The sequence below is a fragment of the Pseudorhodoferax soli genome (genome assembly GCF_003337555.1).
In the GTDB taxonomy this organism is placed as follows: domain Bacteria; phylum Pseudomonadota; class Gammaproteobacteria; order Burkholderiales; family Burkholderiaceae_C; genus Pseudorhodoferax; species Pseudorhodoferax soli.
Genome location: NZ_QPJK01000009.1, coordinates 336,351 through 386,680 on the forward strand (window position 1 = coordinate 336,351; position 50,330 = coordinate 386,680).

The window sequence follows — 50,330 nt, forward strand, 5'->3', positions numbered from 1 at the left end:
TGCGCAGCACTTCCTTCACGAAGGGCAGGGCATGTGGCATGGGCTTGGGTGCCACCGGCTTGGGCGCAACGGCGGCCTGCGCCGCGTTTGCGGCCTCAAGCCGTTCGGCCAGCTGCGCGAGCTGCACCGAGGCAGCCGGCTTGCGCAGCGTCTGCACTTCGCGATCGGCACGCTCGGACAGCGTGGAAGGCTTGGCGATGATGGGCGCGACGGCTGGTGCGGCCGCGCGCGATGGCGCGGGCTTCGCCGGTGCCGGCGTGTTGCCCATGGCCTCGTGGCGGCGGCGCAGCATGCGCTCGCGCACATAGTCCTGGAACGACAGCGTGCTCATGGCGAGCTGCTCGGCGTCCTCGGCCACGGGCGTCTTCTCGGCGGCCATGGCCATGCGGCGCGGTGCGGGGCGGGGCGGCGCGGCCGTGGCCTGCTCGGGCGGCGCACCGACGGTGTCCTCGGCCGTGGCCATGACTTCCACGCCGGTGGCGGTCTGGCGGTTGGACAGGATCAGCGTGCCATCACCGAATGCCATCCGGGCCTTGGCCAAGGCTTCGCGCGAGGTCGCGGCGGTAAAGCGTTGAATGTTCAATTTGCACCTCTGAGGATGGGGCCGATACGGATGGAATGCGTTTCAGGGATTTCGCTGTGCCCCAGCACCTGCAGCCGGGGGGCGACGCGCCGTACCAGGCGCGAGATGGCGTTGCGGATCTGGTCGGGCACCAGCAGGCAGGCCGGCACGCCGAGCTCTTCCTGGCGCATGGCCACGTCGGCCGCGTTCTTGGTCAGCAGCTCGGCCACGCTCGGGTCGAGCGAGGGGCCAGCGGCGCTGCCCAGGGCCTGCACCAAGAGTCGCTCCAGTGCGGGCTCGATGGCGATCACATTGAGTTCGCGCGTCGGGCCGTAGATCTGCTGCACGATGGCCGGGGCCAGCGCGATGCGCACGCGGCGCGCCAGCTCCAGCGGGTCGCTGACGCTGCCGGCATGCTCGGCCAGCGATTCGACGATGCTGCGGATGTCGCGGATGTGCACGGATTCCTCCAGCAGCAGCTGCAGCACCTTCTGGAACGTGGCCAGCGGCACCATCTTCGGTACCACTTCCTCGATCAATTTGGGAGCCAGACGCGTCACGTGTTCCACCAGTTGCTGTGTCTCGGTGCGGCTGAGCAGACGGGCCGCCTGCACCTGCATCAAGTGTGACAAGTGGGTGGCCATCACGGTCTCCGAATCAACGACCGTAAAGCCGGCCAATTGCGCGGCTTCCTTCTGCCGCTCGTCGATCCAGTGGGCCGGCAGGCCGAAGGCCGGGTCGGTGGTGGCGGTGCCGATCAGCGGCGTGCTGATGCCGCCCGGGTTGATGGCCAGGTACATGCCCGGGTAGGCCTCGCCCTCGCCGACCACCACGCCGCGCAGCAGGATGCGGTAGGCGCTGGGCTTGAGCTCCAGGTTGTCGCGCACATGCACGGCCGGCGGCAGGAAGCCCACCTCCTGCGCGAACTTGCGGCGCACGCCCTTGATGCGGTTGAGCAGGTCGCCCTGGCGCGTCTTGTCGACCAGGGTGATCAGCCGGTAGCCGAGCTCCAGACCCAGCAGGTCGACGGGCTGCAGGTCGTCCCAGCTGGCCTCGTTGTCGGCAGGTGCCGGCGGCGGGCCGGCCACAAGCGTGCCCTCCTTGGGCTTGTTGGCCATGCGCCAGGCCAGGTAGCCCAGCACCGAGGCTACGCCCAGGAACACCACGTGCGGCATGTTGGGCACCAGGCCCAGCAGCGCCAGGATGCCGGCCACGATGCCCAGCGCGCGCGGCGAGTCGAACATCTGCGCGACGATCTGCTTGCCGATGTCCTTGTCCTTGCCCACGCGCGAGACCACCATGGCGGCCGCCACGGAGATCAGGAGGCCGGGGATCTGCGCCACCAGCGCGTCGCCGACGGCCAGCAGGATGTAGGTGTCGGCGGCCTGGCCGGCCGACAGGCCGTGCTGCAGCATGCCGATGGCGAAACCGCCGACGATGTTGATGACCAGGATCAGGATGGCGGCGATGGCGTCGCCGCGCACGAACTTGCTGGCGCCGTCCATGGAGCCGAAGAACTCGGCCTCCTCGGCCACCTCGGCGCGGCGGCGCTTGGCCTCCTTGTCGTCGATCAGGCCGGCGTTGAGGTCGGCGTCCACCGCCATCTGCTTGCCGGGCATGGCGTCCAGCGTGAAGCGGGCCGAGACCTCGGCGATGCGCTCGGCGCCCTTGGTGATCACGATGAAGTTGATCACCACCAGCACCAGGAACACGATCAGGCCGACCGCGAAGTTGCCGCCGATCAGGAAGTGGCCGAAGGCCTCGATCACGGCGCCGGCCGCGCTCGCGCCGGTGTGGCCTTCCATGAGCACCACGCGCGTGGTCGCCACGTTCAGCGACAGCCGCATCAGCGTGGTCAGCAGCAGCACCGCCGGGAAGGCGGAGAAATCCAGCGGCCGCACCATGTAGGCGGCCACCATCATCACCATCAGCGCCATCGCGATGTTGATGGTGAAGAAGGTGTCCAGCATCCACGTCGGGATCGGCAGCACCATGAGCGAGAGGATCGCCACCACCAGCACCGGTGCGGCGACGCCGCGCACATGCGAGGCGTGGCGCTGGAACGAGGCGAGCAGGGATTGCGGAGAGGTGGGCATCAGCGCGGCTCCACGGGCTTGATTTCATCCAGCGGCGCGTCCGGGTCGGCGGCGCTGGGGGCGGTCTCGGCCACAACCGTCTTGCCCAGCGGGTCCAGTTCCGGCGGCACGAACGGTTCGGGCTGTTCCTCTGGCATGGGGCCATCGCCGCGCATCGCGGCTTTCAGGCGGTAGACGTAGGCCAGGATCTGGGCCACCGCCGTGTACAGCGCCGAGGGGATCTCCCCCTCCAGCTCGGCGTGGGCGTACAGCGCGCGCGCCAGCATGGGCGACTGCAGCACCGGCACGGCATGCAGTTGTGCCACCTCGCGGATGCGGAAGGCCAGCAGGTCCGCGCCCTTGGCGATCACCTGCGGCGCCGCCATGGTTTTCTCGTCGTAGCGCAGCGCCACGGCGAAGTGGGTCGGGTTCATGAGCACGAAATCGGCCTTGGGCACGGCCTGGATGCTGCGGCGGTTGGCGATCTCGCGCGCGCGCTGGCGCAGCTTGCCCTTGAGCTGCGGGTTGCCCTCGGATTCCTTGTGCTCCTGCTTGACCTCCTGGTGCGACATCTTGAGGCGCGACTTGTGCAGGAACAGCTGCATCGGCACGTCGAACATGGCGACCGCGAAGACCACCAGCAGCAGCAGCGAGATGCCCTTGGTCAGCCAGTCGCCCAGCAGCACGATGGAGCGGGGCGAGGGCTGCAGCACCATCATGGCCACGGTCTCGATGCTGCCCTTCAGGTACAGCCAGGCCACGATGCCCAGCACGATGGTGATGGCCAGCAGCTTGGCCGTCTCGACCACCTTTTCCTTGCTGAACATCTTGCCGAAGCCGCTGAGCGGGTTCAGGCGGTTCAGGTCCGGCGTGATGGGCTTGGTGGTGACGACCCAGCCGCCGGCGGCGATGGTGCTGCCCACGGCGGCCACCAGCACGATGGCGGCCAGCGCCAGCGCCACGATGAGGCCGGCCAGCGTCATGCTCTGCAGCCGGTCCAGCATCTGCAGCGGTTGCAGCAGCGTGTCGGCGCCGAAGCGCAGCTGGTGGTGCAGCGCCAGCTGCAGGCGGTTGAACATCCAGGGCGCCAGCCCCAGCAGCGCGAAGGCGCCCACGCCCAGCACCGCCAGGTTGGACAGGTCGCGCGATCGGGCGATCTGGCCATCCTTGCGCGCCTGTTGGAGCTTGCGCTCCGACGCGGGCAGGTTGCGGTCTTGGCTGCTGGATTCCATGGATGTGGCTCGGGGTGAGCCGCATTGTCTGGAACCGGGGGCGCAACGAAAGCGCGATAAGAAGGGGCTTGGCGCCCCTAATCCACCAGCCCGCGCCAGGGTGGCGCGGGGGTCAGAAGCCCAGGCTGGCGAGCAGGTCGTCGACCTGCGATTGGTCGGTGACCACGTCTTCGCGGCTGTCGCCGTCGACCACCGGGCCCTGCAAGCCGGCGGCACGCGCGGGCGTGGCCGGCGGGACGGGGGCGGTCTGGATCAGCAGGTTGACCAGCTGCTCCTCGATCGTCGCGGCCAGGTTGACCACGCGGGCGATGACCTGGCCCGTGAGGTCGTGGAAGTCCTGCGCCATCATGATCTCGGTCAGGTGCTGGTCGATCTCGCGCGAGGCTTTGTCCACATCGCCGAGAAAGTTGTACACCACGCCACGCGCCACGGCCGCCACAGGGTCCTTGACCAGCAACTCGCCCACGCGCCGGGTTTCGGCCGCGATGAAATCGTGCTGGGTCTTGGCCTGTTCCACACGGCTCAACACCTTCTCGGCCGCCTCGCCCGTGAGCCGGGCGATGTAGGTCAGCCGGCTTTGCGCGTCGGGCAGTTCGTCGACGCTGCCGCGCAGCTTGTCGGCATAGCCCAGCTCGGCCAGGCTGTCGTGCAGCTGGCGCGTGAGCAGTCCGAGCTTGTGGTGGACGTCCTGTGTGGCGTCGTCGGGCACGGCGGGGGTGGGCGAAGCAGGCTGCGGAATCGATTCGCTGGTCTGCATGGCTGCCCTTACAGACCGAGCTTCTTCAGGATGTGGGCCACCTTCTCCTCGAGCGTGGCCTTGGTGAACGGCTTGACGATGTAGCCGGCCGCGCCACCCTGGGCGGCTGCCACGATGTCTTCCTTGCGGGCCTCGGCCGTGACCATCAGCACCGGCAGGTGTTTGAGCTTCTCATCCGCCTTGATCTGCGTGAGCAGCTCGAAGCCGTTCATGTTGGGCATGTTGATGTCGCTCACCACGAAGTCGAAGCGGCCGTTGCGCAGCTTGTTCAGCGCGGCAACGCCGTCTTCGGCCTCCTCGGCATCGGCGTAGCCGGCTTCCTTGAGCAGGTTGCGCACGATGCGACGCATGGTCGAGAAGTCATCGACGATCAGAAAACGAAGTTCGGCCACGGTTGCCCCTCGTGATTGGCGTTGACGGAATGAAGGCGCATGGATCGAGCTCTCGGTGTCCTCATGGTGGGGTGCCTTTCGGGGCCGGGCCAGGCCCGGTTTCGAACAGCGGCGCGCCCTGCGTTGGCGTAGTCGGGGCTATTGTGGCATCACCAGCGGGCGCACTGCCCATCAGGCGCTCCTCTGCCTCGCGGGTCAGCACGGTCAGGGTGATGCGGCGGTTGACGGGCGCATTCGGCGTCTTGGGCTCCAACGGGCTGCTGGCGGCGAGGCCGACCACGCGGCCGAGCTTGGCGTCGGGCATGCCGGCGGCCACCAGCTCGCGGCGCGAGGCGTTGGCGCGGTCGGCCGACAACTCCCAGTTGCTGTAGCCGCGCTCGCCGTTGCCGTAGGGCGTGGCATCGGTGTGGCCGGCCAGGCTGATGCGGTTCTCCACATCGTTCAGCGCCGCCCCGATCTCGCGCAGGATGTCGCGCATGTAGGGTTTCACCAGCGCGCTGCCGCTGTCGAACATGGGCCGGTTCTGGTCGTCCACGATCTGGATCTGCAGCCCGTCCGGCGTGGTCTCCAGCCGGATCTGCGAGCGGTATTCGTTGAGCTTGGGCGTGTTGGTGATCAGCGCCTCGATGCGGGTGCGCAGGTCGGCGATGCGCCGGGCATCCTGGCGCGCCGCCTCGGCCTTGGCCTGCTGGGCGCTCTGGCGTTTCCTGGCGGTGTCGTCGGCCTGGCCGCGCGCGGTCTGGCCCACCTTCTCGGTCAGGTCCTTGCCGCCGCCGGGCAGGATGGAATTGCTGGAGCCGGCACCGGTGCCGCCCATCAGCGCCACCTTGAGCGGGGCGTTGAAGTAGTCCGACAAGCCCTTGCGGTCGCCCTCGGAGGTCGAGCCCAGCAGCCACATCAGCAGGAAGAAGGCCATCATGGCCGTCACGAAGTCGGCGTACGCGATCTTCCACGCCCCGCCATGCGCCGCATGGCCGGACTTCTTGATCTTCTTGACGATGATCGGTTGGAGTTTCTTGGCGTCGCCGGCCATGGCTCAGGCTCCCGCTACTTCTTCTTCACGTGCGCTTCCAACTCGGCAAAGCTGGGGCGCTCGGTCGAGAACAGCACCTTGCGGCCGAACTCGATGGCGGTGGACGGGTTGTAGCCCTGCATGCTGGCCAAGAGCGTGGTCTTGATGCACTGCAGTTCCTTGGCGGCGTCCTCGCTCTTTTGTTCCAGCAGGCCGCCGAGCGGTTCCACCACGCCGTAGGCCAGCAAGATCCCGAGGAAGGTGCCCACCAGCGCGGAGGCGATCATGCCGCCCAGCACAGCCGGTGGCTGGCCGACCGAGCCCATGGTGTTCACCACGCCCAGCACGGCGGCCACGATGCCGAAGGCCGGCAGCGCGCCGGCCAGGCGCGCGATGGCAGCCACCGGGGCATGGGCTTCCTGGTGGTGGGTCTCGATCTCGCTGTCCATCAGCGACTCGATCTCGTGCGCGTTGAGGTTGCCCGACACCATCATGCGCAGGTAGTCGGTCATGAACTCCACGACATGGTGGTCGCTGCCCACCGTGGGGTATTTCTTGAAGATCTCCGACTGCTCGGGCTCTTCCACGTCCTTCTCGATCGCCATCAGGCCCTCCTTGCGGGCCTTCTGCAGAATGTCGTAGAGCAGCGCCATGAGCTCCAGGTAGCGCTCCTTGGTGAACTTGGAGCCCTTGAACGCGGTGGGCAAGGCCTTGAGGGTGGCCCGGAGCACCTTGGGCTGGTTGTTCACCGCGAACGCACCCAGCGCGCCGCCGAAGATGGTGATCAGCTCGAACGGCAGTGCCGTCAGGATCACGCCGATGTTGCCGCCGTGAAAGACATACACCCCAAAGATGCAGCCCATGGCGACGACGTAGCCGATGATGACGATCATGTGCGGTGCAGGTGGTGGCGGAGCGGAGGCCTTTGGCGGCCCAGTACAGGGCCGAAGCCCAAGCTATTTGCTTGGGAATGTATCGGATGAACCCCGGGATACGAAGATTTTGAAACGCCAATAAGCGGCGCAAAGGTGACGTACATCGGCTGGAGGCGGGAGGGCCGCACGATGGGCGGTCCTAATAGAGCGCTATCCGCGCCTATATCCAGGCTTTCCCGGTTGGATCGTGCGCTATTCTCGGAAGCCCATGCCTGCCTCGCCGACCCTGCCGAATCTCACCGACAACGCCACCGCGCCTGCCTCCGCCAGTGTCGCGGCCAGGATGCTGGAGGCCAAGCAATGCGAGGCGCGCAAGGACCTCGCGCGCGCGCTGCTGTGCTACATGGACGTGCTTGCGCAGGAGCCACGCCATATCGAGGCCTGGTGCGCCGTCGGCCACATCATGGTGCTGTCGCAGGACTGGCAGAAGGCCATTCCCGCGCTGGAGATCGCACTGCAGCTGCGCCCGGGCCAGCCGCACGCGCGCCGGCTGATGGCGCTGGCCATGTTGCAGGTCGGCCGGGCCGACGAGGCGCGCGCAATGATCGAAGAGGCCGCGCGCAGCGGCGGCGATGCCTCCGTGTGGGTGCTGCGGGCCTCGATTTTGGGCACCATCGACCGCGATCCGGCGCGCACGCGCGTCGTTTTCGAGGACTGGGGCCGCCGCTTCGCCGACCCGCTCACGCGCAAGTCCAAGCCCTTCTCCCGCGCCGGCCAGGATCCGCTGCGGCGCCTGCGCATCGGCTATGTCACAGCCGACTTCCGGCAGCACTCCGTGGCCTTCTTCATGCGTCCGGTGCTGCAACACCACGACCCTGCCCAGGTCGAAGTCCACGTGTATTCGAGCGGCCCGACCGACGCCGTCACTGCGCAGCTGCAGGCCCTGGTGCCGCACTGGCACGACGTGCGCGAGCTGGACGACGCAGCCCTGTACCACAAGATCCGGGCGGACCGCGTTGATGTGCTGATCGACCTGTCCGGTCACACGACCGGCAACCGGCTGATGGTGTTTGCCGGGCGCGCCGCGCCGGTGCAGGTCACCTGGCTGGGCTTCATGCAGACGCTGGGCATGCAGGCCATGGACTGGCGGCTGACCGACTGGGGCGCCACCCCGGCCGGGCACGAGGCCTTCTACACCGAGAAGCTGTTTCGGCTTGCATGCCTGGCCAGCTACTGCCCGCCGCCCGACGTGCCGCTGCGCGCGCGGCCGCCGATGCTGGACAACGGTTTCCCGACACTGATCTCGCTGAACAACTCCGTCAAAGTCACCGATGCCATGCTGCGCGTGTGGGCGCGCGTCCTGGCAGCCCGGCCGGACGCGCAACTGGTGCTGATGGTCAAGGAGACCAACGACGAGGCCGCCCGCGCCGTCATGCAGCCGCGCATCGAGGCCGCGGGCCTGCCGTCGGAGCGCGTGGCCGTGCTGTCGCAGCTACCGCTGGCGGACTTCATGAAGCTGGCCGCCTTCGCCGACATCGCCGTGGACACCGCGCCGCTGTCAGGCGGCACCACCACCATGCATGCGCTGTGGATGGGCCTGCCGGTGGTCGCGTTGAACGCCGTCCGGGCCATCGATGCCGCCAGCGCCCGCACGCTGCAGGGCATCGGTCTTGGACGCTGGGTGGCGGCCGATGAGGACGCGTACGTGGCTCTCGCGCTGGACCTGTTGGCCGATGCCGACCGGCTAGAACGCGAGCGCGGCGCTGCGCGTGCGGCGCTGCAGGCCAGCGTGCTGATGGACTACCGCGCGCGCACGACCGAGCTGGAGCAGGCTCTGCGCCTGATGTGGGCCAACCACGTTGGCGGCCATGCGCCGCGCGCCATGGATCTGGGCTGGGACGTCGCCCGCGCGATGGCCAAGGCATGAGGGCGGACCCGTGAGCAGCCGGCCCCCTGCGATCGCCGTGCCGCTGCTGGTGCCGGACCTGCCCGCGCCGCAGCAGTTGCTGCCATACCTAGAGCGCATGCATGCGGCACGCCACTATTCCAATTTTGGGCCGCTGGTCGGCGAACTGGAGCAGCGCCTCGCGCAGGGCCAGTCGGCCGAGGTCGTCACCGTCGCCAGCGCGACGCTGGGCCTGGAGCTCGTGCTGTCGGCGCTGGCGCTGCCGCCACGCTCGCGCGTGCTGGTGCCGGCACTGACCTTTGTCGCCACCGCTACGGCCGTGGCCCGTGCCGGACACGTGCCGGTGCTGTGCGACGTGGACGCCGCCAGTTGGCTGCTGACGCCGACGATCGCCGCGCGTGCGGTCCGCGATCTCGGCGCGCAGGCGGTGCTGCCCGTGGCGACATTCGGCGCACCGCAGGACATGCGCGCCTGGGCGGCGTTCGAGCAGGCCACCGGCCTGCCCGTCGTCGTCGATGCCGCCGCCGCGTTCGGCAGCCAGACCCTGCAAGGCGCGGCCGGCAGGCTGGTGTTCAGCCTGCACGCGACTAAGAGCCTGCCGGCCGGCGAGGGGGGCGTGGTGGTCAGCAGCGACGCCGCGTTGATTGCGCGGGTGCGGCAGCTGTCCAATTTCGGCATTCAACTGCAGCCCGGCGGCTCGGTCCCGGTCGGCCATCTGGCGGCTGTCGGCACCAACGCCAAGCTGAGCGAGTACCACGCTGCCGTGGGGCTCGCCGCGCTGGACCGTTGGGATGAAGGCGCGCAGCGCCGGCGCCATCTGCTGGCGCGGCTGCGTGCGGCGCTGGACGCGGCCAGCGGCGGCGCACTGGGCTGGCAAGACCTCGGCCCGCAGCCGCTGGCGGCGCCCGTCGCGCTGTGCGTGCGCCTGGGCAGCGCGGCGCGGCGCGTGCAACTCGAACGGCTGTGCAAGCGCCTGGGCATCCTGACGCGCCGCTGGTACCAGCCGTTGCTGAGCGAGGTCCAGGGCGGCACGCAGCGGTGGGAGGCCGGCGCGTTGCCGAACGCGCGCGCCATCGCGCAGGACCTTCTGGGCCTGCCCTTTTTTCCTGCCATGGACGAGGCCCAACAGGCATTGCTGGCAACCGTGGTTCGGGAAGTGTTTTGTGCGGCCGCCACACCAGCGGCGGCCGCGGTTTGACGCCACACATTCATTGATGGAGAGATAACGTGGAAACGATGCAGGCATTCATTGACAAGTTCCTCGAGGCCGTCGATTTCGAGACATCGGTCGAAGTGACGGAGACGACCCCGCTGGCGGACCTGCCCGAATGGGATTCCCTCGCCGCGCTGGGCGTGATCGTGATGGCCGACATGGAGTACGGCAAGACCATTGCTGGCGAAGACCTCAAGAAATGCACGACCGTGGGCGACCTGGGTCGCCTCATTGCCGGCTGAGCCGGCGCGAGACAGCCATGCCATACGTTTGCATCGACAACGTGCGGATCGCTGGCATCGCGAGCTGCGTGCCTCGCAATGCCGTTTCCAATCTGGACTGCCCCCCGGAGCGCCTTGCGGAGCGCCAGCGCCTGGTGCGCAACATCGGCATCGAGCACCGCCGCCTCGCCGATGCCGACGTATGCCTTTCGGATCTGACACAGCATGCCGCTGAACGGCTGCTCTCGGATCTGGGATGGTCGCGCGATGAAGTCGACGCCGTGATCGTCGTGACGCAGTCGCCCGATCATCCCTATCCCGGTAACGCGATCCTGCTGCAGGACCGTTTGGGCCTTCCTCAGAGTTGCCTGGCCTTCGACATCAACCTGGGTTGTTCCGGCTATCCCTATGGCTTGTTCGTGCTGGCGAGCATGATGTCCGCTGGCAAGCTCAAGAAGGCGCTGCTGCTGGTTGGCGACAAGTCGACCAATCCGAATTCGGAGGACCAGGGTTTCGTCGTGCTCTTCAGCGACGCCGGCACGGCGACTGCGCTGGTCTACGACGATGCCGCGCCGCGCATGCATTTCGACCTGAACAGCGATGGCAGCGGCTACCGAGCGATCTATTGCCCGGCTGGCGGCAACCGCGTGCCGATCCAACCTGAACATCTGGTGCCCAAAGCCGACGACGCTGGCGTGGTGCGCCGGGCGGTGGACATCGTGCTGGACGGCCCGGCCATTCTGAATTTCTCGATCACGCGCATTCCGCCAGCTGTCGAGTCGCTGCTGCGGCAAGCCGGGGTTGCGGCCGAGCAGGTGGACTACTTCTTTTTGCACCAGGCCAATCGCATGATCAATGAGACGATCCGCAAGAAGCTCCGCTTGCCGCCTGAGCGGGTGCCTTCGACGTTGCGCGAGTTCGGCAACACCAGTTCGGCCTCCATCCCCATCACGATGACGGTGGCGGCTGGCGGAGCGCTGGCCGCGGGCGGACAGCGGGTTGTCATGAGCGGCTTCGGTGTCGGCCTGTCATGGGCCAGTTGCCTGGTCGACTTCGGGCCGACCGTGATGTCGCCGCTGGTGGAGGTCTGAATTCATGCAAGTGACCAACCCGTTTGCATTGACGGGCCGAAGGATCCTGGTGACGGGCGCCAGCTCCGGCTTGGGTCAGGCCGCGGCTGTCGCCATTGCAGCCATGGGCGGTGAGGTCATTGGCATAGGGCGGGACGCCGCGCGGCTCGAACGGGTCGGCGCGGAGCTTGCCGCGGCGGGTCCCGCCGCCCATCGCATGTTGCGCGCCGACCTGACCGATGCTGCGCAGCGAGAGGCCTTGCTGGAGCAACTTGGTGCGCCTGTGCAAGGTGTCCTGCACTGCGCAGGTATCTCGCGCCTGAGCCCTGTACGGCTGATGACGGAAAACCATCTGCGCGAGGTGCAGGCCATCAACTTCGATGCCCCCGTGATGCTGACGCAGGCGTTGCTCAAGCGTGGTTTGGTGGCACCGGGCGGTTCGCTGGTGTTCGTGTCGTCGATCGCAGCGCATATCGGTGTGGCCGGCGTCGGCGCTTACTCGGCGACCAAGGCCGCGTTGATCGCGTTTGTGCGCTGTCTGGCCATGGAGGTCGTCAAGCGCAAGATCCGCGCAAACTGCTTGTCGCCTGCTCTGGTCGAGACGCCATTGCTGGAAGCAACCGCGCGCGTGACCGGCGGATTGGAAGACGAGCGCAAGAACTACCCACTGGGTTTCGGCAAGCCGGAGGATGTGGCCAACGCAGCCGTGTTCCTGCTGTCCGATGCGAGCCGCTGGATCACCGGAACGACGCTGGTCATGGACGGCGGACTGACGATTTCGTGACCATGGGTTCTGATCGCTGCCAGGCCTTGATCGTCGGTGCGCGCGGCTTTGGCCGCGAAGTTCGTAGCGCAGCCATCTATTTCCTATCCGACACCAGCCGTTGGGTCACGGGCACAGCCCTGGTAATGGATGGCGGGCTGACGGCGCTCTGAGCACGAACCGGAAATGAACGATATGCAGCGCAATCTGCTGACTGGACCGGGCAACCTGGCGCGGTGCTTCGCCTTCCGTTGAAGCATGGCCACCGGTCTGATTGAGCCCTGCCTCTACAGGGACCCCGCGCACCATGCGCAGGAGTTGCACGGGTTGTTTCGGCAGTCCTGGGTGTTTGCCGGTTTGCTGCTGGAATTGCAGGGGCTTGCGCACCAGGTCGTGCGCATCGCGAACACGGAGGTGCTGCTGCAATGCGACAGGAGCGGCAAGCCGCGTGCGTTCCTGAACGTCTGCGCGCACCGTCATGCCCAGCTGTGCAGCCCGGGCAAGCATGAAGGCGCGGTGCGCTGCCCTTATCACGGCTGGGTCTATGACCGGGAGGGTGTCCCCGTGGGCATTCCGGGCAAACAGGCATTCCCCGAAGTGGTGGCGCAGCCGGAGCAGTACCGGCTGGCCGAGTTCAACTGCGAAGCCGTCGGGCAGTTTGTCTTCGTGCGCCTGGCGAGCGCAGGCCCTGGCCTGCGCGACTGGTTGGGCACGCAATACGAATTTCTGGAGCGTGCCAGCCTGGGCATGAGCGGCATCACCGACGAGTTCCGCAAGAGCGTGGACGCCAACTGGAAGGTCGTCATCGAAAACTCGCTGGAGGGCTATCACGTGCCCGCCGTGCATTCCACCACCTTCATGCAGGTGGACGGCATGAGCCGCGAGGAAGCCGCCCCTGTTTTCTTTCTGGGCGACCCGCGCCACAGCCACCTGGAGCACCCGGCCAACGCGGACTGGGTCGCCAGTTTCGCGCGCATGGAGCGCAAGATCGGCCGCTGGCCCTGGCGCTTCGAGCACTACACGCACCGCCTGATCTTCCCGAACCTGACGGTCACGTCCTTCATGGGCTATAGCTTCCACATCCAGCGCTTCGACCCCACCGCGCCGGAACTGACCACCGTGCATTCGCGCACCACGGGCGTGAAGTTCGAGGGCGGCACGGAAATGGGTCGCAAGATGATGGAGCGCATCTACGCCGACGGCCAGGCCTTCACCGACAAGGTGTTCGGCGAGGACAGCGGCATCTGTGCCAAGGTGCAGGCGGGTTTGCGCAACGCGCAGCGGCTGGCGGTGCTGGGCGAAGGCATCGAAGACCGCGTGCGGCATTTCCAGCGTGCGTATGTGGCGGCGACGAAATGAAGAACCTCATCATCATTGGCGCAGGCGGATTCGGGCGCGAGGTTTTGATGACGGCCATCGACAACCCGTGCAATGGCGCGGATTGGCTCATCAAGGGCTTCCTCGACAACCGCCCAAACATCCTCGACGGTTTCGCGCAGGATGCGAACAAAGTGGCCTATGCCATAGATTTTTCCGAAGAGAAGCGCATGCGCTACCGCCGGGACCATCCCATCCTCGGCGACCCGCTGACCTACGAACCACAAGAAGGCGATGTCTTCCTTTGCGCACTGGGTGATCCCGCCCAGCGGCGGAAATACGTCGAACCATTGCTGGCCAAAGGCGCCGAGTTTGTCCGCCTGGTACATCCGCTAGCGGCGGTTTCCGCCTTTGCCAGCGTCGGGCCGGGCAGCATCATTGGCGCTTATGTCAGCCTGTCGCCCGATTGCCATGTCGGCCAGCACTGCACCGTCAGTTACGGTGCAGTGCTGGGGCACGACACCACGGTTGCGGATTGGGCGGAAATAGGCACGCGCTGCCTCGTCAGCGGCAATGTCAAGATTGGCTCTGCCGCTCGCGTCTATCCGGGCGCGATCATCATCCCGAAAGCACACATCGGCGAACACGCCGTGGTCGCCGCAGGCAGCGTCGTATTCAAACCCGTCAAGGCACACACCACCGTGATGGGCAACCCGGCACGAACATTCAATTGGAAATAGGCTTTTGATGTCTTTTGACCTCAGCAACTATGACTTGAGCGCTGCTGCCACGCAAAAGGCACGAGAAAAGCTGATCGACGTGGTCAACCGGTGCCGAAATGATCGCTACGCCTTCTTTCCGGAGAACGTCTTCGAGATGGTGGCTGGGCCACAGGCACCGCGCGTGGTGGTGTTCAGCACCCGTGGCCCGGATTGCGGTCACCATGTTGAGCAGATTTCGGCTGCAGCCCGGCTCAAGGGAGGCTATATCGAGGCGCTGGTGCATGACCCAAGCGATACCGAGAACCGCAACAATCCAGCCTTGTCGGCCTACAAACAAATCACGTTGGAAGAGTTCTTTGCCGACACGGCTGCTTTTGCCGGCTGCTTGATCGTTGACCGCACCAGCACTTGGTATCCAGCCGTCCGCTACAAGACCAAGCTCAAGCAGGCTGGCTTCAATGTGCTGCGGCAGGAGCAATTCCTCAATGCACCCGGCTTGGAGGCCAGTGGCGGCTTCTACCGCGAACACGCCGACGTCATGCTGAATCGGTTCGAGGAATTCCTGGCTTTGGAGCGGATTTGGGGGGACGCTTTCTCGCGCCAGACCTATTACTACGCATTGGCATCGTTCATCAGCATGAACTACCAATACTTCGCATTCCATTGCGGAGATCACCTGCAAAGTTATTTTTCTCCGGATATTGACCTGAAACTGGGTCCCGACACCGTCTATGCAGACTGCGGCTCGCATGACGGCCGGGAAGTCCTTATTTTTTCCGAAAGGGTCAAGCATCAATTCAAAGCCGTGCATGCCTTTGAACCGGATCGCCGCAACTTTGTCCTGCTATCAAACACCGTGACCCGCCACATCGCACAGCATGGTGCGTTGCCGATCTATTGCCATGAATTGGGCGTGTTTGATCGCGATGGCTACCTGCATGCAGAGGGCCATGGCACGCAGGTCGTCATCACGGAGCAAACGGAAACGGCTGGCGCGGGCCTGCATGTTTGCAAGCTGGACAACATGCTCGACGAACTTGGGCACCTGCGCCTGGAAATCGAAGGCGCGGAACTTGCCGCCCTGCATGGTGCACGCCAACTCATCCTCAAGCACCGCCCCACCATGACGGTGTCGGTTTACCACAAAGCCTCGGATTTCCTGGAACTGCCCCGTTTCATCGAAGAGACCGGCCTGGACTACCAACTTTCCCTGCGCCATCAATCGCTGGAGCCCGGCGTGCTCTGCATTTACGCGGTTTGAGAAAAGCTTGCCATGCTGCCCTTGCTCAGACCCTTTCACTACACCGATAGCGACTGGTTCGCGCAGGAACAAACCCGCATCTTCGGTCGTCTATGGATTCTTGCGGCGGTCAAGCCAATGCTGGCCAAACACCGCGACTACCGCACGCTGACACTGGCCGGCAAGCAGGTCGTGCTGCAGAACCATGATGGCGTCATCCGTGCATTCAGCAACGTCTGTCGCCATCGCATGGCCCGGATCCAGAACGAGGAATTCGGCAACCGCGCGATGGTGTGCCCGTACCACAACTGGGCCTACGATGCGTGCGGCAAGCTGATCCACACCCACCGCGATCCAGCGGTATTCGGCTTCACGCCAGAGGAAACCGCCGACATCGGCCTGCCGCAATACGCCGTGGCAACCATCGGCAGTTTGGTGTTCGTCAATTTGAGCGACGACCCGCTGCCGATCGAGGAGCAATTCGACGACCACACGCGGGAACTGCTGGAACGCTACACGGCGCAGATGGACAGCAGCTTCATCTACACCCGCTACGAGGGCGCGTTCAACTGGAAGACCGGCATGGAGAACATCAAGGATGCACTGCATGTCCCTTGCCTGCACAAATCGACCTTCCCCACGTATTTCCGAGTCGACGTCATGGGGGATGAAGCCTTCCATGGCCGCGACAGCACATACCTGCCGCGCGATGACAGCCTGCGGCAAGCCACGTCCAGCGGCGGCCTCCGTTTCGCCCAGGATGGGGATGCTCCAGCGCACGAATGGAAACGGCTGGTGCATCGCCTGGACTGCCAGGGAAACTACCTGACGTTCCATCTTTTTCCCAATGTCAATCTGATGATCGTGGACGGCAGTTCGTTTGCCATCCAGATCTACAACCCGCTGGCCGCGGGACGTACTGAAATGCAGATGATGGTGGCATTGACCAGGCCTGTGGACGACTTCTCCTACAAGCCGGTGGTGCTGTGGGAGCATCTGGTCAGCGACATGACGGTGTTGCAGCAGGACATCGACTGCCTGGAAGCCTTGCAGACCGGGCTGGCATCCGCCCAGGACCACGGGTTCATCCATGGTGCTTATGAAACTGGCATCCTCGATTTTCAGGCTGCCTGTCTCCGGCAGATGCAGGTTGCGGAGAAGCCGCAATGAAAAAATTGTGGCTCTTCCATGCGGGCGGCGATCTGGAACACATACGGCACGAAATCCTGCGGGACGGGCAATATGAAATATCCGGCGTGCTTGAGTTGGAAGAGGGTGGTTATGGCGTGCCCCAGCCCCCGGATAAAGCCATCCTGGCGCAAGTGCGCCAGGACGGGGCTGCCTGTTTCATCATCGGCGATGCGCGGCTGCTCAACCAATCCCGCCTTGCGGCCTACATGGCGATAAAGGCGGGGGGGGTACGCATCATCCCGCTGAAAGCGCCGAGTAGCTCCGTCGCGGATGGCGTCAAACTCCGCGAAAACGTGTGGACCGGCCATGCCGCACGGGTGCTGCCCGGCGTCAGCATCGGTGCCAATACCTGGGTGATGCAAAACAGCGAGTTGGGCACCAACTGCAAGGTCGGCAGTTCCTGCTGGATAGGCCCGAATTGCCAAATCTCCGAGCGCGCGACTCTAGGCAAGAATTGCACGCTGGGGCACGGTACCGTCATCGGCCCGGCTGTGGCGCTTCCCGACTGGAGCACCATCGGAAACAACGTCACCATCACGCAATCCCCCGATACCACGCTGTTCATCGACCCGCGCTTTCGCGCGCCGGTTCGTATTTTCAATTGATAGAGAGCGATATGTATCCAGTCAATTTCTCTGCATTCATGACGGAAGAGGACACGCTCCACGCCATCGGAGAAACCCATAGGGTTTTGGAGGATATTTATCAATGCTGGGAACAGCAGGGAACTCCCGCACTCAAAAATCTGGAGCATCCCCTTCTCTCCGACATCGACCCTGGAAGGTCGCATCCCATCGTCTTGTTGAGCGCATCCAATGGCCACGCCTGGCATTTCATTGCGCAAGCGTGCCGCAATCTCAATGTGATTGGCATCATAGACAATTATCGTGTTGGACAGGTAGAGTGCGGCATTGCAATTGGCGCGGACGAGTCCTTGTACGATTTGAAGCGCCAGCATCCTTCGCTTGTAACGGTGAACCTCGCGGTCGGTCCGGCCGGTATCCTGCATTTCCGTGTCTTAGCGGCACACGCCGGAGTGCCGTGCCTGGAACGCCCGGAAGGCCTTAGGAAGCTATCCATTCACCCTACCCACTTCTCGGAGCACGAAATCGGTGAAAAGACCATTTCCATGCTTCCGGCGCTTGTTTCGGCATCGCTGGCGGGCGGGTTGGCCGACAAGCTTTCCGAACTCACCTGCCTGCGCATCCTGTTGTACAGGATCACGCTGCGCAGGGAATTTGCATGGTCGGTCTGCATCGGCATGGAGCAGAACATCTACTGCCCGAGCATATTCAACTATACCGACAACGAAACACTTGTGGATGGCGGCGCCTTTACCGGCGACACCATCTCGTCATTTCTGAAAATCGTCGGCGGTTGGTACAACCGCATCCATGCGTTCGAGCCCGATTCCGAGAATTATGCTGAATTGGACAAAGCACTCTGCAAGCTGCCGCGTACCTATTCCTATGTGAGGGGGCTGGCTGCAAAGGCCGAGACATTGCGGTTCTCATCCCACGGCTCACCGGGTTCTCATCTGGATGAGCAGGGAACTTCTGAAGTAAAGGTGGTAGCGCTGGATGAGGTTGTCGATGAGGTGGTTACATTTTTTAAACTTAATGTCGAAGGAGCTGAGGTCGCCGCTCTGGAAGGAGCGAAACGAACGATCTCGACCCATCGACCAAAAATTGCCGCAAGCGTGGATCACTTGCCGGATGATTTGATAACCATCCCTGAAAAAATCAGAGACATTGAATCTGGTTATGACGTTTTCATCCGCCATCACTCCAATGAGTACTGGGGCGCATATTTGTACGCCCGGCCAAAGTCCTGAACACCGGCGTTGAGTTCTGCTGTCGACTGTCGTTGTCGAACCCATAATCAACTGAAAGAACGAGCCATGAAAACCGATATCGATGACATCAGAAAAAAGGTGGTACAGGCCGCAGCAGCGAACTATTCCCCGCCGAAAATTGAAGCGCTTGCCGAACGCCCGGTTTTCCTGATGGGCCCAACCTCGACCATTGGCAGTTTGTTCGGGAAACAGGTGGCAGCCGCGACGCGCGTGGTCGCCGCGGTCGACGACATTTCGAAAGACGCCTCGATTCATGGCGCTCCCCGCTGGACGAGCGCGGAATTTCTGGAGCGGGCCAAGAAATATCCCAATGCCATCGCCATCGATTTTTCCGGCGGCCCGTACGTGCGTTGGCTGGTCACCCGCCTTTGCGAGGACGCCGGCGGGGTGGAGCGGCGGGATTTTGCCTTGGTGGCGAATCAATTGAAGCTGAGTGCCGTCTTCGAGACGTGCGATGTGTACCGTGATCGCACCTTGGGGCGCATGGACGAGTTTCTCGCCGTCGCGGATCGATTCACCGATGAACTCAGCCGGGCAACATTGTATTCAAATCTACTGTTTCGCCTGACCTGCGATCGTGATCATCTGCTGCCGGTGTGGAACCCTTACGATGAATATTTTGCCAGAGCGGACCATGGTCAGACGGTCACTTTCAAACCGGGGTTGAACGAGCATTTCGTGGATTGCGGAGCCCACCAGGGCACGATTATCCAAAGGCTGTTGGGGGCCACGGGAGGACGCTACAAGAGCATCACCGCGTTCGAGCCGGATCGCATCAATTTTGAAAAGCTCCAGAATCTGGTGCCGATGCCCTTGCCCAATTACAAACCGATCAACAAGGCGGTTTCCAATAAGCACGAAAAGCTGCGTTTCGTGGAAACCGGCACGATGTCGAGTTACGTTTCCGCCAACGGCAACACCGTCGTCCAGACGACCACGTTGGACGATGAAGTCGAGCAGGCCACCTTCCTCAAGATGGATATCGAGGGCTTCGAAAGCAAGGCATTGCAAGGGTCGACGCGGCTGCTCGCACAGCGACCGCGGGTCGCTGTTTGCGTGTACCACCTCGCACATGATTTGCTGGATGTGTTGAGTGTGCTGGACAAGAACGTCGAGAACTACCACTACAAGTTGCGCCAGCACTACGCCGGCTGGTATTACGACTTGGTCCTGTACGGGTCGCCGGTCGATGGAGTCGACGCTCCGTCTTGGGCCGCTTGAGCGCAGCACATTGCCAAATGAACGTGGGCGTCCGAGCCCCCGTCATTGCGATGCTGGGTTTGACGGGCGAAGGTCAACTCTTCATCTTTCGTGGAGAGTAGGCACGGCCGACGCTGGTGGTGGCTCAAGCAGTTCCTTGTGGGCGCAGCGGGCGACCCCGTGGCAACCGTGGGCAGTTGCGCGTCAACGTGCGGCGCCTGGTGGCACCCGCCGAGGCTGCGCATCTGGTGCCGGCGGCCAAGCACACAGCCGACGTGATCCTGCTGCCCGGCCCCGCCCGGCATGTGCGATGGCGCAGACCTCCGGGCCGTGGTTGCGATCGGGATGTCGGCTGGCGGCACCCAGGCGCTGGATGCGATCGCCCAGGAGACCGTGAAGCAGCGGCAGGCCGCAACGCAGAACGGCCCCGCAGGGCCGTTCGTGCAGCGTGGGCGCGGCCTTACTGCTGCAGCAACTGCAACACCTGCTGCGGCAGCTGATTCGCCTGGGCCACCATCGCTGTGCCCGCCTGCTGCAGGATCTGCGTGCGCGACAGGTTGGCGGTTTCCTTGGCGAAATCGGCGTCGACGATGCGTCCGCGCGCAGCGGCCAGGTTCTCGATCTGGATCTCGATGTTGGCCACCGAACTCTCGAACCGGCTCTGTAGCGCACCGAGGTCGGCGCGCGCGTTGTTGACCTGGTCGATGGCGCCGTCGATCTTCTTCAGCGCCACCCAGGCGTCACGCTGCGTGGCGATGGTCATGGTGTCGATGCCCTGCAGCGACTTCGGATCGGTTTCGGCGGCGACCGTCGGGGTGAAGCCCGTGTCCGCCGCGCTGAAGCCGGTGAAGGTCACGGCCTTGGGCACGCCGGCGGTGTCCAGCTGTCCCGACATGATGTCGATCGAGTACAGGCCGGTTTCTTCGCGTGTCAGGAAGGCGGTGACTCCGGTGTCGGCGGACTTCCGGTTGATCGCCTCGACGATCTGGCCCATGCGCTCTGCGCCGGAGCTCGCGGACTGGATCGGCCCCAGGTCGATGGCCGAGGCGCCGGCGACCTGGACGCTCAGCGAGCCGGCCGCAAGCGGCTCCAGGTTGGTGACGACGGCCGCGTCGATGCCGGCCGCGCTGCCGGTCGCGTAGGCGATGCGCGAGAGCCCGTCGGCGGTGGTGTCGGTCAGCGCGCCGACGGTGATGTTGTCGCCCGAGTTCGCGCCGACCTGGAACACGGCACCCGAGAACGTGCCGTCCAGGATCTTGGTGCCGTTGAAGGTGGTCTGCTTGGCCACGCGGTCGACTTCGTCGATCAGCTGCGCCACTTCTGCTTGCAGTGCCGCGCGGTCGGCCTTGCTGTTGGTCGCGTTGCCGGCCTGCACCGCCAGTTCGCGCATGCGCTGCAGCATGTCGCCGACCTTGCCCAGCGCGCCTTCGGCCGTCTGCGCCAGCGAAATGCCGTCATTGGAATTGCGCGCCGCCACGGTCTGGCCGCGCACTTGGGTGTTCATGCGCTCGGCAATGGCCAGGCCTGCGGCATCGTCCTTGGCGCTGTTCACGCGCAGGCCGGACGACAGGCGCTGCATGGAAGTCGCCAGCGAGCCTTGGGACGTGCCCAGGTTGCGCTGGGCATTCAGCGAAACGATGTTGGTGTTGATGGTCGAGGCCATGCGGTTACTCCTGCGTGTCCGGGGTGGTGGGACCGGTTCGGGATGCGGGAGGCGTCCCGTCGGCGCCCACGTTCCTGGGCGTGCTGGCAATTTTGGAGAGGCGCGGCCAACGCATACGCTTGAAAAGCGTTCGAAATTTCCGCCTTTTCTGCGCTCTGGATGCAACAGGGGCTCAAGTTTTCGCCAGGGGGTCCGAAAACCTGTGCAATGGGTTCGCAAGGACCTGTTGGCCGGCACAGTGGAAGAGAAAGTCCTTTGAATTCAATGGTTTCTCCCCGCCACCGGTCAGGGCGGCCAGCGCGGTGCTGGCGTTGTGATCGGCGTTTTGCCGCTATTTTTGGAGTCTTCTCATGGCCTCGACCATCAACACCAACGTCGTTTCGCTGAATGCGCAGCGCAACCTGGGTTCTTCCCAAAGCTCTTTGTCGGTTTCCATGCAGCGCCTGTCATCCGGCCTGCGCGTGAACAGCGCGAAGGACGATGCTGCCGGCCTGGCGATTTCCGAGCGCATGAACACGCAGATCCGCGGCAACACGGTCGCGGCGCGCAATGCCAACGACGGCATCTCGCTGGCGCAAACCGCTGAAGGCGCGCTGGGCAAGGTCGGCGACATGCTGCAGCGCATGCGTGAACTGGCGGTGCAGGCCGGCAACGCGACCAACAGCACGGCCGACCGCAAGGCGCTGCAGGCCGAAGTGGCCCAGCTGATCGACGAAGTCGACCGGGTGGCCAAGCAGACCAGTTTCAACGGTGCCAAGATTTTGGATGGCTCGTTCTCTGGCGCCGTGTTCCAGGTCGGTGCCAACTCTGGCGACAACATCACCATCGGCGCGCTGACGGACTCAACGGCCGACGGCCTGTCGAAGATCGCCTACTCCACCGGCAGCGCCGCCAACATCAACGCGGAAACGGTGGTCACGGGTTTTGACACCGAGATCGCGGACGGTACGTTGAGCATCGCGGTCGCTGGCACCACAGTGGAGCTGGGCACCATCAGCGCCGCCAGCTCCGGCGCCGAGCGCCTGGGTCAGGTCGTCGAGGCGATCAACCGCAAGTCCGCCGACACTGGCGTGACCGCCTTTTTGACGCGCAACAACGATGGCACCTACACCGCCGAAGTGATGTCGTCCAAGCTCGACGCGAACGGCGACCCGGAAGCCGTGACATTCACCGGCTTCGCCGCTGCAGATACTGGCTTCGTGCCGGCAGTCACTGCTGCGACCGGCGACAACATCGAGGGCATCGATACCCTGACCGTCGACACGCAGGCCAATGCCTGGGTCGCACTCAAGAAGATCGACAGCGCGATCGACCAGGTCAACAACGCCCGTGCCGACCTGGGTGCCCTGCAAAGCCGCTTCGAGAACTCGGTGGGCTCCATCGAGATCCAGGTGGAAAACCTCTCGGCTTCCCGCGGCCGCATCGTGGACGCTGACTTCGCCAAGGAAACCGCCAACCTGTCGCGTACCCAGATCCTGCAGCAGGCCGGTACCGCCATGGTGGCCCAGGCCAACCAGCTGCCCCAGGGCGTGCTGGCCCTGCTGCAGTAAGCAGCCACCGAGGAGCATCCGGGAATCGGGTGCTTTTCGGCGCTTTCGATGGCGGGCACGGGTGCTACCCTGTCCGCCGTTTTGCGTTTGTGCGCTTTGAGCGCTAGGAGATTGGCATGGCAATCACATCGGTCGGTATCGGCAGTGGCCTCGAGGTCGAGGACATCATCAGCAAGCTGGTGGCGCTGGAGAAGAAGCCGCTCGAAGGATTGCAGGCCAAGGCCGAAAAGATCCAGACCAAGGTGTCTTCCTTTGCCGAGATCAAGTCGCTGGTCTCCACCTTGCAGGATGCAGCCTCCAAGCTGGCACTGGACAGCGGCTGGAATGCGCTGGCGGTCAAGTCGTCCAAGGAATCGGCGGTTTCGGTCAGCGTCTCCGGCATCGCTGCCGCCACCAGCTTCTCGGTCGGCGTGCAGAAGCTGGCGCAGTCGCAATCCACCGTGTCCACTGCCATCTCCGCGGGCGGCACCATCGGTTCGGGCCAGCTGACACTGGAGCTGGGCAGCTGGAATGCCGGGGTGTTCACCGCCGGCACGGCGGCAGCTGTCAATGTCACGGTCGGTGCGAACGACACGCTGGCCCAGGTGGCTGCCAAGATCAACGACTCCGGCGCCGGGGTCGTGGCCACGGTGTTGAGCGACGCCTCCGGCGACCGCCTGATGCTGCGCTCCAAGGACACCGGTGCGGTCTCCGGCTTCCGCATCACCGCCGCTGACAGCGACGGCAACAACGCCGACAACGCCGGCCTGTCGCGGCTGGCGTTCGACCTGGCCCAGCCCACAGTGGGCATGGCGGCCAACACCTACCAGGCCGCGCAGGACGCGGTGGCGACGATCAACGGCATCACCGTGACGTCGGCCAAGAACCAGCTGGTCAATGCCGTGCCGGGCCTGACGATTTCGCTGAACGAGGTCACGCCTGTCGGCGCCGACGCGCTGATCACCAGCACCGTCGACAAGGAGGCGATGACCAAGAACATCCAGGAGTTCGTCGACGCGTACAACGCGATCAACACGCTGCTGGCCGATTCCACCAAGTACGACAGCGAGACCAAGACGGCGGGCGACCTGCAGGGCGACTCCACGGCGGTGGGGCTGCGCAACAGCCTGCGTTCCGTGCTCACGGCGAACGGGGGCAGCGGCAACGTGTTCAATTCCTTGTCCGACATTGGCATCACGATGGCGCGCGACGGCAACCTGGCCATCAACGGCTCCAAGCTCAGCACCTCGCTGGGTGACCTGGAGAACGTCAAGAAGCTCTTCATCCAGCGCAATGAGGATGGCAGCAGCACGGGCTTGGCCGCGCGCATGAAGAGCTATACCGGCACCTTGCTGTCGTTCGACGGCTTGCTCAACAACAAGACCGATGCGCTGGGGCGCGAGTCCGATCGCAATCTGGACCAGCAGGACAAGATCAACGACCGCGCCACCCTGGCCGAAGCCCGGCTGCGCAAGACCTACACCGCGCTGGACGTGAAGATGGGCTCGCTGCAGGCCCTGGCCAACTACATGGACCAGCAAGTCTCGCAGTGGAACAAGAAGAACGACTGAGGCGGATTTTTCACGCGCACAACGCTTGAGTCCGGGCACGGCCTGCCGATAACCACAACATCAACGACAGTTTCATGGGCTCTTCGATGTTCACTTCGGTCAGTTCCCGCTCCGCAGCGGCCTACAAGCGCGTTGGCACCCAGACCAGCGTGGAAGGCGCCAGCCCCCATCAGCTGATTTGCCTGCTTTATGAGGCCTTGCTTGGCGCATTGCGCCAGTCCCACGCAGCCACAATGCGTGGCGACAACGAGACCAAGGGCAAGGAAATCGGCAAGGCCGTGCGCATCCTCGAGGAAGGCCTGAAGGCCGCCCTCAACGACGCAGCAGGCGGCGAGCTGGCGACCAACCTGCGCGGTGTCTACAACTACAGCATCAGCCGACTCACAAGAGCCAACATCCACAACGACGCGCCGATGATCCAAGAAGTGATTGACCTGATCGTGCCGGTCTACGGCGCCTGGAAGAGCATTGCCAACCCAGCCGGCCAGCCGGCCGTTTCCTGAGCAGCACCATGTCGCACATGCTCATCGACTACTACAAGGCCATCGAGGACAGCAGCGTCAAGATGCTGCGGGCCGCCCAGCAGGAAGATTGGGACGAGGTGGTGCGCCATGAGGGCGCCTGCGCGGTGCTGATCGAGCAGCTGCGCCACCAGTCGCAGACCGAGCAGCTGACGGCCGAGCACCGCAAGGAGAAGGCGCGCATCATGCAGCGCATCCTGCGCAACGACGCCGAGATCCGCTGCCTGACGGAGCCCTGGCTCACGCAGTTCGAATACATGATGGAAAGCCGCCCGCAGCTGCTGCACTGAGCCAGACCAGCCGGTGGCCCTGCGCCACCGCCAAAGCAAAGAGCCGCCCGATGGGCGGCTCTTGTCGTTTGAGGGGTGTGCGGGGGCTCAGACCTGCATGTTCATGATGTCCGTGTAGGCCTGCACCATGCGGTTGCGCACGTGCAGCGTGGCCTGGAAGCCGATCTGCGCCTTCTGGATCGCCACCATGGTCTCTTCCAGGCTGACCTGCGGGTTCTCCAGCTGCACCTCGCGCGAGAGCCGGCCGGATTCGCCCTGGGCGCCGCTCACGGACACCAGCGCGCTCTTGAGCGCGGTGGAGAAGCCGGCCTGCTCCTTGGGCTCGGCCACGACGCCGCGCGCGGCCGCGCCAGCCGCCGGTGCCGGGCGGGCGACGGCGGAGCCGATCGAGGGGGTGAGGCGAAGATCCATGGCGCAGTCCTGGCAGGTGTGATGGCGGCAATCCTAGTGGCCGCCAGCCGCCGCCATGGGCCGAAATGCTGGCCAATCCGCGCGCTTATCCGGCGAAGAATCCGGCCGGATCTCAGAATAATCCGCCGCATCACTCCCAATGCGTACGTCCGCCCCGCGCGGCGTGCCCCAAGACGATGTCTGCCGTTGCCGAACTTCCTGCCGGTCCTCTGGTCCCCGCTCCCGCGGAACCCGCTGCCGCGGGTGCGCTCGCCAAATCGCCGCTGGCCGAGCGGCTGGCACGGCTCGACCGCGCCCAGCGCATCCGGCTCGGGCTGGGCATCGGCCTCTTGCTGCTGGTCATCGTGGCGGGCTTCATGATGGGCAACCGCACCGCCTACCGAACGCTCTACAACGGCCTGACGGACAAGGACGGCGGCGCCATCGTGGCCCAGCTCACGCAGATGAACGTGCCCTACAAGTATTCGGAGAACGGCGGCTCCATCCTGGTGCCGGAAGACCGTGTGCACGACGCACGCCTGCGCCTGGCCTCGCTGGGCCTGCCCAAGGGCTCGGTCACGGGCTTCGAGCTCATGGAGAGCAACCGCTTCGGGATGACGCAGTTCCAGGAGCGGCTGACCTTCCAGCGCGGCCTGGAAGGCGAGCTCACGCGCTCGATCCAGTCCATCGCGTCGGTGGAAAGTGCGCGCGTGCACCTGGCGCTGCCGAACCAGAACGGCTTCTTCCGCGAGCAGCAAAAGCCCTCGGCCTCGGTGCTGATCACGCTGCGCGCAGGCCGCACCCTGGACCGTGCGCAACTGGCTGGCATCGTGCACCTGGTGGCCTCCAGCGTGCCCGAGATGAACCCCTCGGCCGTCAGCGTGCTCGACGACACCGGCAAGCTGCTCTCGGGCGCGCCCGAGTCGGGCAGCGGCGTGGATGCGCAGCAGCTGCAGTACGTCTCGCTGATCGAGCAGCAGTACACCCGCCGCATCATGGACATCCTGGAGCCCGTGGTCGGCCGCAACAACGTGAAGGCCCAGGTCACGGCCGAGGTCGACTTCTCCCAGACCGAGCAGACCAGCGAGCAGCACCGGCCCAACCTGTCGGCCGACGCCAGCGCCGTGCGCAGCCAGCAGGTGGTGGAAACCACCACCGGCCCGCAGGCGGGCCAGCCCTCGGGCGTGCCGGGCGCGGTGTCCAACCAGCCGCCGCAACCGGCTGCGGCGCCCATCAACGGCCAGGCCCAGCAGCTCCAGGCCTCTGGCGGCGCCCAGGGCGGCCCCAGCAACAGCAAGCGCGAGTCCATCACCAACTACGAGGTCGACAAGACCGTGCGCGTGGTGCGCGGCGGCTCCGGCGGCATCAAGCGCCTATCGGCCGCCGTGGTGGTCAACCACCAGGCCGCCACCGACGAGAAGGGCAACCCGACCACGCGGGCGCTGACGGCCGACCAGATCACCCAGATGACGGCGCTGGTGCGTGAAACCATTGGTTTCAGCCAGGACCGCGGCGATTCGGTCAACATCATGAATGCCGCCTTCGTGCAGACGGTGGAGCCGAGCGACCAGCGGCCGCTGTGGCAGCAGGTCGCCACGGTGGAGAACCTGCGCAGCTTCGCCTGGCCCATCGGCATGCTGCTGCTGGCCCTGGTCGTGCTGTTCGGCCTGGTGCGCCCCGGCTTCAAGGCCATGCAGCCGCCCAAGCCCGCGCCGGCGCTGGCCGACGGCAGCGGCACCCCGGGCGGCCCGGATGGCGGCGGGCAGCTCGACGCACTGGTGGCCGACGACGCCGAGCGCCCGGCGCTGGGCGGCCCGGCCCTGGGCGATGCTGTCGAACTGCAGCCCACCGACCACCAGCTGCGCCTGGAAGCGGCGCGCAAGCTGGCGCTGGAGAATCCGATCGCGGTGGCCAACATCGTGAAGGACTGGATCAACGGCGAATCCGCTTCTTCCTGAACGGAGTAAGAACATGGATGAAGAAGGTCTGACCGACGCCGCCATCTTCCTGATGTCGCTGGGCGAAGAAGAAGCGGCCGAGGTGTTCAAGCACCTCTCGCCCAAGGAGGTGCAGCGCCTGGGCGAGACCATCGCCCGCACCCGCACCGTGCCGCGCGAGCGCGTGGAGTCGGTGGTCAGCAAGTTCACCGAGACCGCCAGCCGCCAGAGCCTGCTGGTGTCCGACACCGGCGACTACGTGAAGAATGTGCTGCGCCGCGCGCTGGGCGACGACAAGGCCTCGCTGCTGATCGACCGCATCCTGCAGGGCGGCGACATCTCCGGCATCGAAAGCCTCAAGTGGATGGACCCGCTGTCCGTGGCCGAGTTGCTGCGCAACGAGCACCCGCAGATCGTGGCCGCCATCGTCGTGCACCTGGACCACGAGCAGGCCGCCGGCGTGCTCAAGCACCTGACCGAGCGCCTGCGCAACGACGTGCTGCTGCGCGTGGCCACGCTGGAGGGCATCCAGCCCACGGCGCTGAAGGACCTCAACGAGGTGCTGTTCAAGGTGCTGGCCGGCGGCGACAAGATCCGCAAGTCCTCGCTGGGCGGCGTCAAGGCCGCGGCGGAGATCATCAACTTCCTGGGCACCAACGTGGAGGGCACGGTGATCGAGTCCATCCGCGGCCACGACCCGGACCTGGCGCAGAAGATCATGGACAAGATGTTCGTCTTCGACGACCTCTTGAACCTGGACAACAAGTCCATGCAGCTCATGCTCAAGGAAGTGCAGTCCGATGCACTCATCGCCGCCCTCAAGGGCGCCGCGCCCGAGCTCAAGGAGAAGATCCTGGGCAACATGTCCAGCCGTGCCGCGGAGTCCATGCGCGAAGACCTGGAGTCGCGCGGCCCGATGCGCCTGTCCGAGGTCGAGGCGCAGCAGAAGGAAATCTTGAAGACCGTGCGCCGCCTGGCCGACGAAGGCCAGATCGTGCTGGCCGGCGGCGGCGATGACGCCCTGATCTGATGTCCACTGCCCACCACCGCATGTACACCCGCTTCATCCCTGGCGAGGAGATCGGCGTGGTCGCGGCCTGGAAGTTCGGCCGCCTGGGCGGCGACGAGCCGGAGCCGGAGCCGCTGCTGGAGGCTGCGCCGCCCGCGCCGGAGCTGGAACCCGAGCCCGAGCCGGAGCCCGAGGAAGCCCGCCTGCAGCGCGCCTACGACGCCGGCCATGCCGCCGGCTATGCCAGCGGCCATGCCGATGCGGCGCGTGTGGGCCACGAGCAGCTGGACGCCTATGTCGGGGGCCAGGGCCGCGAGAACGCGGCCCAGCTGGCGGCCGTGGTGCAGCAGTTGCAGCAGCGGCTGGCGGACTGCGAGCAGCGCCAGGCACGCCAGGTGCTGGATCTGGCCGCCGAGCTGGCACGCCAGATCGTGCGCCGCGAACTGAGCGTGCAGCCCGATGCCGTGCTGCCCGTGGTGCGCGAGGCGCTGGCGCTGCTGGGCACGGAGCACAAGGCCGCCACCGTGAAGCTGCATGCCGAAGACCTCGCGGTGGTGGAGACAGCGCTGCGCGAGGAGCACGCGGCGCTGCAGGTGAACTGGATGGCCGACGCCCAGGTGGAGCGGGGCGGTTGCCTGGTCGAGTCCGCGGGCACCGTGGTCGACGGGCGGCTGCCGGCGCGCTGGCGCCGGGCGCTGGCACAGCTGGGCCTGGACGCGCCCTGGCAGCAGGAAGCTGGCGATGCCTGAAGTAGACGCCCCTGCAGCCTCCTGGGATGGCCTGCTGGACACCGCCCTGGCGCGCGTGCGCGCCGGCACCACGCTGGAAGTGCGGGGCACGCTCACGCGGCTGGCCGGCCTGGTGCTGGAGGCCACGGGCGTGCGCGTGCCGGTCGGCTCGCAGGTCCACATCCAGATGCCGGGCCAGGCCCCGGTGCTGGCCGAGGTCGTGGGCTTCGCGGGCGAGCGCGCCTTCCTGATGCCGGCCGGCGATGTGCATGGCCTGTCGCGCGGCGCCAGCGTCACGCCGGCACCGCCCTATGTGCCCATGCCGCGCCTGGGCGATGTGCCAGACGGCGCGGCTCCGCCGGCCGAGGGTGTGCTGCGCCTGCCGCTGGGCGACGGCTTGCTGGGCCGCGTGGTCGACGCCCAGGGCCTGCCCATGGACCACCAGGGGCCGGTGCGCGATGTGCGGGCCCTGCCGATGGACCGCCAGCCCATCAACGCGATGGACCGCGACCCCGTGCGCACGGTGCTGGACACCGGCGTGCGCGCGATCAACGCCATGCTCACCGTGGGCCGCGGCCAGCGCCTGGGCCTGTTCGCCGGCTCCGGCGTGGGCAAGAGCGTGCTGCTGGGCATGATGGCGCGCTACACCGCGGCCGACGTGATCGTGGTCGGCCTGATCGGCGAACGCGGCCGCGAGGTCAAGGAGTTCGTCGAGGACATCCTGGGCGAGGACGGCCGAGCGCGTTCTGTCGTGGTGGCCGCGCCGTCCGACGCGCCGCCGCTGCTGCGCATGCAGGGCGCAGCCTATGCCACCGCCGTGGCCGAATACTTCCGCGACCAGGGCAAGCATGTGCTGCTGCTCATGGATTCGCTCACGCGCTACGCCATGGCCCAGCGCGAGATCGCACTGGCCATCGGCGAGCCGCCCGCCACCAAAGGCTACCCGCCCTCGTGCTTCGCCAAGCTGCCGGGCCTCGTGGAGCGCAGTGGCAACGGCAAGGACGGCCATGGCTCGATCACGGCCTTCTACACCGTGCTGTCCGAGGGAGACGACCAGCAGGACCCGATCGCCGATGCGGCGCGCGCCATCCTGGACGGGCACATCGTGCTGTCGCGCGCGCTGGCCGAGTCGGGCCACTACCCGGCCATCGACATCGAGCAATCGGCCTCGCGCGTGATGCACAACGTGGTGAGCCAGGAGCACTTCCTGCTGGCCCGGCATTTCCGCGCCGTCTACTCGCGCTACCAGAAGGGCCGCGACCTCGTGCAGATCGGCGCCTACGCGCCCGGCGCCGACCCGCAGCTCGACGAAGCCGTTCGGCTGGCGCCCGGCATGGCCGAGTTCCTGCAGCAAGACATGTTCGCCTGCTCGCCGATGCAGCAGAGCGTGCGCCAGATGGCAATGGCACTCGATCCCGACGGGGCCTGAGCAGCATGTCCAAGCAACTGCTCAAGACCCTGGCCCTGGCCATCGAACTGGCCGAGCGCCGGCGCGATGCCGCCAGCCGGGCGCTGGGCCAGGCCCAGCAGCGCCGCGTCGCGGCCGAGCAGCAGCTCGCTCAGCTGAGTGGCTACGCCCAGGAGACCGAGCAGCGCTGGGAATCGCAGGCACGCATCAGCGCGCTGCCCGAACTCATGCTGCACCACCACCGCTTCATGGCCAGGCTGGACGAGGCCATCGCCATGCAGCGCCGCGCCGTGGCCGAGCAACTGCGCCGCGAGGAGATGGCGCGCCAGGCGCTGCTGCAGGCCGAGTTGCGCGTGGCGACGCTGCGCCAGGCGGTGCTCCGCAAGGAAGAGGCGATGGCCGTGGTGCAGACACGCCGCGACCAGCGGCAGACCGATGAAATGGCCGCCGTGCGCCACGCCCTGACGCGGCGCCAGCAGGCCGAGGAGGAAGAACATGGGCATTGAAAAAGGAGCGCCTGCGGGCCATGCGGGCGCCGCGGCGCAGCGGCCCGCAGGCGGCGCCAAGGCCGCAGGGCAGGCCGCGGCCAGCGGCGACTTCCTGGCCCTGATGGCGGCCCTGGAAGACGGGCTGGGCCTGGGCCTGGCCGAGGGCGATGCCGCTGGCGTGTTGCCTGGCGCGGCCCAGCCCGAAGGCAAGCGTGCCCGGCGTGGTGCGGACGCGCTCCCCGCCGACGCCCAACCGGCCGACGCGGCGGCCCTGGCCCTGTTGCTGCCGGTGCCGGTGCCGGCCTCGGGCTCGGGCTCGGGCTCGGGCTCGGGCTCGCCCGGCCTGGCGCAGCCGCCGTCCACCGCAGTGGCGGCCGAGGCCGCCGCGGCCCCGGTGGTGGCGCAGCCCGATGGCGGCACCCCCATCGGTGCCGGCAGCGGCGCAGCGGAGCGCCAGAGCGCGCCCACAACGCAGGGAGCGCAGCCGGCGCAGGCGACACCCCTCGCTGGCCTGCCCGCGCCGGACACCGCCACCGTGGCCGATCCGCGTCTCGCACCGCAGTACGCCAGCGTGTTCGAGCAACTCCAGCAGCATCTGGCCGCGCGCGAGCAGGCGGCACCCGAGCCGGCCTTGCGGCAGGGGGCCGCGGTGTCCGCATGGTCTGGCCAACCGCGCGAGATGCGCGAGCCGGCCCGGGCCGAGCGGGCCCTGCCAGGCCCCCTGCGCGCCGACGCCCAGGCGGTGGTGCCGGAGCTGGCCAGCGTGGGCGGCGCTGCAGGCGCTCGCCGCGGCGGACAGGACACCGCCGGCGATGGCGCGGGCCAGCACGGCGGCTCCCATGGCGCTGCCGGCTGGGCGGCGCCGGACTTCACGCCCACCGTGCAGTACGACGCAGCCCTGTCCAACCTCGATGCCGCGGCGCAGCCCGACACCGCCTTCGACCGGCAACTGGCCGACCAACTGCGCCAGTGGGCCAGCCAGGGCGTGCGCAGCGCCGAACTGACGGTGGGCACCAGCGAGCCGGTGCAGGTGCGCATCGCGCTGGACGGCAACGAAGCCCAGGTGCAGTTCCGCGCCGAGCATGCCGCCACGCGCGACATGCTGGCCGGCAGCGTGGACCAGCTGCGCGAGCTGCTCGGCGCACAGGGCCTGGTGCTGTCCGGCGTGTCGGTCGGTGCGCATGGCGCCCACGACGGCCGTGGCCAGCCGCAAGCGGATGCCGGTGCCGGGGCCGCGCGCCAGCCGGCCGCGCAAGCCGCGGCGCCTGCCGAGGCGGTGGCCGCTGCGCCGCGCCGCCCGGCCGGTGCGCTGGACCTCTACGTCTGAAGAAGGCAAGCTATATATGCCTGTTTTCCCAGCCTAATCCGCTGATCGGTCTGTCGATCCGGGTCAATAATCCGGGCAGAACCGATCCCAGCCCCGAAGACAAAAGGAAATCGCCGTGTCCGCTCCTGCTGCCGCCGACGCCGCACCCAAGCCCAAGGGCAAGAAGCCCCTGATCCTGGGTGTCGTGGCTGTCCTGTTGCTGGCCGCGGCTGGCGCGGCCTGGATGCTGCTCGGCCGCGGCCACGCCGACGAGGAAGAGGCGGACGCTGCGCCGCCCGCCGCCCATGCCAAGAAGGGCAAGGAGGCGCAACCGCCCGTCTACCTGCCGCTGGAGAACATGGTGGTGAACCTGGCCGACGCCGGTGGCGAGAAGTTCGCCCAGGTCGGCGTGACGCTGGAGGTCATGGACCAGAAGACCTCCGACCAGGTCAAGGCGCACCTTCCCGGCATCCGCAGTTCGGTGCTGATGCTGGTGTCGCAACGGACCTCGGAAGAGCTGCTCACGCGCGACGGCAAGGAAAAGCTCGCCCACGACATCCTGCGCGAAGCCTCGGCGCCATTGGGCTATGAGGTCGAGGAAGACGAGCCGCCGGCCCCGGAAGGCAAGCCGCGCAAGCGTCCGCGCCCAGCCGCGTTCAACCCGATCTACCGCGTGCTGTTCTCCAGTTTCATCATCCAGTGAAGCCATGCCATGAGTGAGTCGTTCCTTTCGCAGGAAGAGGTCGATGCCCTGCTGGAGGGGGTGACTGGCGAGAGCCAGAAGGATGTCGAGGAGGTCGTCGAGACCGGCGAGATCCGCAACTACGACATCTCCAGCCAGGAACGCATCGTCCGTGGCCGCATGCCGACCATGGAAATCGTGAACGAGCGCTTTGCGCGCAACTTCCGCGTCGGCCTGTTCAACCTGATCCGGCGCAGCCCGGAGATTTCGGTGGGCACGGTGACCGTGCAGCGCTACAGCGCCTTCCTGCGCGAGCTGGCCGTGCCGACCAACTTCAACATCATGGCCGTGCGCCCGCTGCGCGGCAGCGGCCTGGTGGTGTGCGAACCCTCGCTGGTGTTCGGCGTGATCGACACGCTGTACGGCGGCGCCGGCAAGTACCAGACGCGCATCGAGGGCCGCGAGTTCTCGGCCACCGAGCAGCGCGTGATCAACCGGCTGCTGGACGTGATCTCGGGCGAGTACAAGAAGGCCTGGCACGGCATCTACCCGCTGGAGCTGGACTACCAGCGCTCGGAGATGCAGCCGCAATTCGCCAACATCGCCACGCCCAGCGAGATCGTGGTGTCCACCGCGTTCCAGCTGGAGATCGGCGACATCGCCGGCGTGATCCATGTCTGCATCCCGTACTCCACGTTGGAGCCGATCCGCGATGTGCTGTATTCGTCCACCCAGGGCGATTCGGTCGAGGTCGACCGGCGCTGGGTCTCGGTGCTGTCGCGCGAGATCCAGTCGGCCGAGGTCACGCTGGTGGCCGAGCTGGCCCGGGCCGATGCCACGGTGGAGCAACTGCTGGCCATGAAGCCGGGCGATTTCATCGAGCTGGAGCGCCAGCCCAGCATCACCGCCACCATCGGCGGCGTGCCCATCTTCAATTGCCAATACGGCACCCACAACGCCAAGTACGCGATCCGCATCGAGGAATGCCTGCGCGGCAACGACACCCACCCTGAGGACCGCCATGGCCACTGAAGATCCCAAAGACAACGCAGAAGAAGATCCGATGGCCGCCTGGGCCGAGGCGCTGGAGGAGCAGAAGACCGCCACGCCCGACCCCGAGCAGGGCGGCCCGCTGTCCGGAGCCGAGGCACCGCGCCAGGCCTTCAACAAGGACGGCACCATGCAGGACATCAACATGGTGCTGGACATCCCGGTCACCCTGTCGGTGGAGCTGGGCCGCGTGAAGGTGCCGATCAAGTACATCCTGCAGCTGGCCCAGGGCTCGGTGGTCGAGCTCGACGCGCTGGCCGGCGAGCCCATGGACGTGCTGGTCAACGGCTACCTGATCGCCCAGGGCGAGGTGGTGGTCGTGAACGACAAGTTCGGCATCCGCCTGACCGACGTGGTGACGCCCTCGGAGCGCCTGCGCCGCGTCAGCCGCGGAGGTTGAGGGCCGATGTCGATTTCCTCGCAGACCCTGCTGGTCGTGGCCCTGTTCGTGGCCGCGCTGTGCACGCTGCCCTGGGCCGTCAGGTGGCTGCAGCGGCGCGTGCAGGGCGGCATGGCCGCCGCCGGCCCCGCCTCGCGCCTGGTCGGCGCGCTGGCCGTGGGGCCGCAGCAGCGCGTGGTGACGGTGGAGGTGGGCCCCCCCGGTGCGCGCACCTGGCTGGTGCTGGGCGTGACGGCGCAGTCGGTCAATCTCCTGCACAGCATGCCGGCCGGTGCGCTCGACTTTGCCGGGGCGCTCGTCAAGGCCGAGGCCGCACCGGTGCCTGCGCCCGAGGCCAGGCCATGAAGCCGCGCCTGGCGCTGCTGGCCGGGCTGGCCCTGCTGGCCGGGCCGGCGCTGGCGCAGAACAACGCGCAGCTGCCGCTCATCATCGGCAGCGGGCCGGGCGGCAGCAGCTATTCGGTGCCGATCCAGACGCTGCTGTTCTTCACGGCGCTGTCTTTCCTGCCGGCGGTGCTGCTCATGATGACGGGCTTCACGCGCATCGTGATCGTGCTGTCGCTGCTGCGCCAGGCGCTGGGCACGCAGTCGGCGCCGCCGAACCAGGTGGTGGTCGGCCTGTCGCTGTTCCTCACGCTGTTCGTGATGGGGCCGACGCTGGACAAGGTGTACCAGGAGGCCTACGTGCCCTTCACCAACAACAGCCTGAACTTCGAGCAGGCGGTGGCGCGCGGCGAGGCGCCGATGCGCGAGTTCATGCTCAAGCAGACGCGCCAGTCCGACTTCGCGCTGTTCGCCCGGCTCGCGCAGCTGGACGCATCCGTCACGGCCGAGACCGCGCCGCTGCGCGTGCTGGTGCCGGCCTTCGTGACCAGCGAGCTCAAGTCGGCGTTCCAGATCGGCTTCATGATCTTCATCCCCTTCCTGGTCATCGACATCGTCGTGGCCAGCGTGCTGATGTCGCTGGGCATGATGATGCTGTCGCCGGTGCTGGTTGCGCTGCCGTTCAAGCTCATGGTCTTCGTGCTGGCCGACGGGTGGAACCTGTTGATCGGCTCGCTCGCGGCGAGCTTCGCGCGATGAGCCCGCAATTCGTCCTCACGCTGGGCCAGGAGGCGCTGACGCTGTTGCTCATGGTGTCCGCCCCGGTGCTGGCGATCGTGCTCGTGGTGGGGCTGGTGATCAGCATCTTCCAGGCCATCACGCAGATCCACGAGGCCACGCTGTCCTTCGTGCCCAAGCTCATCGCCGCGCTGCTGGTGCTGGCCCTGGCCGGGCCCTGGATGCTGACCACGCTGGTGGACTACATCCGGCGCATGATCGAGATGATTCCCCAGCTGCCCCAGTGAGCTGACGTGATCACCTTCAGCGAAGCGCAGCTGGTGGCCTGGATCTCGCCGATCCTGTGGCCCTTCCTGCGCGTGCTGGCGCTGTTCACGGCGATGCCGATCTTCTCCATGCGGGCCGTGCCCATGCGCGCGCGCGTGGCCCTGGCGTTCCTGATCGCCGTGGCGGCCCAGCCCACGCTGGCCGGCCAGCCCATCATCGGCATCAACAGTCCGCAGGCGCTGGGTGCGGTGGTGCAGCAGGTCGGCATCGGGCTGGCCATCGGTTTTGCCGTGCGGCTGGTGTTCACCGCCGTCGAGTTGGCCGGCGAACTCGTGGGCCTGCAGATGGGGCTGAACTTTGCGGCCTTCTTCGACCCGACCAGCAATGCGCAGGTGAGCGCGGTCTCGCGCTTCCTGGGCACCATGTCGATGCTGCTGTTCATCGTGGTCAACGGCCACCTGATGGTGCTGATGGCCGTGATCCGCAGCTTCGAGGCCTTTCCGGCCGACGGCAATTTCCTGGATTCGCTGGCCCGGCTGCAGATGCACGGGCTGGGCCGCGAGATCTTCGCGAGCGCGTTGTGGATGGCACTGCCCATGATCGGCCTGCTGCTGTTCGTCAACCTCACGCTGGGCATCGTCTCGCGCGTGGCGCCGCAGATGAACGTGTTCGCCGTGGGCTTTCCGGTCACCCTGGTGATGGGGCTGATCGGCATCGCGGCGACGCTGCCGCTCATGGACCAGCCCATGATGGCGTTGATGGAGCGCACCATCGCGCTGTTCGGGCCGCGCTAGTGGCGCAGGGGGCGCTGTTCGACGAGCCGCCGCAGCAGGGCGTCGTGGTGCTGGGGCGCGAGGCCTGCGTGCTGCGCGGCTTCGCACTGCCCTGGGTGGAGCGGCTGCTGGCCGCACTGACCGAAGTCGAGCGCACCGCGCCGCCGCGCCACATGGTCACGCCGGGCGGGCTGGCCATGTCGGTGGCCAACACCAATTGCGGGGCGCTCGGCTGGGTCTCGGACCGACGCGGCTACCGCTACAGCAGCACCGATCCCGCCAGCGGCCTGCCCTGGCCGGCCATGCCGCAGGCCTTCGCCGAACTGGCGCTGGCGGCTGCTGCGGCTGCGGGTTTCGTGGGGTTTGCCCCCGACGCCTGCCTGGTCAACCACTACCGGCCCGGCACACGCCTGTCGCTGCACCAGGACAAGGACGAGCGCGACCACCGCGCGCCCATCGTCTCGGTCTCGTTGGGCATGCCTGCGGTGTTCTTGTTCGGGGGGCACGCGCGCGCCGACCAGGCCGCGCGCGTGCCGCTGCACCATGGTGACGTGGTCGTCTGGGGTGGTGTGGACCGCCTGCGCTTTCACGGCGTGCTGCCGCTCAAGGAGTTGCCGCACCCGCTGCTGGGCGCGGAGCGCATCAACCTGACGCTGCGTCAGGCGGGCTGAGTCGCGCTGGCTGCGTCGAGCGCGGCGGTTTCGCTCGCTGCCAGCTGCAGTGCGGCCGCCTTGGCGAAGCTCTCGACCTGGCGCACGCTGGTGGCGCTGGCGATCGGCGCGGTCACGCCCTCGCGCGCGATCAGCCAGGCCAGTGCCACCTCGGCCGGCGTGGCGCCGTGGGATGCGGCCACGCTGTCCAGCGCGTCGAGGATGGCGGTGCCGCGCGCGCCGAGGTACTTGGCCACGCCCCTTTCGCGCGCGCTGCCGGCCAGGTCGGCGGCGCTGCGGTACTTGCCCGACAGGAAGCCCGAGGCCAGGCTGTAGTAGGTGACGACGCCCAGGCCTTCGCGCAGGCACAGCTCGCGCAGCGGGCCTTCGTAGGAAGGACGGTCGGACAGGTTGTATTCGGGTTGCAGCACCTGGTAGGCCGGCAGGCCCTGGCTGCGCGCCACGGCCAGTGCGTCGCCGAGCTGCTGGGCGCTGTAGTTGGACGCCCCGATGGCGCGCACCTTGCCGGCGGCCTGCAGCCTGGCATAGGCGCCGAGCGTTTCCTCGTGCGGGGTGTCCGGGTCGGGCCAGTGGGAGAAGTACAGATCGATGCGCTCCACGCGCAGGCGGCGCAGCGAATCTTCCACGGCGCGGGCGATCCAGTCCGCGGCGAGGCTGCGCTTGCCCAGGCCCATGTCGGCGCCCACCTTGGTGAACAGCACGACCTGGTCGCGCCGGCTCGGCCGGGCCTGGAGCCATTTGCCGATGATGGTCTCGGACTCGCCGCCCTGGTTGCCCGCGGCCCAGCGCGAATACACATCGGCCGTGTCGATGGCGTTGAAGCCGTGGTCGGCGAAAGCGTCGAGCACCGAGAAGCTGGTGGCTTCGTCGATGGTCCAGCCGAACACGTTGCCGCCGAAGACGACGGGGGCGATGGCGATGCCGGTGGCACCCAGGGGACGCAGTTGCATGGGGGTTCCTTCAGACCAGGCCGTTGCGGATGGCGTAGACGGTGAGTTCGGCGTTGTTGCCCAGGTTGAGCTTCTCCAGCGCGCGGGTGCGGTACACGCTCACGGTCTTGGGGCTCAGCATCAGTTCCTCGGCGATGTCCGACAGGCGCTTGCCGCTGGCGATCTTGACCACCGTCTGCAGCTCGCGCTCGGACAGCGCCGCGTGCAGCGACTCCTGCGCCGGCTTGGCCAGGCTGTCCACCAGCATCTGCGCGACCTCGGGCGTCACGTAGTTGCGGCCCTGGGCCACGGTGCGCACGCCGCGCACCAGTTCCTCGGGGTCGCCGGCCTTGCTGAGGTAGCCCTTGGCACCGGCGCGCAGGCAGCGCAGCGCGTACTGGTCTTCGGGGTACATGGAGACCACCAGCACCTTCACGGTGGCGCCTGCTTCGGTGAGGCTGGTCAGCACCTCCATGCCGCCGCGGCCGGGCATGTTGAGGTCCAGCACCAGCACGTCGCAGGGCGTCTTGCGCAGCAGGTCGCGCACCTCGGCGTAGCCCGACGCCTCGCCCACCACCTGGATGTCGACGGCCTCGGCCAGCGTGTCGCGGATGCCGCGGCGCACCACGGCATGGTCGTCGCACAGCACGACGCGGATCATGCGGACTCTCCTTGGTCGAGGCGCTCGGCCGCCGCAGCGTCCAGCGGGATGGACAGGACGATGGTGGTGCCCGTGCCGGGCCGGCTGGAAATGTCGAGCCAGCCCCCCACGGTCTTGGCGCGCTCGGCGAGGCCGCGCAGGCCGAAGGACCGGGGCTTGGCCAGCGCCTCGGGCGCGATGCCGCGGCCGTTGTCGCTGACCTCCAGCGTCAGCACGCCTTCGCCGTCCGACAGGTCGATCGCCACGCGGCTGCACTCGGCGTACTTGGCGGCATTGGTCAGCGCCTCCTGGGCCGTGCGGTAGGCCACCAGCGCCAGGGTCTTGTCGATGTCCACGCCGGCCGGCGGGGCGGCCAGCACGGTGGCCACGCCGGTGCGGCGCTCGAAGGCCTCGGCCAGCCAGCCGATGGCGGCCACCAGGCCCTGGTCGAGGATGGGGGGGCGCAGGTTCATCATGATGCGTTGGCTGGCCTCCAGCGCGTGCTGCAGCATCTCGCTGGCCGCCTGCGTGTGCGCCTGCATGGCCGCATCGTCCTGGCTGTGGCGGGCGATCCAGGCCAGGTCGAGCCGGATGGCGGCGAGCGAGCCGCCGATGTCGTCGTGCACCTCGCGCGCGATCGCCGCGCGTTCCTGTTCGATGGAGGTCTGCAGGTGCTCGGTGAGCGCGGCCAGGCGGCGCTCGGAGGCGGCCAGCTCGGCGTCGGCGCGGGCCTGGTCCTGGCGCGCCTGCCAGACCTCGATGGCGCGCCCGATCACATGCGGCAGCTTGCCGATGTGGTCCTTGAGCACGTAGTCCGACAGGCCGATGCGGATGGCCTCCACCGCGGCGGCCTCGCCGATGGCGCCCGACAGCAGCACGAAAGGCGGGCACTGCGCCCGCGTGCAGATCAGGGCCCAGGCGTCCAGCGCGGTGAAACCGGCCAGATGGTAGTCGGCCAGGACCACGTCGAAGCGGGCCTGCTCCAGGCGCAGCGCGAAGTCCTCCAGCGTTTCCACGCGCTCCATGGCGAAGGCCATGCCATGCTTGCGCAGCGTCAGGGCCACGAGCTGGTGGTCGATTTCGGAATCTTCCAGGTGCAGGACCCGGATCGGAGCAGGAGTGGCGTTGTCGGCCATGAAAGGGCTTGCGGCGGTGATGGAAGCTGTACGGCGCGCAACGCCTGTCTCCCCGGCGCTGCACTTCGTCGCCCCATCCTACACATTTGGTGGGCCTGTCCCCAAACCGCACTAATATCAGGCAAACATTCGCTCAGTAATGCAGCTTCTCCCGTGTTATGGAGACACCCATGTCGGCAGAGTCAGACCAACCCCAGACACCGGCAGTGCAGCTGCCGGTCATGGTCGTGGCCGACCTGCAGGATTCCCTGATGGTCGTGATGCACGATCTGCAGCGGCTGGACAGCCTGCTCGCCCACACCATGGACAACCTGATGGAGCGCTTCGACAAGGTGCACAGCGCGCTGGCCGAACCGCAGCACCACGAGGCCCTGGGCCAGGTGCGCGGCACGCTGCGCGACGCCGTGACCGAGCTGCAGTTCCAGGACATGGCTTCGCAACTCATCGCCCACACCACCAAGGTGCTGCAGGGCTGTGCCTACAAGCTGGCCGCCGAATCCATGGGGGAGGGCCCCGATGAGGAAGCTGCCGCACCGTTCGGCGCGCCGACGAACGGCCGTCCCAATCCCGTCACCCAGAGCGAGATGGACGCTGGTTCGATCGAGCTGTTCTGACCCCTCGTTGCACACACTGCCTACCTCGCCCGGAGTTCTTCCAATGCATTCGATCCTCGCCGTAGACGACTCGCCTTCCATGCGCAAGATGGTGTCGTTCACCCTGACCGGGGCCGGCTACAACGTGGTGGAGGCCGTGGACGGTCAGGACGCCTACGAGAAGGCGCAGGCCCAGCCCATCGACCTGGTGCTGGCCGACCAGAACATGCCGCGGCTGGACGGCCTGGGCCTGACGCGCAAGCTGCGCGAGAACCCCAAATTCAAGACCGTGCCCATCCTGATCCTGACCACCGAATCGAGCGACCAGATGAAGCAGGCCGGCCGCTCGGCCGGGGCCACAGGCTGGCTGGTCAAACCCTTCGATCCGGCGCGCCTGATCGAGGTCATCCAGAAGGTCATCCGCTGAGCGCGGCGAGGAAATCCATGGCTGAACACACACAGGAAGCCGGAGGCGGTGGCGCCGACTTCGATCTGAGCCAGTTCTATGAGATCTTCTTCGAGGAGGCCGGCGAAAACCTGGACCAGATGGAGCAGATGCTGGTCGGGCTGGACCTCTCCCAGGCCGACGACGAGGCGCTGAACGGCATCTTCCGCTGCGCCCACTCGATCAAGGGCGGCGCGGCGACCTTCGGTTTCCGCGACGTGACGGAGCTGACACACCACATGGAGTCGCTGCTGGACAAGCTGCGCCGCCACGAGATCACGCCGGTGCCGCAGATGGTGGATGTGCTGCTGGAGTCGGCCGACGCCTCGCGCAGCCTGCTGGCGCGCCACCAGAACGGCGGCCAGGGCGAAGTGCCGCCGACGGCCGGCCTGGTGCAGCGCATCGCCGAGCTGGCGGCGGGCAATGTGCCGGCAACCGCGGCACCGGCGCCTGTCGCGGCGCCTGCCCCGGCCCCGGCGCCAGCCCCCGTGGTGGCCGCGGCGCCCCCGGCCGAACCCTTGCCGCCCGGCGTGCGCCGCCTGACGATCCACATCGGGCCGCTGCCGCAGCCCGAATTGGCCGATGCCTTGCAGGATCTGTTCCGCGACATCCCTGGCCTGGGCACGATGACGCCGCTCGAGAGCGCGCAGACGGACCGGCGCAGCTACGAGGTGACCACCAGTTCGTCCAACGATGACCTGCTCGACCTGTTCGTGTTCCACGTGGCCAAGGAGCTGGTGGACATCCGCGAGGAGAGCGCGGCGCCGACGGAGGATCCGCTCGCCGCCGAGGAGGCGCGGGCCGCTGCGCTGGACCAGGCGGCGGCGCAGGGCCGGCCCGCCACCCCGCCGCTGGCTGAAAGCGAGAGCTACGGCTTCTTCCAGGAACCCGCCGCACTGGCGCCCGCCGCCGCGGCTCCGGCCCGTGCGGCGGCTCCGGCGCCCGCCGCCGCGGCCGGTGCGGCCAGCCAGTCATCCCTGGAAGCGACCTCGATCCGCGTGGCCGTCAGCAAGGTCGACCAGATCATCAACCTGGTGGGCGAACTGGTGATCACGCAGGCCATGCTGGCGCAGAACAGCCGGGCGCTGGAACCGGCGCTGCACCAGCAGCTGTTCGCCGGCCTGGCCGACCTGGACCGCAACACGCGCGATCTGCAGGAATCGGTGATGTCGATCCGCATGATCCCGATGTCCTTCGTGTTCAACCGCTTCCCGCGCATGCTGCGCGACCTGGCCAACAAGCTGGGCAAGAAGGTGGACTTCGTGACGCAGGGCGAGGCGACCGAACTGGACAAGGGCCTGGTGGAGAAGATCACCGACCCGCTGACCCACCTGGTGCGCAACAGCTGCGACCACGGCATCGAGATGCCGGCCGACCGCCTGGCCGCCGGCAAGCCCGAGCACGGCACGATCACGCTGGCGGCATCGCACCAGGGTGGCTCCATCGTGATCGAGGTGCGTGACGACGGCAAGGGCTTGTCGCGCGAGAAGATCCTGTCCAAGGCACGCGAGCGCGGCCTGAGCGTCTCCGACAGCATGCCCGACAGCGAGGTCTGGCAGCTGATCTTCGCGCCGGGCTTCTCCACTGCCGAGGTGGTGACCGATGTGTCGGGCCGCGGCGTGGGAATGGACGTGGTCAAGCGCAACATCGCCGCCCTGGGCGGCACGGTGGACATCGATTCGGACTTCGGCCGCGGCATGAAGGTTTCGGTGCGGCTGCCGCTGACGCTGGCCATCATGGACGGCATGTCGGTGCGCGTGGGCGACGAGGTCTACATCCTGCCGCTGTCGGCGGTGGTGGAGTCCTTCCAGGTGCAGGACGACGCCGTGAGCACGGTGGCGCAGGGCGCGCAGCTGGTGAAGGTGCGTGACGAGTTCATGCCCGTGATCGAGCTGGAGCGCCTGTTCCAGGTGCCGCCCTCCGTCGACAACGGTGGCAGCGGCATCATGGTGGTGGTGGAGTCCGAGGGCAGCCGGGCCGCCTTGCTGGTGTCCGAGTTGCTGGGCCAGCACCAGGTGGTGGTGAAGAACCTGGAATCCAACTACCGCAAGGTGGCGAACGTCTCGGGCGCCACCATTCTGGGCGACGGCAAGGTCGCCCTCATTCTTGACATCGGCGCGCTGGTGCGCCGCACGCGGCATTGACGGGGATTGGCATGGCAGCAGTTCTGGAACAGAGCGACGGCGCAAACGCAACGGTGGCAGGCGAGTACCTGACTTTCCGGCTCGGCCAGGAGGAGTACGGGATCGACATCCTGAAGGTGCAGGAGATCCGTGGCTACGAGCAGCCCACGCGCATTGCGCACGCGCCGTCCTTTCTCAAGGGTGTGGTGAACCTGCGCGGCACCATCGTGCCCATCGTGGACATGCGCCTGAAGTTCAACTGCTCGCAGGCCGAGTACAACAGCTTCACGGTGGTCATCATCCTGCACCTGCGCGCGCGCATCGTGGGCATCGTGGTGGACTCGGTGAGCGATGTGCTGCAGCTGCAGTCCGACCAGATCCGCCCGGCGCCCGAGGTCGAGACCTCGGTGGACGCGAACTGCATCGTCGGCCTGGGGGCACTCAGCGAACGCATGCTGATCCTGCTGGACATCGAGCGCCTGATGTCGGGCGTGGACATGGGGCTGGTGGCGGCCTGAGCCGCGCCGCACGAACCATGGCCGCTGTGATGGCAACCGGTCAGGACGCTTCGGGCGGTCGCGAATTCGCCTGGACGCAGGCGGACTTCACGCGCGTGCAGCGCCTGATCTACCAGCGCGCCGGCATCTCCCTGCACGACGGCAAGCACGCGATGGTCTACAGCCGGCTGTCGCGCCGCCTGCGCGACACCGGCTACAACAGCTTCGACGACTACCTGAGCTGGCTGGAGCGCGACGACGGTGCCGAATGGCAGGAGTTCGTCAACGCGCTCACCACCAATCTCACGGCGTTCTTCCGCGAGCAGCACCATTTCGTGATGCTGGACCAGCACCTGCGCCAGCACCGGCCGGCCGCTGGCGGCTGGCGCATCTGGTGCAGCGCGGCCTCGACGGGCGAGGAGCCGTACTCCATCGTCATGACGGCGATGGAGGCGCTGGGCGTGGCCAACGGCTTCGGCCTGTGGGCCAGCGACATCGATTCCAAGGTGCTGGCCACGGCGCAGCGCGGCGTGTACCGGCTCGAATCGCTCAAGGGCCTGAGCCAGGAGCGGCTGCAGCGCTTCTTCCTGCGCGGCAAGGGCAGCAACGAGGGGCTGGTGCGCGTGCGGCCCGAGCTGGTCAAGGCGGTGGAGTTCCTGCCCGTCAACCTGATCCGCAACGACTGGCCGTTCCGCGAGCCCTTCGACGTGGTGTTCTGCCGCAACGTGATGATCTACTTCGACGCGCCGACGCAGCGCAGCGTGCTGGAACGCATCCACCGCGTGATGAAGCCGGGCGGCCTGTTGTTCGTGGGCCATGCCGAGAATTTCAGCGAGTCGCGTGACCTGTTCACGCTCAAGGGAAAGACCGCATATGAGCGTCGCTGAGCCAGGCTTCCTCGGTGGCCGCCGTGCGCCGCCGCCCATCACCGCACCTGGGGCGCGCAGCGGCCCGGCGGCGGTGTCGCTGCAGCAGCTCAAGAGCGCGCCGCGCAAGCCGGGCGAGGCATCCTTCTTCTACCTGGACCACCACTTCCAGTACAACGCCGTGAAGGTGCTGCCGGGCGAGTACTTCGTCTCGGGCGACGACATCGTGATGATGACGGTGCTGGGCTCGTGCATCTCGGCCTGCCTGTGGGATTCGCGTGCGCGCATCGGCGGCATGAACCACTTCATGCTGCCCGAGGGCGGCGGCGAAGACGGCTTCGGCCGCTATGGCTCCTATGCGATGGAACTGCTGATCAACGAGCTACTCAAGAGCGGTGCGCGGCGCGAATCGCTGCAGGCCAAGATCTTCGGCGGCGCCCAGGTGATGGCCAATTTCACGACCATGAACGTGGGCGAGCGCAACACCAAGTTCGTGGTGGACTACCTGCAGACCGAGCGCATCCCGTTGCTGTCGCAGGACGTGCTGGACATCTATCCGCGCAAGGTGTGCTTCTTCCCGGTGACGGGCAAGGCCATGGTCAAGCGGCTGGCCCACGCCCATCCGGAGCAGATCGAGATCCACGAGAAGAACGGCAATGCCGCCACCGTGGCCAAATCCAACGCCGGCGGCTCCGTCGACCTGTTCTGACCATGGCGAAGATCCGTGTCCTGGTGGTGGACGATTCGGCGCTGGTGCGCAGCCTGCTGGCGGAGATCATCAACCGCCAGAGCGACATGACCTGTGTCGGCGCGGCCAACGACCCGCTGGTGGCGCGCGAGATGATCCGCGAGCTGAACCCCGACGTGGTGACGCTGGACGTGGAGATGCCGCGCATGGACGGCATCGATTTCCTGGGCCGGCTGATGCGGCTGCGCCCCATGCCGGTGGTGATGGTGTCCACGCTGACGGCGCAGGGCGCCGAGGTGACGCTGCGGGCGCTGGAGCTGGGCGCGGTCGACTTCGTGGCCAAACCCCGCATCGGCCTGGCCACCGGACTGCAGGAGTTGGCCAGCGAGATCGTGGAGAAGGTGCGCGTGGCCTCGGTGGCCAAGTTTCGCAAGCCGGCGCCAGTGCCGGCGGCGCCGACCGGAGCGGCGGCACCTGCCAGCACGCCGCCGCGCAGCGGCCTGCTGGGCCGCGTCTCGACCGAGAAGCTGATCTGCATCGGTGCCTCCACGGGCGGGACCGAGGCGATCCGCGAGGTGCTGGTGGCCATGCCGGCCGACGCGCCGGCCATCGTCATCACCCAGCACATGCCGCCGGGCTTCACGACCAGCTTTGCGGCACGGCTGAACGGGCTGTGCCGCATCACCGTCAAGGAAGCCCAGCACGGCGAGCGCGTCCTGCCCGGGCATGCCTACATCGCGCCGGGCGGGCGGCAGTTCCGCATCGAGCGCAGCGGGGCCAACTACATGGCGGTGGTGGAGGACGCACCTCCCGTGAACCGGCACCGGCCTTCGGTGGAGGTGCTGTTCCTGTCGGCGGCGGCGGCGGTGGGGCGCAATGCCTACGGCATCATGCTGACCGGCATGGGCAACGACGGCGCGCGCGCCATGCGCGAGATGCGCGACAAGGGCAGCTACAACTACGCGCAGGACGAGGCGAGCTGCGTGGTGTTCGGCATGCCCAAGGAGGCCATCGCCCACGGCGCCGTGGACGAGGTGCTGCCCTTGAACCAGATCGCGCCGGCGCTGCTGGCCAAGCTGGGCAGCGCGACCGAGCGGCTGCACCACCGCATCTGATCAGAGCATCTCGTCGGGCGCGAGCGGGCCGATGAGCTTGAGCAGCCACTGCATGCCCAGGCCGGCATCGGGCTCGAAGTGGCTGCGGATGGGAGGGCCGTCGGGCGGATTCCAGACGAGTTGGCCGTCTTCCAGCGCCATGCGGTACGTGTCCTGCTCCAGCACGGGCCTGGCCCCTTGCTCGACCTGATGTGCCAGCGTGCTGCTGCGGATCAGCAGCGCGAGCTCGCTGTTCTGCAGCTGCGAGCGCAGGTCCAGATTCATGGAGCCGACGACGAGCAGGCTGTGGTCGAGCACCAGCGTCTTGGCATGCAGGCTGGCGCGCGAACTGGCGCCGACACTGCCGCCGGCGCCCGGTTCCCGGGGTGTGCTGCTTTCCGAGCCGCGCCGCGCCACCCGTGCCATGCCGCCCGAACCGCTGCCCGAACCGCTCCCCAGGGCCGAGCCCGCGGCGCCCGGTTCGGCACGCATCTCGTACAGCTCCACACCCATTTCCAGCAGCCGCTTGCGGTAGCGTGCATAGCCCACGTGGGCCAGTGGCGCATCGTTGGAAGCCAGGGAATTCGTCAGCACGCGCACGCGCACACCGGCACGGCGCAGCTGGGCGAATATCTCCATCATGGGCTCGCCGGGCACGAAATAAGGCGAGACGATGAACAGGTCTTCGCGCGTGGCGGCCATCAGGCGCAGCAGGCCGTCGACCACCGTGTCGCCCTGGCCCTCCTGTTCGGAGGCGATCTTGTCGGCCTTGTCGACCAGCAGCAGCGCGGGGGCCCAGGTCAGCCGCGCGGGCGAGAGGTCCAGCAGCGGCGTGCCCGGGTCGGCGTCTGGCCGGTCCAGCGGATCGTCCGCCTTCTTGAGTGCGTCCAGCTCGCCGGGTGTGAGCAGCGATTGCACCGGATAGGCGAGGTCGTTGTTCCAGTAGGCGTCGAAGCTGGCCGACATGGCGCGGACGATGCGGCCTGCCGCCAGCACGTCGAGGTCGATGAAGTTGCTGTCCCGCCCCTGGCCGAAGTAGGCATCGCCCAGATTGCGTCCGCCCGTGATGCCGAGCGTGTTGTCGGCAATGAACATCTTGTTGTGCATGCGCCGCTGGGCCTGCTCGATGTTGCCCAGCGAGCCCAGCAAGCGGCCCGCCAGCGACCGGCGTGAGCCAGGCAGGGGGTTGTACAGGCGGACCTCGATGTTGGGGACGAAGGCCAGCCGCAGCACCTGCGCGTTGGCGCCGGTGGTGTTGAAGTCGTCCAGGAGCATGCGCACGCGCACGCCGCGCGCAGCGGCGTCGCGCAAGCGCTGCAGCAGGAGGCCGGTGCTCGGGTCGGCCAGGATGGCGTAGTACTGCAGATCCAGCGTCCTGTCGGCCGCATCGATCAGGCTGAGCCGGCTCGTGTAGGCGGCTTCGGTTGCGCCAATCAGGCGAAAGCCGGAGGAATGGCGCTGGCCGGTGCTGGCCATGTGCTCTGCCACGCTGCGGCCCAGGCGTGTGGTCTCGGCCTGCTGCAACGCGTGGGATACAGGGCGCTGCACGCTATCGGGGAGGCTGGCACAGCCGGCGAGCCAGAGGGCGATGGCCGCGATCAGAAGAAGGTGCAGGGCCGATGATCGGCGGTGGTGGTTCTGACGGCGGGTGGGTTGCAGCATGGCGCCATGACGGTAGCCATGCAAAGGCGCCGCGTCTGTAGGCGCAGCCGCTGCGCCGGCGTGGGCGTCAGCCCGCCCTCTCGAGGGCTTCCCAGCGCTCCATCGCGGCCAGCAGCTCTTCATCCAGCGCACTGTGGCGCTGGGCCAGTTCAGTAGCGCGCGCGCTGTCGGTGGCGTAGAGGGCACCGCCGGCGAGCTCGCCGTTGATGTGGTGCTGCTCTGCCTCCAGCGCGGCGATGCGGGCCGGCAGGGCGTCGAACTCGCGCTGTTCCTTGTAGCTGAGCTTGCGGCGCGCGGCCGTTGCCGCTGCTGGCGCAGGGGGCTTGGCCGCCGCGGCCGGTGCCGGCGCTGCGAGGCTGGCGGCCTCGTGGGCGCGCACCCGGCGTGACTGGTCGAGCCAGTCCTGCACGGAGCCCTCGTACTCGCGCCAGCGCGCCGGCTGCTGCGGCGTGGGCTCGTGGGCGATGATGCTGTTGACCACGTTGTCGACGAAGGCGCGGTCGTGGCTGACCAGGAACACCGTGCCGGGATAGTCCTGCAGCAGTTCCTCGAGCAGTTCGAGGGTGTCGATGTCCAGGTCGTTGGTCGGCTCGTCGAGCACCAGCACGTTGGCTGGCCGAGCGAATAGCCGGGCCAGCAGCAGCCGGTTGCGCTCGCCGCCCGAGAGGGAGCGGACGGGCGAGTTCGCGCGCGCTGGCGAGAACAGGAAATCGCCCAAGTAGCTCTTGACGTGCTTGCGTTGGTTGCCGATCTCGATCCACTCGCTGCCGGGGCTGATGAAGTCTTCCAGAGTGGCGTCCAGATCGATCGCATTGCGCATCTGGTCGAAGTAAGCCACTTCCAGGTTGCTGCCGCGGCGCACACTGCCCTCGTCGGGCTCCAACTCGCCCAGGATCAGCTTGAGCAGCGTGGTCTTGCCCGCGCCGTTGGCGCCGAGCAGGCCCACCTTGTCACCACGCAGGATGGTGGCGGTGAAGTCCCGCACGATGCGGCGCTCGCCGAACGACAGGCCGACCTCGGTGAGCTCGGCGACGATCTTGCCGCTACTCTGGCCGGTGGCCAGGTCCATGCGCACGCGGCCCACCGCGTCGCGCCGCGCGGCGCGCGAGGCGCGCAGGGCCTCGAGCCGGCCGATGCGGCTCTGGCTGCGCGTGCGCCGCGCCTCCACGCCTTTGCGCACCCAGACCTCTTCCTGGGCGAGCAGCTTGTCGGCCTTGGCGTTGATGACGGCCTCCTGCGCCTGCTGCTCCGCCTTGTCGCGCTGGTAGGTGGCGAAATTGCCCGGGTAGGACATCAGCTGGCCGCGGTCCAGCTCGACGATGCGCGTGGCGACGCGGTCCAGGAAGCTGCGGTCGTGCGTGATCGTCACGATGCTGCCCTTGAAATCGATCAGCAGATCTTCCAGCCACGCGATCGAGTCGAGGTCCAGGTGGTTGGTCGGCTCGTCCAGGAAGAGCACGTCGGGGCGGGCGACGAGCGCCTGCGCCAGCGCGACGCGCTTGCGCGTGCCGCCCGACAGGTCGCCCACGCGGGCGTCGGCATCCAGGTGCAGGCGCTGCAGCGTCTCGGTCACGCGCTGCTCCCAGTTCCAAGCGTCGAAGGCTTCCACCTGCGTCTGCAGCGCATCCAGATCGATGCCGTCCTCGCCCGACAGATAGGCGTCGCGCGCGGCAATCGCCGTGGCGAGCCCGGCACTGGCGGCCGCGAACACGCTGTCGTCGGCCTGCAGCACAGGCTCCTGGGCGACGAACGCCAGCCGCAAGCCTTGCTGCACATGCATGGTGCCGTCGTCGGGTTTCTCGATGCCCGCAAGAATCTTCAGCAGAGAAGACTTGCCCGCACCGTTGCGTCCGATGAGCCCCACGCGCTCCGAGCTTTCGAGGGAGAACTGCGCGCCGTCGAGCAACGCCACGTGACCGAACGCGAGATGCGCATCCAAGAGAGAGATCAAAGCCATAGGATGAAAATTATCCCGGCATCGGCCACCTGCCGACGCATCTCGGTGCCACCTCGTCGAAAAAAGTTTGCGCCCGCCCAAAGAGCTGTTGTATAGTGGTGGGCTTCGCTGATCACGGCGCCCAGCGCAGTGATCTACCAGTCAGGCCAAGCGGCCCGGCAGGTTGAAAAAGAAGCGAAAAAATTTGACCGGCCTTTAAAAAACGTGTCACAATGCAAGGCTTCGCTGATCACAGCGTTGCAAGGCAAGTCAACCGGGAGGTTGATGAGTTTGGGTCTTTAAAAATATACAGCCGATAAGCGTGGGCGTTTGGTGCCAAGTTGCCAAGTTCTTCGGAACGAGTGCACTGCACT

52 protein-coding genes (1 of these 52 only partly in view) are annotated in these 50,330 nt (G+C 66.9%); 38 read left to right on the forward strand and 14 right to left on the reverse strand.

Annotated features, from left to right (window positions below):
* The 7 genes from flhF to motA all read right to left on the reverse strand — a co-directional run.
* A protein-coding gene (gene flhF, locus DES41_RS29010) for a flagellar biosynthesis GTPase FlhF (protein ID WP_114471087.1) crosses the window boundary here: on the reverse strand, positions 1 to 583 show its 5' end (the start). 992 nt of this gene lie to the left of the window's left edge; only the first 583 of its 1,575 coding nucleotides appear in the window; it begins with the start codon at positions 581 to 583; its stop codon lies off the left edge, out of view.
* The gene (flhA, locus tag DES41_RS29015; protein WP_114471088.1) at positions 580 to 2,658 is read right to left on the reverse strand and encodes a flagellar biosynthesis protein FlhA; all 2,079 of its coding nucleotides are present in this window, start codon (positions 2,656 to 2,658) and stop codon (positions 580 to 582) included. The genes flhF and flhA overlap by 4 nt, the downstream gene beginning before the upstream one ends.
* Positions 2,658 to 3,869 (reverse strand): flagellar biosynthesis protein FlhB, encoded by a 1,212-nt coding sequence (gene flhB / locus DES41_RS29020; protein ID WP_114471089.1) that lies wholly within the window; start codon positions 3,867 to 3,869, stop codon positions 2,658 to 2,660. The genes flhA and flhB overlap by 1 nt, the downstream gene beginning before the upstream one ends.
* 112 nt (positions 3,870 to 3,981) lie before the next feature.
* Positions 3,982 to 4,626 carry a protein phosphatase CheZ gene (locus DES41_RS29025; protein ID WP_114471090.1) on the reverse strand — a complete coding sequence of 215 codons (645 nt, stop codon included), beginning with the start codon at positions 4,624 to 4,626 and terminating at the stop codon, positions 3,982 to 3,984.
* A gap of 8 nt (positions 4,627 to 4,634) precedes the next feature.
* Complete coding sequence (cheY, locus tag DES41_RS29030) at positions 4,635 to 5,018, reverse strand: chemotaxis response regulator CheY (protein WP_281277241.1); 384 nt, start codon at positions 5,016 to 5,018, stop codon at positions 4,635 to 4,637.
* A gap of 61 nt (positions 5,019 to 5,079) precedes the next feature.
* Complete coding sequence (motB, locus tag DES41_RS29035; RefSeq protein ID WP_114471091.1) at positions 5,080 to 6,051, reverse strand: flagellar motor protein MotB; 972 nt, start codon at positions 6,049 to 6,051, stop codon at positions 5,080 to 5,082.
* Positions 6,052 to 6,065: 14 nt separating this feature from the next.
* A complete protein-coding gene (gene motA / locus DES41_RS29040) occupies positions 6,066 to 6,923 on the reverse strand; it encodes a flagellar motor stator protein MotA (protein ID WP_114471092.1) in 858 nt (285 codons plus the stop codon).
* Between the two features lie 250 nt (positions 6,924 to 7,173).
* Between motA and DES41_RS29045 the strand changes: the two genes are divergently transcribed.
* From DES41_RS29045 to DES41_RS29105, 13 genes are all read left to right on the forward strand, one after another.
* Positions 7,174 to 8,832 (forward strand): O-linked N-acetylglucosamine transferase, SPINDLY family protein, encoded by a 1,659-nt coding sequence (locus DES41_RS29045; protein WP_114471093.1) that lies wholly within the window; start codon positions 7,174 to 7,176, stop codon positions 8,830 to 8,832.
* A gap of 10 nt (positions 8,833 to 8,842) precedes the next feature.
* A complete protein-coding gene (locus DES41_RS29050; protein ID WP_211333106.1) occupies positions 8,843 to 10,009 on the forward strand; it encodes a DegT/DnrJ/EryC1/StrS family aminotransferase in 1,167 nt (388 codons plus the stop codon).
* A 38-nt stretch (positions 10,010 to 10,047) separates the two neighbouring features.
* On the forward strand, positions 10,048 to 10,266 hold the full coding sequence (locus DES41_RS29055; RefSeq protein WP_114471094.1) for an acyl carrier protein: 219 nt from the start codon (positions 10,048 to 10,050) through the stop codon (positions 10,264 to 10,266).
* Between the two features lie 17 nt (positions 10,267 to 10,283).
* The gene (locus DES41_RS29060; RefSeq protein WP_114471095.1) at positions 10,284 to 11,336 is read left to right on the forward strand and encodes a ketoacyl-ACP synthase III; all 1,053 of its coding nucleotides are present in this window, start codon (positions 10,284 to 10,286) and stop codon (positions 11,334 to 11,336) included.
* 4 nt (positions 11,337 to 11,340) lie between these two features.
* On the forward strand, positions 11,341 to 12,099 hold the full coding sequence (locus tag DES41_RS29065; protein ID WP_170168315.1) for an SDR family NAD(P)-dependent oxidoreductase: 759 nt from the start codon (positions 11,341 to 11,343) through the stop codon (positions 12,097 to 12,099).
* A gap of 2 nt (positions 12,100 to 12,101) precedes the next feature.
* Entirely contained in the window at positions 12,102 to 12,251 is a 150-nt protein-coding gene (locus tag DES41_RS39355) for an SDR family oxidoreductase (RefSeq protein ID WP_245965915.1), read from the forward strand.
* Positions 12,252 to 12,336: 85 nt separating this feature from the next.
* On the forward strand, positions 12,337 to 13,437 hold the full coding sequence (locus DES41_RS29075; RefSeq protein WP_114471096.1) for an aromatic ring-hydroxylating oxygenase subunit alpha: 1,101 nt from the start codon (positions 12,337 to 12,339) through the stop codon (positions 13,435 to 13,437).
* Positions 13,434 to 14,135, forward strand: coding sequence for a PglD-related sugar-binding protein (locus DES41_RS39650; RefSeq protein ID WP_114471097.1), 702 nt, complete (start codon positions 13,434 to 13,436; stop codon positions 14,133 to 14,135). Before DES41_RS29075 ends, DES41_RS39650 begins: the two co-directional genes overlap by 4 nt.
* 7 nt (positions 14,136 to 14,142) lie before the next feature.
* Positions 14,143 to 15,378, forward strand: a complete 1,236-nt coding sequence (locus tag DES41_RS29085; RefSeq protein WP_114471098.1) for an FkbM family methyltransferase — start codon at positions 14,143 to 14,145, stop codon at positions 15,376 to 15,378.
* A 12-nt stretch (positions 15,379 to 15,390) separates the two neighbouring features.
* Positions 15,391 to 16,527 carry an aromatic ring-hydroxylating oxygenase subunit alpha gene (locus DES41_RS29090; protein WP_114471099.1) on the forward strand — a complete coding sequence of 379 codons (1,137 nt, stop codon included), beginning with the start codon at positions 15,391 to 15,393 and terminating at the stop codon, positions 16,525 to 16,527.
* Positions 16,524 to 17,153 (forward strand): DapH/DapD/GlmU-related protein, encoded by a 630-nt coding sequence (locus DES41_RS29095; RefSeq protein WP_114471100.1) that lies wholly within the window; start codon positions 16,524 to 16,526, stop codon positions 17,151 to 17,153. The genes DES41_RS29090 and DES41_RS29095 overlap by 4 nt, the downstream gene beginning before the upstream one ends.
* Positions 17,154 to 17,164: 11 nt before the next feature.
* Complete coding sequence (locus DES41_RS29100; protein ID WP_114471101.1) at positions 17,165 to 18,382, forward strand: FkbM family methyltransferase; 1,218 nt, start codon at positions 17,165 to 17,167, stop codon at positions 18,380 to 18,382.
* 66 nt (positions 18,383 to 18,448) lie between these two features.
* Positions 18,449 to 19,624, forward strand: a complete 1,176-nt coding sequence (locus DES41_RS29105; RefSeq protein WP_211333108.1) for an FkbM family methyltransferase — start codon at positions 18,449 to 18,451, stop codon at positions 19,622 to 19,624.
* Positions 19,625 to 20,063: 439 nt separating this feature from the next.
* On the opposite strand, the gene DES41_RS29110 is transcribed toward DES41_RS29105, so the two are convergent.
* Positions 20,064 to 21,266, reverse strand: coding sequence for a flagellin N-terminal helical domain-containing protein (locus DES41_RS29110; protein ID WP_114471102.1), 1,203 nt, complete (start codon positions 21,264 to 21,266; stop codon positions 20,064 to 20,066).
* A gap of 350 nt (positions 21,267 to 21,616) precedes the next feature.
* Between DES41_RS29110 and DES41_RS29115 the strand changes: the two genes are divergently transcribed.
* The 4 genes from DES41_RS29115 to DES41_RS29130 all read left to right on the forward strand — a co-directional run bounded on the left by DES41_RS29115 (position 21,617) and on the right by DES41_RS29130 (position 25,177).
* Positions 21,617 to 22,816, forward strand: a complete 1,200-nt coding sequence (locus tag DES41_RS29115; protein ID WP_114471103.1) for a flagellin N-terminal helical domain-containing protein — start codon at positions 21,617 to 21,619, stop codon at positions 22,814 to 22,816.
* A 116-nt stretch (positions 22,817 to 22,932) separates the two neighbouring features.
* Positions 22,933 to 24,366, forward strand: a complete 1,434-nt coding sequence (gene fliD / locus DES41_RS29120) for a flagellar filament capping protein FliD (protein ID WP_114471104.1) — start codon at positions 22,933 to 22,935, stop codon at positions 24,364 to 24,366.
* 74 nt (positions 24,367 to 24,440) lie between these two features.
* Complete coding sequence (fliS, locus tag DES41_RS29125; protein ID WP_245965916.1) at positions 24,441 to 24,869, forward strand: flagellar export chaperone FliS; 429 nt, start codon at positions 24,441 to 24,443, stop codon at positions 24,867 to 24,869.
* 8 nt (positions 24,870 to 24,877) lie between these two features.
* On the forward strand, positions 24,878 to 25,177 hold the full coding sequence (locus DES41_RS29130; protein WP_114471105.1) for a flagellar protein FliT: 300 nt from the start codon (positions 24,878 to 24,880) through the stop codon (positions 25,175 to 25,177).
* An 87-nt stretch (positions 25,178 to 25,264) separates the two neighbouring features.
* Here DES41_RS29130 and fliE read toward each other — a convergent pair whose 3' ends face one another.
* Positions 25,265 to 25,588, reverse strand: coding sequence for a flagellar hook-basal body complex protein FliE (gene fliE / locus DES41_RS29135; protein WP_114471106.1), 324 nt, complete (start codon positions 25,586 to 25,588; stop codon positions 25,265 to 25,267).
* Positions 25,589 to 25,764: 176 nt separating this feature from the next.
* On the opposite strand from fliE, the gene fliF reads away from it, so the two are divergent.
* The 14 genes from fliF to alkB all read left to right on the forward strand — a co-directional run bounded on the left by fliF (position 25,765) and on the right by alkB (position 37,347).
* On the forward strand, positions 25,765 to 27,525 hold the full coding sequence (fliF, locus tag DES41_RS29140; protein ID WP_114471107.1) for a flagellar basal-body MS-ring/collar protein FliF: 1,761 nt from the start codon (positions 25,765 to 25,767) through the stop codon (positions 27,523 to 27,525).
* A 13-nt stretch (positions 27,526 to 27,538) separates the two neighbouring features.
* The gene (fliG, locus tag DES41_RS29145) at positions 27,539 to 28,534 is read left to right on the forward strand and encodes a flagellar motor switch protein FliG (RefSeq protein ID WP_114471108.1); all 996 of its coding nucleotides are present in this window, start codon (positions 27,539 to 27,541) and stop codon (positions 28,532 to 28,534) included.
* Positions 28,534 to 29,262, forward strand: a complete 729-nt coding sequence (locus tag DES41_RS29150) for a FliH/SctL family protein (protein ID WP_245965917.1) — start codon at positions 28,534 to 28,536, stop codon at positions 29,260 to 29,262. The genes fliG and DES41_RS29150 overlap by 1 nt, the downstream gene beginning before the upstream one ends.
* Positions 29,255 to 30,670 (forward strand): flagellar protein export ATPase FliI, encoded by a 1,416-nt coding sequence (gene fliI / locus DES41_RS29155; protein WP_114471110.1) that lies wholly within the window; start codon positions 29,255 to 29,257, stop codon positions 30,668 to 30,670. The genes DES41_RS29150 and fliI overlap by 8 nt, the downstream gene beginning before the upstream one ends.
* 5 nt (positions 30,671 to 30,675) lie before the next feature.
* A complete protein-coding gene (fliJ, locus tag DES41_RS29160) occupies positions 30,676 to 31,155 on the forward strand; it encodes a flagellar export protein FliJ (protein WP_114471111.1) in 480 nt (159 codons plus the stop codon).
* Positions 31,145 to 32,464, forward strand: coding sequence for a flagellar hook-length control protein FliK (locus DES41_RS29165; RefSeq protein ID WP_114471112.1), 1,320 nt, complete (start codon positions 31,145 to 31,147; stop codon positions 32,462 to 32,464). The genes fliJ and DES41_RS29165 overlap by 11 nt, the downstream gene beginning before the upstream one ends.
* 115 nt (positions 32,465 to 32,579) lie before the next feature.
* A complete protein-coding gene (locus tag DES41_RS29170) occupies positions 32,580 to 33,146 on the forward strand; it encodes a flagellar basal body-associated FliL family protein (RefSeq protein ID WP_425466403.1) in 567 nt (188 codons plus the stop codon).
* Between the two features lie 9 nt (positions 33,147 to 33,155).
* A complete protein-coding gene (gene fliM, locus DES41_RS29175) occupies positions 33,156 to 34,157 on the forward strand; it encodes a flagellar motor switch protein FliM (RefSeq protein ID WP_114471114.1) in 1,002 nt (333 codons plus the stop codon).
* Positions 34,147 to 34,575: a flagellar motor switch protein FliN gene (gene fliN / locus DES41_RS29180; protein ID WP_114471115.1), complete on the forward strand. Its 429-nt coding sequence runs from the start codon at positions 34,147 to 34,149 to the stop codon at positions 34,573 to 34,575. Before fliM ends, fliN begins: the two co-directional genes overlap by 11 nt.
* 6 nt (positions 34,576 to 34,581) lie before the next feature.
* Positions 34,582 to 34,920, forward strand: a complete 339-nt coding sequence (locus tag DES41_RS29185) for a FliO/MopB family protein (protein WP_114471116.1) — start codon at positions 34,582 to 34,584, stop codon at positions 34,918 to 34,920.
* The gene (gene fliP / locus DES41_RS29190) at positions 34,917 to 35,657 is read left to right on the forward strand and encodes a flagellar type III secretion system pore protein FliP (RefSeq protein WP_114471117.1); all 741 of its coding nucleotides are present in this window, start codon (positions 34,917 to 34,919) and stop codon (positions 35,655 to 35,657) included. Before DES41_RS29185 ends, fliP begins: the two co-directional genes overlap by 4 nt.
* On the forward strand, positions 35,654 to 35,923 hold the full coding sequence (gene fliQ / locus DES41_RS29195) for a flagellar biosynthesis protein FliQ (RefSeq protein ID WP_114471118.1): 270 nt from the start codon (positions 35,654 to 35,656) through the stop codon (positions 35,921 to 35,923). Before fliP ends, fliQ begins: the two co-directional genes overlap by 4 nt.
* 6 nt (positions 35,924 to 35,929) lie before the next feature.
* The gene (gene fliR, locus DES41_RS29200) at positions 35,930 to 36,697 is read left to right on the forward strand and encodes a flagellar biosynthetic protein FliR (RefSeq protein ID WP_114471119.1); all 768 of its coding nucleotides are present in this window, start codon (positions 35,930 to 35,932) and stop codon (positions 36,695 to 36,697) included.
* Between the two features lie 14 nt (positions 36,698 to 36,711).
* A complete protein-coding gene (alkB, locus tag DES41_RS29205; RefSeq protein WP_425466404.1) occupies positions 36,712 to 37,347 on the forward strand; it encodes a DNA oxidative demethylase AlkB in 636 nt (211 codons plus the stop codon).
* On the opposite strand, the gene DES41_RS29210 is transcribed toward alkB, so the two are convergent.
* From DES41_RS29210 to DES41_RS29220, 3 genes are read right to left on the reverse strand one after another with little or no spacing between them, the layout of a single operon-like run.
* Positions 37,335 to 38,297 (reverse strand): aldo/keto reductase, encoded by a 963-nt coding sequence (locus DES41_RS29210; protein ID WP_114471121.1) that lies wholly within the window; start codon positions 38,295 to 38,297, stop codon positions 37,335 to 37,337. The genes alkB and DES41_RS29210 overlap by 13 nt on opposite strands.
* A 10-nt stretch (positions 38,298 to 38,307) precedes the next feature.
* Positions 38,308 to 38,937, reverse strand: a complete 630-nt coding sequence (locus DES41_RS29215; RefSeq protein ID WP_114471122.1) for a response regulator — start codon at positions 38,935 to 38,937, stop codon at positions 38,308 to 38,310.
* The gene (locus DES41_RS29220) at positions 38,934 to 40,052 is read right to left on the reverse strand and encodes a hybrid sensor histidine kinase/response regulator (RefSeq protein ID WP_114471123.1); all 1,119 of its coding nucleotides are present in this window, start codon (positions 40,050 to 40,052) and stop codon (positions 38,934 to 38,936) included. The genes DES41_RS29215 and DES41_RS29220 overlap by 4 nt, the downstream gene beginning before the upstream one ends.
* Positions 40,053 to 40,222: 170 nt before the next feature.
* Here DES41_RS29220 and DES41_RS29225 point away from each other — a divergent pair, with 170 nt between their 5' ends.
* The 7 genes from DES41_RS29225 to DES41_RS29255 are packed head-to-tail and all read left to right on the forward strand — an operon-like array spanning position 40,223 to position 46,379.
* The gene (locus DES41_RS29225) at positions 40,223 to 40,666 is read left to right on the forward strand and encodes a hypothetical protein (RefSeq protein ID WP_114471124.1); all 444 of its coding nucleotides are present in this window, start codon (positions 40,223 to 40,225) and stop codon (positions 40,664 to 40,666) included.
* A gap of 43 nt (positions 40,667 to 40,709) precedes the next feature.
* Positions 40,710 to 41,072 (forward strand): response regulator, encoded by a 363-nt coding sequence (locus DES41_RS29230; protein WP_114471125.1) that lies wholly within the window; start codon positions 40,710 to 40,712, stop codon positions 41,070 to 41,072.
* A gap of 17 nt (positions 41,073 to 41,089) precedes the next feature.
* The gene (locus DES41_RS29235; RefSeq protein WP_114471126.1) at positions 41,090 to 43,234 is read left to right on the forward strand and encodes a chemotaxis protein CheW; all 2,145 of its coding nucleotides are present in this window, start codon (positions 41,090 to 41,092) and stop codon (positions 43,232 to 43,234) included.
* 11 nt (positions 43,235 to 43,245) lie between these two features.
* A complete protein-coding gene (locus DES41_RS29240; RefSeq protein ID WP_114471127.1) occupies positions 43,246 to 43,731 on the forward strand; it encodes a chemotaxis protein CheW in 486 nt (161 codons plus the stop codon).
* Positions 43,732 to 43,760: 29 nt separating this feature from the next.
* The gene (locus DES41_RS29245; RefSeq protein WP_245965918.1) at positions 43,761 to 44,597 is read left to right on the forward strand and encodes a CheR family methyltransferase; all 837 of its coding nucleotides are present in this window, start codon (positions 43,761 to 43,763) and stop codon (positions 44,595 to 44,597) included.
* On the forward strand, positions 44,584 to 45,285 hold the full coding sequence (gene cheD / locus DES41_RS29250) for a chemoreceptor glutamine deamidase CheD (protein ID WP_114471129.1): 702 nt from the start codon (positions 44,584 to 44,586) through the stop codon (positions 45,283 to 45,285). Before DES41_RS29245 ends, cheD begins: the two co-directional genes overlap by 14 nt.
* 2 nt (positions 45,286 to 45,287) lie before the next feature.
* Complete coding sequence (locus tag DES41_RS29255; RefSeq protein ID WP_114471130.1) at positions 45,288 to 46,379, forward strand: protein-glutamate methylesterase/protein-glutamine glutaminase; 1,092 nt, start codon at positions 45,288 to 45,290, stop codon at positions 46,377 to 46,379.
* Here the strand turns inward: DES41_RS29255 and DES41_RS29260 are convergent, their stop codons facing one another.
* Together DES41_RS29260 and DES41_RS29265 are read right to left on the reverse strand one after the other, a co-directional pair.
* Positions 46,380 to 48,020 carry a phospholipase D family protein gene (locus DES41_RS29260; protein WP_114471131.1) on the reverse strand — a complete coding sequence of 547 codons (1,641 nt, stop codon included), beginning with the start codon at positions 48,018 to 48,020 and terminating at the stop codon, positions 46,380 to 46,382. It abuts the gene before it with no gap.
* Between the two features lie 67 nt (positions 48,021 to 48,087).
* On the reverse strand, positions 48,088 to 49,977 hold the full coding sequence (locus tag DES41_RS29265) for an ABC-F family ATP-binding cassette domain-containing protein (RefSeq protein WP_114471132.1): 1,890 nt from the start codon (positions 49,975 to 49,977) through the stop codon (positions 48,088 to 48,090).
* Between the last annotated feature and the right edge of the window lie 353 nt (positions 49,978 to 50,330).

Bases quoted from the DNA above. Each gene is read 5' to 3' on its own strand.
- DES41_RS29075 (WP_114471096.1), top strand. From the start codon at position 12,337: ATGGCCACCGGTCTGATTGAGCCCTGCCTCTACAGGGACCCCGCGCAC.
- DES41_RS39650 (WP_114471097.1), top strand. From the start codon at position 13,434: ATGAAGAACCTCATCATCATTGGCGCAGGCGGATTCGGGCGCGAGGTT.
- DES41_RS29045 (WP_114471093.1), top strand. From the start codon at position 7,174: ATGCCTGCCTCGCCGACCCTGCCGAATCTCACCGACAACGCCACCGCG.
- DES41_RS29105 (WP_211333108.1), top strand. From the start codon at position 18,449: ATGAAAACCGATATCGATGACATCAGAAAAAAGGTGGTACAGGCCGCA.
- DES41_RS29095 (WP_114471100.1), top strand. From the start codon at position 16,524: ATGAAAAAATTGTGGCTCTTCCATGCGGGCGGCGATCTGGAACACATA.
- DES41_RS29025 (WP_114471090.1), bottom strand. From the start codon at position 4,626: ATGCAGACCAGCGAATCGATTCCGCAGCCTGCTTCGCCCACCCCCGCC.
- flhB (WP_114471089.1), bottom strand. From the start codon at position 3,869: ATGGAATCCAGCAGCCAAGACCGCAACCTGCCCGCGTCGGAGCGCAAG.
- DES41_RS29150 (WP_245965917.1), top strand. From the start codon at position 28,534: ATGTCCACTGCCCACCACCGCATGTACACCCGCTTCATCCCTGGCGAG.
- DES41_RS29065 (WP_170168315.1), top strand. From the start codon at position 11,341: ATGCAAGTGACCAACCCGTTTGCATTGACGGGCCGAAGGATCCTGGTG.
- DES41_RS29260 (WP_114471131.1), bottom strand. From the start codon at position 48,020: ATGCTGCAACCCACCCGCCGTCAGAACCACCACCGCCGATCATCGGCC.
- DES41_RS29090 (WP_114471099.1), top strand. From the start codon at position 15,391: ATGCTGCCCTTGCTCAGACCCTTTCACTACACCGATAGCGACTGGTTC.
- flhA (WP_114471088.1), bottom strand. From the start codon at position 2,658: ATGCCCACCTCTCCGCAATCCCTGCTCGCCTCGTTCCAGCGCCACGCC.
- motB (WP_114471091.1), bottom strand. From the start codon at position 6,051: ATGGCCGGCGACGCCAAGAAACTCCAACCGATCATCGTCAAGAAGATC.
- DES41_RS29225 (WP_114471124.1), top strand. From the start codon at position 40,223: ATGTCGGCAGAGTCAGACCAACCCCAGACACCGGCAGTGCAGCTGCCG.
- DES41_RS29185 (WP_114471116.1), top strand. From the start codon at position 34,582: ATGTCGATTTCCTCGCAGACCCTGCTGGTCGTGGCCCTGTTCGTGGCC.
- DES41_RS29060 (WP_114471095.1), top strand. From the start codon at position 10,284: ATGCCATACGTTTGCATCGACAACGTGCGGATCGCTGGCATCGCGAGC.
- DES41_RS29100 (WP_114471101.1), top strand. From the start codon at position 17,165: ATGTATCCAGTCAATTTCTCTGCATTCATGACGGAAGAGGACACGCTC.
- fliG (WP_114471108.1), top strand. From the start codon at position 27,539: ATGGATGAAGAAGGTCTGACCGACGCCGCCATCTTCCTGATGTCGCTG.
- DES41_RS29165 (WP_114471112.1), top strand. From the start codon at position 31,145: ATGGGCATTGAAAAAGGAGCGCCTGCGGGCCATGCGGGCGCCGCGGCG.
- DES41_RS29220 (WP_114471123.1), bottom strand. From the start codon at position 40,052: ATGGCCGACAACGCCACTCCTGCTCCGATCCGGGTCCTGCACCTGGAA.
- fliE (WP_114471106.1), bottom strand. From the start codon at position 25,588: ATGGATCTTCGCCTCACCCCCTCGATCGGCTCCGCCGTCGCCCGCCCG.
- fliF (WP_114471107.1), top strand. From the start codon at position 25,765: ATGTCTGCCGTTGCCGAACTTCCTGCCGGTCCTCTGGTCCCCGCTCCC.
- fliM (WP_114471114.1), top strand. From the start codon at position 33,156: ATGAGTGAGTCGTTCCTTTCGCAGGAAGAGGTCGATGCCCTGCTGGAG.
- DES41_RS29235 (WP_114471126.1), top strand. From the start codon at position 41,090: ATGGCTGAACACACACAGGAAGCCGGAGGCGGTGGCGCCGACTTCGAT.
- fliS (WP_245965916.1), top strand. From the start codon at position 24,441: ATGGGCTCTTCGATGTTCACTTCGGTCAGTTCCCGCTCCGCAGCGGCC.
- DES41_RS29110 (WP_114471102.1), bottom strand. From the start codon at position 21,266: ATGGCCTCGACCATCAACACCAACATCGTTTCGCTGAATGCCCAGCGC.
- DES41_RS29245 (WP_245965918.1), top strand. From the start codon at position 43,761: ATGGCAACCGGTCAGGACGCTTCGGGCGGTCGCGAATTCGCCTGGACG.
- DES41_RS29130 (WP_114471105.1), top strand. From the start codon at position 24,878: ATGTCGCACATGCTCATCGACTACTACAAGGCCATCGAGGACAGCAGC.
- fliP (WP_114471117.1), top strand. From the start codon at position 34,917: ATGAAGCCGCGCCTGGCGCTGCTGGCCGGGCTGGCCCTGCTGGCCGGG.
- DES41_RS29230 (WP_114471125.1), top strand. From the start codon at position 40,710: ATGCATTCGATCCTCGCCGTAGACGACTCGCCTTCCATGCGCAAGATG.
- cheD (WP_114471129.1), top strand. From the start codon at position 44,584: ATGAGCGTCGCTGAGCCAGGCTTCCTCGGTGGCCGCCGTGCGCCGCCG.
- DES41_RS29085 (WP_114471098.1), top strand. From the start codon at position 14,143: ATGTCTTTTGACCTCAGCAACTATGACTTGAGCGCTGCTGCCACGCAA.
- DES41_RS29055 (WP_114471094.1), top strand. From the start codon at position 10,048: ATGCAGGCATTCATTGACAAGTTCCTCGAGGCCGTCGATTTCGAGACA.
- DES41_RS39355 (WP_245965915.1), top strand. From the start codon at position 12,102: ATGGGTTCTGATCGCTGCCAGGCCTTGATCGTCGGTGCGCGCGGCTTT.
- DES41_RS29240 (WP_114471127.1), top strand. From the start codon at position 43,246: ATGGCAGCAGTTCTGGAACAGAGCGACGGCGCAAACGCAACGGTGGCA.
- fliI (WP_114471110.1), top strand. From the start codon at position 29,255: ATGCCTGAAGTAGACGCCCCTGCAGCCTCCTGGGATGGCCTGCTGGAC.
- DES41_RS29210 (WP_114471121.1), bottom strand. From the start codon at position 38,297: ATGCAACTGCGTCCCCTGGGTGCCACCGGCATCGCCATCGCCCCCGTC.
- fliQ (WP_114471118.1), top strand. From the start codon at position 35,654: ATGAGCCCGCAATTCGTCCTCACGCTGGGCCAGGAGGCGCTGACGCTG.
- fliJ (WP_114471111.1), top strand. From the start codon at position 30,676: ATGTCCAAGCAACTGCTCAAGACCCTGGCCCTGGCCATCGAACTGGCC.
- fliD (WP_114471104.1), top strand. From the start codon at position 22,933: ATGGCAATCACATCGGTCGGTATCGGCAGTGGCCTCGAGGTCGAGGAC.
- DES41_RS29255 (WP_114471130.1), top strand. From the start codon at position 45,288: ATGGCGAAGATCCGTGTCCTGGTGGTGGACGATTCGGCGCTGGTGCGC.
- fliN (WP_114471115.1), top strand. From the start codon at position 34,147: ATGGCCACTGAAGATCCCAAAGACAACGCAGAAGAAGATCCGATGGCC.
- DES41_RS29265 (WP_114471132.1), bottom strand. From the start codon at position 49,977: ATGGCTTTGATCTCTCTCTTGGATGCGCATCTCGCGTTCGGTCACGTG.
- DES41_RS29215 (WP_114471122.1), bottom strand. From the start codon at position 38,937: ATGATCCGCGTCGTGCTGTGCGACGACCATGCCGTGGTGCGCCGCGGC.
- motA (WP_114471092.1), bottom strand. From the start codon at position 6,923: ATGATCGTCATCATCGGCTACGTCGTCGCCATGGGCTGCATCTTTGGG.
- DES41_RS29115 (WP_114471103.1), top strand. From the start codon at position 21,617: ATGGCCTCGACCATCAACACCAACGTCGTTTCGCTGAATGCGCAGCGC.